The 54864-nt window shown below is 65.2% G+C and carries 57 protein-coding genes and 2 tRNA genes (2 of these 59 cut by a window edge); 10 read left to right on the top strand and 49 right to left on the bottom strand.

Translation table 11 applies throughout. The features are described from left to right. On the top strand, positions 1-731 hold the 3' portion of the coding sequence (locus tag RT614_RS20675) for a DMT family transporter (protein ID WP_409558499.1). Its footprint begins 181 nt before the window's first position; only the last 731 of its 912 coding nucleotides appear in the window; the start codon falls outside the window, past its left edge; its stop codon occupies positions 729-731. Between the two features lie 365 nt (positions 732-1096). Beyond that, positions 1097-1573: a bacterioferritin gene (gene bfr / locus RT614_RS20670; RefSeq protein WP_313623989.1), complete on the top strand. Its 477-nt coding sequence runs from the start codon at positions 1097-1099 to the stop codon at positions 1571-1573. Between the two features lie 100 nt (positions 1574-1673). Here the strand turns inward: bfr and RT614_RS20665 are convergent, their stop codons facing one another. The 4 genes from RT614_RS20665 to RT614_RS20650 form a co-directional block, all read right to left on the bottom strand. Beyond that, positions 1674-2348, bottom strand: coding sequence for a hypothetical protein (locus tag RT614_RS20665; RefSeq protein ID WP_313623988.1), 675 nt, complete (start codon positions 2346-2348; stop codon positions 1674-1676). Positions 2349-2385: 37 nt separating this feature from the next. Next, complete coding sequence (locus RT614_RS20660) at positions 2386-3993, bottom strand: peptide chain release factor 3 (RefSeq protein ID WP_313623987.1); 1608 nt, start codon at positions 3991-3993, stop codon at positions 2386-2388. 108 nt (positions 3994-4101) lie between these two features. Continuing rightward, positions 4102-4731: a LysE family translocator gene (locus RT614_RS20655; protein ID WP_313623986.1), complete on the bottom strand. Its 630-nt coding sequence runs from the start codon at positions 4729-4731 to the stop codon at positions 4102-4104. 59 nt (positions 4732-4790) lie between these two features. Then, a complete protein-coding gene (locus tag RT614_RS20650; protein ID WP_313623985.1) occupies positions 4791-6311 on the bottom strand; it encodes a DEAD/DEAH box helicase in 1521 nt (506 codons plus the stop codon). Positions 6312-6612: 301 nt separating this feature from the next. Here RT614_RS20650 and RT614_RS20645 point away from each other — a divergent pair, with 301 nt between their 5' ends. Beyond that, positions 6613-8085, top strand: a complete 1473-nt coding sequence (locus tag RT614_RS20645; protein WP_313623984.1) for a YdgA family protein — start codon at positions 6613-6615, stop codon at positions 8083-8085. A 131-nt stretch (positions 8086-8216) separates the two neighbouring features. Then, a complete protein-coding gene (locus tag RT614_RS20640; protein ID WP_313623983.1) occupies positions 8217-9707 on the top strand; it encodes a YdgA family protein in 1491 nt (496 codons plus the stop codon). Between the two features lie 37 nt (positions 9708-9744). Here RT614_RS20640 and RT614_RS20635 read toward each other — a convergent pair whose 3' ends face one another. The 8 genes from RT614_RS20635 to RT614_RS20600 all read right to left on the bottom strand — a co-directional run bounded on the left by RT614_RS20635 (position 9745) and on the right by RT614_RS20600 (position 20672). Next, positions 9745-10953, bottom strand: coding sequence for an amidohydrolase family protein (locus RT614_RS20635; protein WP_313623982.1), 1209 nt, complete (start codon positions 10951-10953; stop codon positions 9745-9747). A 26-nt stretch (positions 10954-10979) separates the two neighbouring features. Next, positions 10980-12707: an ABC transporter ATP-binding protein gene (locus RT614_RS20630; RefSeq protein ID WP_313623981.1), complete on the bottom strand. Its 1728-nt coding sequence runs from the start codon at positions 12705-12707 to the stop codon at positions 10980-10982. Between the two features lie 7 nt (positions 12708-12714). Beyond that, positions 12715-13641 (bottom strand): ABC transporter permease, encoded by a 927-nt coding sequence (locus tag RT614_RS20625; RefSeq protein WP_313623980.1) that lies wholly within the window; start codon positions 13639-13641, stop codon positions 12715-12717. Between the two features lie 169 nt (positions 13642-13810). After that, positions 13811-14782: an ABC transporter permease gene (locus RT614_RS20620; protein WP_057286123.1), complete on the bottom strand. Its 972-nt coding sequence runs from the start codon at positions 14780-14782 to the stop codon at positions 13811-13813. Between the two features lie 120 nt (positions 14783-14902). After that, positions 14903-16510 carry an ABC transporter substrate-binding protein gene (locus tag RT614_RS20615; protein WP_313623979.1) on the bottom strand — a complete coding sequence of 536 codons (1608 nt, stop codon included), beginning with the start codon at positions 16508-16510 and terminating at the stop codon, positions 14903-14905. A 356-nt stretch (positions 16511-16866) separates the two neighbouring features. Further along, positions 16867-18255 (bottom strand): GTPase/DUF3482 domain-containing protein, encoded by a 1389-nt coding sequence (locus RT614_RS20610; RefSeq protein WP_313623978.1) that lies wholly within the window; start codon positions 18253-18255, stop codon positions 16867-16869. Then, entirely contained in the window at positions 18248-19681 is a 1434-nt protein-coding gene (locus RT614_RS20605) for a DUF2868 domain-containing protein (RefSeq protein ID WP_313623977.1), read from the bottom strand. The genes RT614_RS20610 and RT614_RS20605 overlap by 8 nt, the downstream gene beginning before the upstream one ends. 100 nt (positions 19682-19781) lie before the next feature. Next, positions 19782-20672: an AraC family transcriptional regulator gene (locus RT614_RS20600; protein WP_313623976.1), complete on the bottom strand. Its 891-nt coding sequence runs from the start codon at positions 20670-20672 to the stop codon at positions 19782-19784. Positions 20673-20841: 169 nt separating this feature from the next. On the opposite strand from RT614_RS20600, the gene RT614_RS20595 reads away from it, so the two are divergent. Further along, on the top strand, positions 20842-21747 hold the full coding sequence (locus RT614_RS20595) for an EamA family transporter (RefSeq protein ID WP_313624062.1): 906 nt from the start codon (positions 20842-20844) through the stop codon (positions 21745-21747). Between the two features lie 119 nt (positions 21748-21866). On the opposite strand, the gene RT614_RS20590 is transcribed toward RT614_RS20595, so the two are convergent. The 4 genes from RT614_RS20590 to RT614_RS20575 form a co-directional block, all read right to left on the bottom strand. Then, positions 21867-23063 carry an aminotransferase class V-fold PLP-dependent enzyme gene (locus RT614_RS20590; protein ID WP_313623975.1) on the bottom strand — a complete coding sequence of 399 codons (1197 nt, stop codon included), beginning with the start codon at positions 23061-23063 and terminating at the stop codon, positions 21867-21869. A 26-nt stretch (positions 23064-23089) separates the two neighbouring features. Continuing rightward, entirely contained in the window at positions 23090-23563 is a 474-nt protein-coding gene (locus RT614_RS20585; RefSeq protein ID WP_313623974.1) for a RidA family protein, read from the bottom strand. Between the two features lie 109 nt (positions 23564-23672). Beyond that, complete coding sequence (gene gcvA / locus RT614_RS20580) at positions 23673-24593, bottom strand: transcriptional regulator GcvA (RefSeq protein WP_313623973.1); 921 nt, start codon at positions 24591-24593, stop codon at positions 23673-23675. Positions 24594-24739: 146 nt separating this feature from the next. Further along, positions 24740-24815: transfer RNA gene (locus RT614_RS20575), tRNA-Asn, on the bottom strand. A gap of 231 nt (positions 24816-25046) precedes the next feature. On the opposite strand from RT614_RS20575, the gene RT614_RS20570 reads away from it, so the two are divergent. Then, positions 25047-26435, top strand: coding sequence for a gluconate:H+ symporter (locus RT614_RS20570; RefSeq protein ID WP_313623972.1), 1389 nt, complete (start codon positions 25047-25049; stop codon positions 26433-26435). A gap of 187 nt (positions 26436-26622) precedes the next feature. Here RT614_RS20570 and RT614_RS20565 read toward each other — a convergent pair whose 3' ends face one another. Further along, on the bottom strand, positions 26623-26973 hold the full coding sequence (locus RT614_RS20565; protein WP_313623971.1) for a single-stranded DNA-binding protein: 351 nt from the start codon (positions 26971-26973) through the stop codon (positions 26623-26625). 671 nt (positions 26974-27644) lie between these two features. Between RT614_RS20565 and RT614_RS20560 the strand changes: the two genes are divergently transcribed. Next, the gene (locus tag RT614_RS20560) at positions 27645-28265 is read left to right on the top strand and encodes a hypothetical protein (protein WP_313623970.1); all 621 of its coding nucleotides are present in this window, start codon (positions 27645-27647) and stop codon (positions 28263-28265) included. Further along, positions 28247-28954 carry a SecDF P1 head subdomain-containing protein gene (locus RT614_RS20555; protein ID WP_313623969.1) on the top strand — a complete coding sequence of 236 codons (708 nt, stop codon included), beginning with the start codon at positions 28247-28249 and terminating at the stop codon, positions 28952-28954. The genes RT614_RS20560 and RT614_RS20555 overlap by 19 nt, the downstream gene beginning before the upstream one ends. 173 nt (positions 28955-29127) lie before the next feature. Here RT614_RS20555 and RT614_RS20550 read toward each other — a convergent pair. From RT614_RS20550 to petA, 6 genes are all read right to left on the bottom strand, one after another. After that, positions 29128-29203: transfer RNA gene (locus RT614_RS20550), tRNA-Thr, on the bottom strand. 67 nt (positions 29204-29270) lie between these two features. Next, on the bottom strand, positions 29271-29720 hold the full coding sequence (locus RT614_RS20545) for a ClpXP protease specificity-enhancing factor (RefSeq protein WP_313623968.1): 450 nt from the start codon (positions 29718-29720) through the stop codon (positions 29271-29273). Positions 29721-29733: 13 nt separating this feature from the next. Further along, a complete protein-coding gene (locus tag RT614_RS20540) occupies positions 29734-30345 on the bottom strand; it encodes a glutathione S-transferase N-terminal domain-containing protein (RefSeq protein WP_006388039.1) in 612 nt (203 codons plus the stop codon). 157 nt (positions 30346-30502) lie between these two features. After that, complete coding sequence (locus RT614_RS20535) at positions 30503-31354, bottom strand: cytochrome c1 (protein WP_313623967.1); 852 nt, start codon at positions 31352-31354, stop codon at positions 30503-30505. 24 nt (positions 31355-31378) lie between these two features. Next, positions 31379-32767 (bottom strand): cytochrome bc complex cytochrome b subunit, encoded by a 1389-nt coding sequence (locus RT614_RS20530; RefSeq protein WP_313623966.1) that lies wholly within the window; start codon positions 32765-32767, stop codon positions 31379-31381. 73 nt (positions 32768-32840) lie between these two features. Continuing rightward, positions 32841-33482 carry a ubiquinol-cytochrome c reductase iron-sulfur subunit gene (petA, locus tag RT614_RS20525; RefSeq protein WP_313623965.1) on the bottom strand — a complete coding sequence of 214 codons (642 nt, stop codon included), beginning with the start codon at positions 33480-33482 and terminating at the stop codon, positions 32841-32843. Between the two features lie 139 nt (positions 33483-33621). On the opposite strand from petA, the gene mscL reads away from it, so the two are divergent. Continuing rightward, positions 33622-34062 carry a large conductance mechanosensitive channel protein MscL gene (gene mscL / locus RT614_RS20520; protein WP_313623964.1) on the top strand — a complete coding sequence of 147 codons (441 nt, stop codon included), beginning with the start codon at positions 33622-33624 and terminating at the stop codon, positions 34060-34062. A gap of 71 nt (positions 34063-34133) precedes the next feature. Here the strand turns inward: mscL and RT614_RS20515 are convergent, their stop codons facing one another. Beyond that, on the bottom strand, positions 34134-34910 hold the full coding sequence (locus RT614_RS20515) for a Nif3-like dinuclear metal center hexameric protein (RefSeq protein WP_313623963.1): 777 nt from the start codon (positions 34908-34910) through the stop codon (positions 34134-34136). 19 nt (positions 34911-34929) lie between these two features. Between RT614_RS20515 and RT614_RS20510 the strand changes: the two genes are divergently transcribed. Then, the gene (locus tag RT614_RS20510; protein WP_313623962.1) at positions 34930-36087 is read left to right on the top strand and encodes a trypsin-like peptidase domain-containing protein; all 1158 of its coding nucleotides are present in this window, start codon (positions 34930-34932) and stop codon (positions 36085-36087) included. On the opposite strand, the gene RT614_RS20505 is transcribed toward RT614_RS20510, so the two are convergent. The 25 genes from RT614_RS20505 to RT614_RS20385 all read right to left on the bottom strand — a co-directional run. Continuing rightward, positions 36084-36500 (bottom strand): helix-turn-helix transcriptional regulator, encoded by a 417-nt coding sequence (locus RT614_RS20505; RefSeq protein ID WP_313623961.1) that lies wholly within the window; start codon positions 36498-36500, stop codon positions 36084-36086. The two genes, RT614_RS20510 and RT614_RS20505, sit on opposite strands and share 4 nt — an antisense overlap. A 73-nt stretch (positions 36501-36573) precedes the next feature. After that, positions 36574-37365: a twin-arginine translocase subunit TatC gene (tatC, locus tag RT614_RS20500; protein WP_313623960.1), complete on the bottom strand. Its 792-nt coding sequence runs from the start codon at positions 37363-37365 to the stop codon at positions 36574-36576. After that, positions 37362-37922 carry a Sec-independent protein translocase protein TatB gene (gene tatB, locus RT614_RS20495; RefSeq protein WP_313623959.1) on the bottom strand — a complete coding sequence of 187 codons (561 nt, stop codon included), beginning with the start codon at positions 37920-37922 and terminating at the stop codon, positions 37362-37364. The genes tatC and tatB overlap by 4 nt, the downstream gene beginning before the upstream one ends. Before the next feature lie 75 nt (positions 37923-37997). Next, a complete protein-coding gene (gene tatA / locus RT614_RS20490) occupies positions 37998-38225 on the bottom strand; it encodes a Sec-independent protein translocase subunit TatA (protein WP_313623958.1) in 228 nt (75 codons plus the stop codon). Positions 38226-38239: 14 nt separating this feature from the next. Continuing rightward, positions 38240-38608: a histidine triad nucleotide-binding protein gene (locus RT614_RS20485; protein WP_008160460.1), complete on the bottom strand. Its 369-nt coding sequence runs from the start codon at positions 38606-38608 to the stop codon at positions 38240-38242. A 17-nt stretch (positions 38609-38625) separates the two neighbouring features. After that, positions 38626-38976, bottom strand: a complete 351-nt coding sequence (locus RT614_RS20480; RefSeq protein ID WP_313623957.1) for a phosphoribosyl-ATP diphosphatase — start codon at positions 38974-38976, stop codon at positions 38626-38628. Beyond that, positions 38973-39377 (bottom strand): phosphoribosyl-AMP cyclohydrolase, encoded by a 405-nt coding sequence (gene hisI / locus RT614_RS20475; RefSeq protein ID WP_313623956.1) that lies wholly within the window; start codon positions 39375-39377, stop codon positions 38973-38975. Before hisI ends, RT614_RS20480 begins: the two co-directional genes overlap by 4 nt. A 2-nt stretch (positions 39378-39379) precedes the next feature. Continuing rightward, positions 39380-40201, bottom strand: coding sequence for an imidazole glycerol phosphate synthase subunit HisF (hisF, locus tag RT614_RS20470; RefSeq protein ID WP_313623955.1), 822 nt, complete (start codon positions 40199-40201; stop codon positions 39380-39382). Further along, complete coding sequence (gene hisA / locus RT614_RS20465) at positions 40198-40938, bottom strand: 1-(5-phosphoribosyl)-5-[(5-phosphoribosylamino)methylideneamino]imidazole-4-carboxamide isomerase (RefSeq protein WP_313623954.1); 741 nt, start codon at positions 40936-40938, stop codon at positions 40198-40200. Before hisA ends, hisF begins: the two co-directional genes overlap by 4 nt. A gap of 57 nt (positions 40939-40995) precedes the next feature. Next, entirely contained in the window at positions 40996-41694 is a 699-nt protein-coding gene (hisH, locus tag RT614_RS20460; RefSeq protein ID WP_313623953.1) for an imidazole glycerol phosphate synthase subunit HisH, read from the bottom strand. Positions 41695-41732: 38 nt separating this feature from the next. Further along, positions 41733-42320 (bottom strand): imidazoleglycerol-phosphate dehydratase HisB, encoded by a 588-nt coding sequence (gene hisB, locus RT614_RS20455; RefSeq protein WP_008160445.1) that lies wholly within the window; start codon positions 42318-42320, stop codon positions 41733-41735. A gap of 1 nt (position 42321) precedes the next feature. Then, the gene (hisC, locus tag RT614_RS20450) at positions 42322-43488 is read right to left on the bottom strand and encodes a histidinol-phosphate transaminase (protein ID WP_313623952.1); all 1167 of its coding nucleotides are present in this window, start codon (positions 43486-43488) and stop codon (positions 42322-42324) included. Further along, positions 43485-44789 carry a histidinol dehydrogenase gene (hisD, locus tag RT614_RS20445; protein WP_313623951.1) on the bottom strand — a complete coding sequence of 435 codons (1305 nt, stop codon included), beginning with the start codon at positions 44787-44789 and terminating at the stop codon, positions 43485-43487. Before hisD ends, hisC begins: the two co-directional genes overlap by 4 nt. A gap of 55 nt (positions 44790-44844) precedes the next feature. After that, on the bottom strand, positions 44845-45519 hold the full coding sequence (gene hisG, locus RT614_RS20440) for an ATP phosphoribosyltransferase (RefSeq protein ID WP_313623950.1): 675 nt from the start codon (positions 45517-45519) through the stop codon (positions 44845-44847). Positions 45520-45595: 76 nt separating this feature from the next. After that, on the bottom strand, positions 45596-46864 hold the full coding sequence (gene murA / locus RT614_RS20435) for a UDP-N-acetylglucosamine 1-carboxyvinyltransferase (RefSeq protein ID WP_313624061.1): 1269 nt from the start codon (positions 46862-46864) through the stop codon (positions 45596-45598). Further along, entirely contained in the window at positions 46864-47109 is a 246-nt protein-coding gene (locus tag RT614_RS20430; RefSeq protein WP_056320382.1) for a BolA family protein, read from the bottom strand. Before RT614_RS20430 ends, murA begins: the two co-directional genes overlap by 1 nt. A gap of 5 nt (positions 47110-47114) precedes the next feature. Next, positions 47115-47927: an ABC transporter permease gene (locus RT614_RS20425; protein WP_313623949.1), complete on the bottom strand. Its 813-nt coding sequence runs from the start codon at positions 47925-47927 to the stop codon at positions 47115-47117. Continuing rightward, positions 47924-48736: an ABC transporter ATP-binding protein gene (locus RT614_RS20420; protein ID WP_313623948.1), complete on the bottom strand. Its 813-nt coding sequence runs from the start codon at positions 48734-48736 to the stop codon at positions 47924-47926. Before RT614_RS20420 ends, RT614_RS20425 begins: the two co-directional genes overlap by 4 nt. 175 nt (positions 48737-48911) lie before the next feature. Beyond that, positions 48912-49541, bottom strand: coding sequence for an ABC transporter substrate-binding protein (locus RT614_RS20415; RefSeq protein WP_313623947.1), 630 nt, complete (start codon positions 49539-49541; stop codon positions 48912-48914). 37 nt (positions 49542-49578) lie between these two features. Next, on the bottom strand, positions 49579-50376 hold the full coding sequence (locus tag RT614_RS20410; RefSeq protein WP_313623946.1) for a VacJ family lipoprotein: 798 nt from the start codon (positions 50374-50376) through the stop codon (positions 49579-49581). A gap of 81 nt (positions 50377-50457) precedes the next feature. Beyond that, on the bottom strand, positions 50458-50958 hold the full coding sequence (mlaD, locus tag RT614_RS20405) for an outer membrane lipid asymmetry maintenance protein MlaD (RefSeq protein ID WP_313623945.1): 501 nt from the start codon (positions 50956-50958) through the stop codon (positions 50458-50460). Between the two features lie 12 nt (positions 50959-50970). Continuing rightward, positions 50971-51759 (bottom strand): lipid asymmetry maintenance ABC transporter permease subunit MlaE, encoded by a 789-nt coding sequence (gene mlaE, locus RT614_RS20400; RefSeq protein ID WP_313623944.1) that lies wholly within the window; start codon positions 51757-51759, stop codon positions 50971-50973. Further along, on the bottom strand, positions 51756-52592 hold the full coding sequence (locus RT614_RS20395; protein ID WP_313623943.1) for an ABC transporter ATP-binding protein: 837 nt from the start codon (positions 52590-52592) through the stop codon (positions 51756-51758). Before RT614_RS20395 ends, mlaE begins: the two co-directional genes overlap by 4 nt. A gap of 291 nt (positions 52593-52883) precedes the next feature. Then, positions 52884-53945, bottom strand: coding sequence for a nitronate monooxygenase (locus RT614_RS20390; protein WP_313623942.1), 1062 nt, complete (start codon positions 53943-53945; stop codon positions 52884-52886). A 17-nt stretch (positions 53946-53962) separates the two neighbouring features. After that, a protein-coding gene (locus tag RT614_RS20385) for a tripartite tricarboxylate transporter substrate binding protein (protein ID WP_313623941.1) crosses the window boundary here: on the bottom strand, positions 53963-54864 show its 3' portion. Its footprint extends 76 nt past the window's final position; 902 of the gene's 978 nt are visible here — the last part of the coding sequence; its start codon lies off the right edge, out of view — the gene reads right to left on this strand; its stop codon occupies positions 53963-53965.

The following is a 54864-nucleotide window of genomic DNA, read 5'->3' as shown; positions in this document are numbered from 1 at the left end:
TGATGCTGGGCGTGGCGGCGGCCAGCGGGCGGGGAAAAATGCCATCCGGCAGGGCTCTCGCTTCCTTGATCCTTTTGGGTGTGCTCAACAATGCGCTGTACCTGGGCCTGAGCTGGTCCGGCATGACCACCGTGTCATCCGCGTTCACCGCCGTGCTCATCAGCACCAACCCGCTTCTCATCGGCGTCCTGGCCGGCCCGGTGCTGGGCGAACACCTGACCTGGCGCAAGCTGCTTGGGCTGTGCCTGGGACTGGCTGGCGTGGCGCTGGTGCTGCGCTCGCGGCTGACGGGCATGCAGGAGGATCCGCATGGCACGCTGCTGGTGACGGGCGGGCTGTTGGCGCTGGTGCTGGGCACCTTGCTCTACAAGCGCCTGAAGCCGGCGTCCGGGTTATGGACCTCCACGGGCATTCAGTCGCTGGCAGGCGCCGCGGCGCTGCTGCCCTTCGCGCTGATGAGCGAAGACATCGGCGACGCGCAGCTCACGGCCAGCCTGGTCTGGAGCATGGCCTACATGATTGTCGCGGTGTCGATGGGCGGCTACTACCTGTGGTTCATGATTCTTGGCCGGGCCAGCGCCACCTCGGCCAGCGCGCTGCATTTTCTGATGCCGCCGTTGGGCCTGCTGTTTGGATGGTTGATCCTGCGCGAACCCGTGTCGTGGCTGGATCTGCTGGGCATCGTTCCAATTGCGTTCGGGATATGGCTTGCGACGCGGCGAACGGCGTGACCGGGAATGCCGCGATCGGTTGTTGATATGCAACGAGCCGGGTTCGCGCGTTCCACGCGCGAACTGGCGGTGTATCCGGTGGCTTTGACGCACAAAAATCGTGAAGCGCTCGGCCGTTTCAACGCAGCACCGGCTTCAGAGCCCGCGCGAATGTTGCGGCGAGCATGCAAGGCATCAAGCATGCATACTCATTCTCATTAGCTTGTCGCTTTCTTGTTGCGCTCCTAAAGCCGTTTACCAAATGGAGCGCAAGGCTAGGCGCGGCCCCGCGCCAGATGGTAGTCTGCTTGAGTTGCGTACGCGCGGCATCGTGCGCTCCTTTGTCGCGATGCGTTCGCGTCGCGCCTGACTGCAAGGAGTCCATCATGAAAGGCGACAAAACCGTCATCCAGTTTCTGAACAAGCAACTGACCAACGAACTGACGGCCATCAACCAGTATTTCCTGCATGCCCGCATGCTGAACCATTGGGGTTTCGACAAGCTGGGCAAGCACGAGTACGAAGAATCCATCGGCGAAATGAAGCATGCCGATCGTCTGATCGCTCGCATCTTCATGCTGGACGGCCTGCCCAACCTGCAAGACCTGCACAAGCTGCTGATCGGCGAAGACGTGCCCGAACTGCTGGCCTGTGACCTGACGCTCGAGCAAGGCGCCCAGGCCACCGTCAAAGAGGCCATTGCCTACTGCGAATCGGTGCGTGACTACGTCTCGCGCGATCTGTTCCAGGACATCCTGGACGATACCGAAGAGCACATCGATTACCTGGAAACCCAGATCGACCTGATCGACAAGGTCGGCATCCAGAACTACCTGCAAAGCCAGATGTCCGTGCCCGAATAAGGCGCGCTGGCTGCATGAAAAATGGCGCCCCGAGGGGCGCCATTTTTTATGTGCAATGAATCTGCAACCTGCGCTGCAATGCTGCGTGGATGCAGATTGATTACTGCGGACGAGACGGGCATTCAGCCATGGTGCCCCACGCGCGATTCGGCGCGCAGTACTTGTTGCGAGCGTTCCAGGAACACGACGGGCGTTCGAAGAAACCTTGCGTGGCGCATTGGGCCAGTTCGCGCTTGAGCGCATCTTGCCATCCGGGAGCGCCGGCCGCCGGAGCGGTGTTGGGCGGCGGCGGGGGCGCCTGCACCATTTGCGGCGTGCCGTAGCTGCCGCCGGCTGCCACGCCGCCGTTGATTGCCGTGGACGTGCCGGGCACCACCAGATCCAGCGTGCTGACATCCGACGTGCCCGAGGGCAGCGGCACCTGCGACGACGCGGCGATTTCCCGCGCCTGTTCAGGGCTGATGCGTTCGCGGGAAATCTGCACGGCGGGATCGCTGACGGAGTCGAACAGCGACACGGTGCTGACCTGCCATTCGCGGTCTGAAGGCTTGTCCGGCACGCCCAGCGTACCGTCGATGCGCGGCTGCGGCGGCTGCGCGACGTACGGACGCCCGTTGGCGTCCAGCACCGGTTGTTGCGAGGCCGACGCGTCCTGCCCGGGGGCAGGCGCTGCGGCCGGGGCATGCGCCACCAGCCAGTCACCCAGTTGAATACCGCCCCAAGCCGACGCGCCAAGCGCGATCAGGAGCGTTGCGAATAAAAAACGCCAAGACATTGCTACCCTCAATCTGCCGTGCGGAACCCGAACGGGTCTACGCTTTGTCTCCGAAAACCTTGCCGCCGTGCTCGCGCATGGCGTGGAACTGGACCTCGGGATACAGTTCCTGGGCGACGCGCAATTGCGCTGGAGAACCGATCAAAAACGCCGCAGCATCCACAACATCATAGGCGATATGGGCGGCATTGGCATCCATGAACTTGCGCAGCGCCTTCGGGTTTTCAGACGTAATCCAACGTGCCATTGTGTAGCGCGAAGGCAGCATCCGGGCGTCCACGCCATACTCGGTCTTGAGGCGGTGAGCCACCACTTCGAACTGCAGTTGGCCCACGGCGCCCAGCAACAGCGAGCCGCCGGCCACTTCGGGGCGGAACACCTGAATGGCCCCTTCCTCGCCCAATTGGGTGAGGCCCGTGCGCAGCTGCTTGGTGCGCAGCGGATCCTTCACTTCAACCGCCTGGAACAGCTCGGGCGCGAAGAACGGCAAGCCGGTGAACTGCAGCGTTTCGCCTTCGGTCAGCACGTCGCCCAGTTGCAGGACGCCGTGGTTGGGGATGCCGATGACGTCGCCCGCATAGGCCTCGTCGAGCAGTTCGCGTCGCTGTGACAGGAAGGACACCACGTTGTTCGGGCGCATTTCCTTGTTGGTGCGCGCAACCTTCAGGCGCATGCCCCGCTCGAAGCGGCCGGAGCTCACGCGCACGAATGCGACGCGGTCGCGGTGCGCGGGGTCCATGTTGGCCTGCACCTTGAACACCACGCCGGTGAACTTGGGCTCTTCGGGCTGCACTTCGCGCTGCAGGGCAACGCGCGAACCCGGAGGCGGCGCCTGTTCAACCAAGGCGTCCAGCACTTCCTGCACGCCGAAGTTGTTGATGGCGGACCCGAAGAAAACCGGAGTCTGCTTGCCCGCCAGGAACTGCTCGCGGTCGAAGGCCGGAGCGGCTTCGTTGATGAGCTCGATTTCACCGCTGGCCTGGTCGAACGCGCCGCCGAAGCGCTTGGCGATTTCAGGGTTGGTCAGGCCTTCGATGAAGTCGTCGTTGTCCGACCGGCGTTCCTGGCCGGGCCGGAAGACGCGCATGCGGTCGCGGCGGATGTCGAACACGCCGCCAAACGACTTGCCCATGCCAACCGGCCACGAGAACGGCACGGCGTCCATGCCCAGGTGGCCTTCGATTTCGGACAGCAGCTCCAGGGGCTCGCGCACTTCGCGGTCCATCTTGTTGATGAACGTGATGATGGGCGTGTTGCGCGCGCGGCAGACCTGCAGCAGGCGGATGGTCTGCGGCTCGACGCCGTTGGCGGCGTCGATCACCATCAGCGCGGCGTCGACCGCCGTCAGCACCCGGTAGGTGTCTTCGGAGAAGTCCTGGTGGCCCGGGGTGTCGAGCAGGTTGATGACGCAGTCGCGGTATTCCATCTGCATCACGGAGGACGCCACGGAAATGCCGCGCTGCTTTTCGATTTCCATCCAGTCGGACGACGCGTGGCGCGACGCCTTGCGCGCCTTGACGCTGCCGGCGATCTGGATCGCGCCTGCGAACAGCAGCAGCTTTTCCGTCAGCGTGGTCTTGCCCGCGTCAGGGTGGGAAATGATGGCGAACGTACGGCGCCGTGCGACTTCGTTGGAGATGCTCATGGTCGGAGGATTCTACTTAACGCCGTCATTCAGGCCGGCGCGGTCCGGTTCGTGCATGAAAACATGTGGGGCACGCGCCGCTGACGGCGCGTGCCCCACGCTTCGTATTCAGGAATGGCGGCGGAACGAGGCCAGGAACACGCCGGCCAGGATGAACAGCGAGCCAAAGGTCCGGTTCATCCAGCGGATGTGCTTGGCGTCGCGCAAGAGGCGCAGCACGCGCGCCGCCAGCAGCGTGTACACGCCCATCGCCACCAGGTCGGTGAACGCCAGCGTGGCCGCCAGCGCCGCGTACTGCGGCGTCAGCGCAAGCGCGGGATCCACGAACTGCGGCACCACCGCCAGCAGGAACACCGTGCCCTTGGGGTTCATGGTGTTGATCAGGAACCCGCGCATGACGAGTTCGCGGATGGATGCCTGCTTGGGATCGCCCGCGTCCACCGCAACCGGCGCGGCGTCCGTGCGGATCTGGCGCACGCCCAGATAGATCAGGTAGGCAACGCCCAGATACTTGACCACGTTGAAGGCCATTTCGGACGTCGCCAGCACCGCGCCCAATCCCACGGCCACCACGACGAACTGGAACAGGATGCCCAGGATCAGGCCCGCCGTGTTCCAGTAGCCGCGCGCAAACCCATACTTCAGGCCGGACGACATGGCCGAGATCGCGCCCGCGCCCGGTGAGAACGAAATGGCCCAGGAGGCCAGGAAGAACGTCAACCAGGTGGATAAGGGCATGATGGCGCGGGTTCGTGGATCGCAGGGTTGGGGTGTGCTGGGGATATTACTGCCTGGGGTTACTTGCCGAGCAGCGCCGCGCGGGGGCGACCTGCGCCGCCATTGCCGTTGCCGGCAGGACGGGCGGACCCTTCGGGACGGCGGTGGCTCTGTTGCGGGCGGCCCTCGTTGCGACCGGCATGCGCCGGACGCTCGGCGGGCTTGCCGTCGCGCGAACCGCCGTTGCCGCGGCCTTCGCCGCCGGCACGGGCCGGCGCCGGCGCGCGGCCGCCAGCGGCTGCGCGGGGCTGGCCCTGGGCGGGACGCGAACGGCCGGAGCCGCCATTGCCGCCGCGGCCATCACCACGGTGGCCGCCGCCACGGTTGCCGCCGCGCGGGCTGCGGTTGTCTTCGTCGCGCTCCTGGCGCTCGAAAGCGGCTGCGCTCGTGGTCGGGGGCGTCCAGCCGTCCACCGGCTTGCGCTCGATCGTCTTCTTGATCAGGCGCTCGATGTCCTTGAGCAGCTTGATTTCGCTGTTGTCGACCAGCGAAACGGCGGCGCCCGTGGCGCCCGCGCGGCCCGTGCGGCCGATGCGGTGCACGTAGTCTTCGGGCACGTTCGGCAGCTCGAAGTTCACCACCTGCGGAAGCTGGTCGATGTCCAGGCCACGGGCCGCGATGTCGGTCGCAACCAGCACGGTGACGGTGCTGTCCTTGAAGCCGGCCAGCGCGCGGGTGCGGGCCGATTGGCTCTTGTTGCCGTGGATGGCGGCGGCGGTCAGGCCGTCCTTGACCAGCTTTTCAGCCAGGCGGTTGGCGCCGTGCTTGGTGCGCGTGAACACCAGCACCTGATGCCAGCCGCTTTCGCGGATGATGTGGCTGATGAGGTCGCGCTTGTGGTGCTGTTCGACCATGTGCACCGTCTGGGTGACCAGCTCGGTGGCGGTGTTGCGCGGGGTGACCGAGACTTCGCCCGGATTGTTCAGCACGCCGCGCGCCAGGGTGCGGATCTCGTCGGAGAACGTGGCCGAGAACAGCAGGTTCTGGCGCTGCTTGGGCAGCAGCGCGAGGATCTTGCGGATGTCGCGGATGAAGCCCATGTCCAGCATGCGGTCGGCTTCGTCCAGCACCAGGATTTCCACGCCCGACAGGTCGACCGTCTTCTGGCCGCAGTGGTCCAGGAGGCGCCCCGGGGTGGCCACCAGGATGTCCAGCGGCTTGCGCAGCGCGGAAATCTGGGGGTTGATGTTGACGCCGCCGAACATCACCATGGAGCTCAGCGAGGTGTACTTGCCATAGGTCTGCACCGATTCGGCGACCTGCGCGGTGAGCTCACGCGTCGGGGTCAGAATCAGGCAACGGGGGCGGCCCGGCTTGCGAGCTTCGGGCTTTTTCTGCGACAGCAGATGCAGGATGGGCAGCGTGAATCCGGCGGTCTTGCCGGTGCCAGTCTGAGCGGCTGCGAGCAGATCGCCGCCTTTCAGCACTTGCGGAATGGCCTGGGACTGGATGGGCGTGGGCGCGGTGTAGCCGGTTTCGGCAATGGCGCGCAACAGGGAGTCAGCCAGCCCAAGGTCGGCGAAGGGGGAAGAGGTAGTCAAAACAACTCCAGCGGCAGCCTGTCGCTCTAGTCGAGAGACTCCAATCCAGGCGGTCGAATAAGGAGAAAAGGGAAGCGCCCAGTTGGGCGAAGCTTGGCAGCGGAGGGCCTAGCGGACGTGCGCAGATTGGCTTGGCGCACGAAAAGATTGTAGCTTATGTGGCGGCGCAGCACCGGTTGAACTGGCGGGCCCGTATCATTAAGCAACATTTCGCATCAAAACTGCACAAAATAAGTGTTTTCCCTAGTCCGGCCTACCTATAATCCGTGCGCTTTCACCGAATCGAAATAAAAGGGATGCAATGAAGAAATCGGCATTGGTTGGCATCGTAGTCGCGCTGGGCGCGATCTGGACCGGCACGGCATGGTACACGGGCCAAAAGGCCGAGGCCTTCGTCAAGCAGGCCATCGAGGATTCGAACGTCGAACTCAAGAAGGTCGCGGACAAGTGGGGCATCAACGCGGTCGCCGAACTGGTGTCGTTCGAGCGCGGCGTGTTCTCGTCCGTTTCGCGTTATCGCATCAAGTTCACCACGCCCGCCGCTGATGGCAAGCCGGCGCAGGAACGCGATGTGGTGTTCGTCGAGCATCTCAGCCACGGCCCGCTGCCGCTATCCAACCTGAAGTCGGGCAAGTTCGTGCCCGCCATGGTCGCCAGCGACTTCGCGCTGGAAGAGACCGAAGCGGTCAAGGAATGGTTCACGGCTGCCAAGGGCGCGGTCCCCCTGTCGGGCCACTACAGCGTCAGCTATGGCAAGGACATCACGGGCAAGTTCGACATGGCGCCCGTGGATGTGGCCAAGGACACCACGAAGCTCGCCTTCGCCGGCATGAAGGGCGATTTCGAGTTCGAGACGTCCACCAAGCGCGGCGTGTTCGCCGTGGCCTCCGACGGCCTGGAGCTGTCCGGTCCGTCCGACCACAGCGACATCACCGCCATGGCGCTCAAGGGCATCACCCTGACCAGCGACATGAAGCCGGCGTCCAACGACATGTACGTGGGCAGCCAGAAGCTGACGTTCAAGGACTGGACGATCACGTCCAAGGAAAAGCCGCCTGTCCAGTTCAAGGACACGACGATCGCCGCGGACCTGACCGAGACCGGCTCGGCCATGGGCGCCAAGCTGGCCCTGGACTTCGGCATGATCAACGTGCAGGCCAAGGACATGGCCGGCCTGAAGCTGGTCATCGACGCGCAGAACCTGGACTCCAAGTCGCTCAAGGTGCTGAACGACGTCTATGAAGCCTCGTCGCGCCGCATGCTGCAAAGCCAGGGCGAAGAGCAGACGCCCGAGTTCACGGACGAAGAAAAGGCCCTGCTCAAGACCAACCTCGAGCAACTGCTGGCCGGCAACCCCACGCTGGCCGTGGCGCCGCTGGAAGTGCGCACCGCCAACGGCACGTCCACGTTCAACCTGAACCTGGCGCTGGCCAAGCCGGCCCAACTGGACGGCGAGTTCTCCGACATGCTGGTGGAAGCCCTGCGCAAGCTGGACGCCAAGCTGGTGCTGTCCAAGGGCAACCTGACTGACCTGATGGCCATCGAACCGCTGACCCGCGGCGTGCCGGCCGAGCAGGCCACGCAGACCGCCAAGGGCCAGGCCGAAATGGTGGGCACCATGGCCACCGCGATGGGGCTGGGCAAGGTTGAAAACAACAACATCGTGACCTACCTGAACTACGCCGATGGTCAGGTGGACTTCAACGGCAAGAAGATGCCGCTGCAGCAGTTCATGATGATGGTGATGGGCGGCGTCATGGGCGGCATGCGCTAAGCTGCCGCAACAAGATTGGCGCGCCGGAATCGATTCGGGGCGCCCAAAGCGGGCTGTCTTGCGACAGCCCGTTTTTCATGGGCGGCTGGGCCGCTCTCCTGCCGATCGGTTCGTACACGGGAAAGGGCATCATGAAAAAGCGGGTAGTGGCGGGTGGCGCGGTGCTGGCGGCGGCCGCAATCTGGACCGGAACAGCCTGGTACACCGGAAAGCGGATCGAGGAACGTCTCGCACAGGACGTTCAGGCCCTGGATGCCCAGGTGCAGCGGCTGGGCAAGAAACTGGGAATTCCCGTCGCGCTCGAGCTGCTGTCCTTCGAGCGCGGCGTGTTCTCGTCCACTGCCCGCTTCGGCCTGAAAGCCACCACCCAATCTGGTGGCAACCCCGCCCAGGAGCGTGACTTCCAGTTCACCGGCAAGGTGGACCACGGCCCATTCCCCACGTCCCGCCTGGCCGCCGGCCAGTTCGCCCCAGCCATGGCGGCAGGTGCCGTCCAGATGGCGCAGACGCCTGACGCCAGTGGCTGGTTCAAGGCGGCTGGCGGCGTCGCGCCGGTTTCGGCACGCTTCGTATTCGGCTATGACCGCGATGTTTCGGGCGGCCTGGACCTGGCGCCGGTCGAATATGTCGACGGTCTGGATACGCTAAGTTTTTCCGGCTTGAAAGGCCTGGCGAATATCGCCGGCGACGGCAGACGTAGCGGGTTGTCGCTGGCCTTCGACAAGCTGGCGCTGATCGAGTCGATCAAGGGCGGCAACAAGGGCGACAACGAGGGCGACAACAAGGGCGACAACGAGGGCGACAACGCGGATGGCCGCTGGCGCAAGCTGGCCGTCCAGGGTTTTGCCGTCACGCATGAATCGACGGCCGCGGACGCCGGAGCGTCCAAAAGCAACACGAAAGTGACCGCGAAGGAGTGGCTCGCCGACATGGACCAGCTTCCGCTGGGCATGAAAGACATCGCGCTGACCGTGGACGCGGACACGGCATCCATGCGGATGAACGGCAAGCTTGGCCTGGACGTGGGCAGCATCAGCGTGAAGGGGCGGCATGTGGCCAAGCTGCGGATGGTGCTGGGCGGCAAGGACATGGACGTGGAGGCGCTCAACGCGTTTCGCGACTTCTACGAAAGCGTGCCGCAGCCCCGGGAAGGCGCCTTGCCTGTCCTGCCCGACCAACTGACCGCCGCTTCCTACATGGTGAAGTTCCTGCTGGCTCGCCCCAGCTTTTCGATCTCGCCGCTGCAGGTGGAATCCGCTGGCGGCACATCGTCGCTCAGCCTGGACATCGGCCTGGATTCGCCGTCGTTCTGGAACCGCGATCCGGCCGGCATCGCCAAGGAGGTCGTGCGCAACCTGAGTATGCGGTTGAAGCTGTCAACGGACGGCGTTGCCGACCTGGTCGCTGCGCGACTTGAACTGAAAGGCGCATCGCCCGAGGTTGCCCGCGAGGCGGCCAGGCGGGAAGCCGAAGCGATGCGCAGCCTGATCGCCGAAAAGCAGTGGGGCCGCATCGACAAGGGCACCATCCAGGTCGAGGCCGACTATCGGGATGGCCAGCTGGATTTCAACGGCGAGCGCATGCCTGTCGAAGCGTTCATCGGCCGGGCCCTGGCGCACTGATCGCCGCCGGGCGTCGGCGGCCACAGACACCGCGCATTCAGAACGGCAAGGCGCCCGCTGCGATCTCCCCGTTGCGCAGCACGGCAACGTGGGAGCGCTTGTCGGCCGCCTTCATGATGTCTTCGGTGGGATCGCCCTGCACCAGCAACAGGTCGGCCACCTTGCCCTCGGCGATGACGCCGTGGTCCGTCATGCCCATCAGATCATGGCCGCGCGATGTGCCAGCGATCAGCGCATCGACCGGCGTCATGCCGAACTCGACCATGTATGCCAGTTCCATCGCGTTTTCGCCGTGCAGATTGAATGGCGTGCCCGCATCCGTGCCCAGCGCGATGCGGCCGCCAGCCTTGTAGTACATCTGGAACGACTCGCGGTGGCGCTGCTCGACGGCGCGCGCCTTTTCCACGGCGTAGGCCGGAATGCCGTTGTCGGCGTTGGCGATGATGTTGCGCACCGCGGCGATGGTGGGCACCAGATAGGTCTGGGCTTCGAGCATTTCGCGCAGGCAGTCGTCGTCCATGAAGATGCCGTGTTCGATGGAATCGATTCCGGCGCGCACGGCGTTCAGGATGCCCTGCGTGCCCTGGGCATGGCTGGCCGTGCTTTTGCGAAAGCGCTTCGCTTCGTGCACGCCCGCCTTCATCTCGTCAAAACTGTAGTGCGCGTCCATGGGACTGACGCCGGGCGTCATGACGCCGCCCGTCGCCATGATCTTCACCAGGTCGCAGCCTGCGTGAACCTGTTCGCGCACGGCCTTGACCACTTCCTCGCAGCCGTCGGCCACGCGCCCGATGCGGTTGCCGTGGCCCCCCGTCATGCAGATGATGCGGCCTGACGCCTTGATGGTGGGGCCGGGAAACACGCCACGCGCAATCGCGTCGCGCACGCCGAATTCCAGGTAGTCCTTGCCGCCGCAGTCGCGCAGCGCGGTGACGCCGCCGCGCAGGCTGGCCTGGGCGTTTTCCAATGCAGTCAGCGTGATCTGCGCCGGCCCCTGCTTGCTTAACTGCGCGTTGGGATCGGCGCCGCCGGTGTAGACCAGATGCACGTGGCAGTCCGCCAGGCTGGGCATGAGCGTCATGCCGGTGGTGTCCACCCGGGCGCCGGCGTAGCCGGAGAATTCGCCGGCAGGGGCGACGCGGGCCACGCGCTGGCCTTCGACCAGCACGCCGTGCCCGGGCAGCGTGCGCCCTTCTCCGTCAAACACCTTGCCGCCGATGAACAGGGTCTGTCGTGTCGCCGTCATGTCTCGCTCTCCGGTTGCGCGCGGCCCTAGCCCACGACATCCAGCCCTTCGCGGGACATGGATTGCAGGCGGGGCATCAGGCCGAGCAGATGTTGGCTGTAGGGATGTTGCGGATGTTCGAACAGGGTTTCGGTCTCGGCGACTTCCAGCAGCTCGCCGTAGCGCATCACGCCGACGCGGTCGCACATCTGCCGGATCACCGGCAGGTCGTGGCTGATGAACAGCATGGTCAGGCCAAGCTCTTCCTGCAGATCCTTCAGCAGGTTCAAAATCTGCGCCTGGATGGACACGTCCAGCGCCGAGGTGGGTTCATCGCAGATCAGGAAGCGCGGGCGCGTGGCCAGTGCGCGCGCAATGCAGATGCGCTGGCGCTGGCCGCCAGAAAACTCGTGCGGGAAGCGTTCGGCGGCGCGGCTGCCCAGGCCCACTACGTCCAGCAGATCAGCCACGATACGGCGCGTCTCGGCTTCGCTGGCCGCCAGTCGGTGAAAGCGGATAGGCTCGGCCACGATGTCCAGCACCCGCATGCGCGGGTTCAGCGACGAGAACGGATCCTGGAAGATCATCTGGATCTGCCGCCGGAACGGATTGAGCTGCTTCTCGCCCTTCAGGGCAGTCAGGTCGGTGCCGGCGAAAGTGACCGAGCCTTCGCTGGGCGTGTACAGCCCCGATATCAGCCGCGCCACCGTGGACTTGCCTGAACCCGATTCGCCGACCAGCCCGAAGACTTCGCCTTCGCCGATGGTCAGGTTGACGCGCTTCACGGCGTCCAGCGTACGCTGGTTGCGCTTGAAGAACGCGCTCTTGAGCACGAAGCGCATGCTGAGATCGCGCACCTGCACGAGCGGACCTTCCGTGCGCTTGCCGAAGTCGCGACGCTGGCCCAGCCAATGCGTCGCCAGGTCCAGCGGCTGCGACGGCGTCTTCACGTCTTCGATGTACGTGACGAGCGGAAAGCGCTTGAGCTTGATGTCGGGGCGCGGCACGGCCGAGATCAGGCTGCGCGTATAGGGATGATCAGGGTCGCCAAGAATCTTGGCCGTGCGGCCTTGCTCCACCAGCTTGCCGTGGTACAGCACGGCCACGCGGTCGGTCACGTCCGCGATCACGCCCATGTCGTGCGTGATGATGATCATGCCCACCTGTTCCTCGCGGCACAGCTTCTTGAGCAGTTCCAGGATCTGCGCCTGGATCGAGACGTCCAGCGCGGTGGTGGGCTCGTCGGCGATGATGACCTCGGGCTCGCAGCACAGCGCCAGCGCGATCACCACGCGCTGCCGCATGCCGCCCGAGAACTGATGCGGGTATTGCTTCACGCGAAGCTCGGGCTGGTCGATGCCGACCTGCACCAGCAGCTGCACCGCGCGCTTCTTGGCCTGGTCGTGCGACAGGTCCAGGTGTACGAGCATGGTCTCGACGAGCTGGCTTTCCACGGTTTGCAGCGGATCCAGGGACGTCAGCGGATCCTGGAAGATCATGCCGATGCGCCGGCCCCGCACCTTGCGCTTCTGCGCCGGCGTCAGGGTGTCGATGCGTTCGCCGTTCAGCAGCACCGCGCCGCCGGCCAGGCGTCCAGGCGCTTCAAGGAGCCCGATGACGGCGTTGCCGATGGTGGACTTGCCCGCGCCGGACTCGCCCACGACGCCCAGGATCTCGCCCTTTTCAAGGGCAAGCGATACGCCGTCCACCGCCACCATCGTGCCGCGGCGGCTGGGAAATTCGATGCGGATGTCTTCGATGTTCAACAGGGCCATGGCGTCCTCAGCGCAGCTTGGGGTTGAGCGCGTCGCGCAGCCAGTCGCCTAGCAGGTTGACCGACAGCACCAGCGCTACCAGCGCAATGCCGGGGAAGATCGATATCCACCACATGCCGGAAAACAGGTAGCTGTTGCCGATGCGGATCAGCGTGCCCAGAGACGGCGCGGTCGGCGGTACACCGACGCCCAGGAAGGACAGCGTGGCCTCGGTGATGATGGCGATGGCCAGGTGGATGGTGGCGATGACCAGCACCGGCCCCATGACGTTGGGCAGGATGTGGCGGCGCAGGATGGTGATCGGGCCGATGCCGATCAGCCGCGCCGCCTGCACGTATTCCTTGTTGCGCTCGACCAGCGTGGAGCCGCGCACCGTGCGCGCATATTGCACCCACCCGGAAATCCCGATGGCGAAGATCAGCACGTACAGCGCAAGCTGGTCATGCATGTCGCGCGGCAGCAGCCCGCGCGCCACGCCGTCGATCAGCAGCGCCACAAGAATGGCGGGAAACGACAGCTGCACGTCGGCGATGCGCATGATGAAGCTGTCGACGCGGCCGCCGGCGTAGCCGCTGATCAAGCCAAGCGTCACGCCTAGAACCATCGAAAACAGCACCGAGGCAAAGCCGACCAGCAGCGACACGCGTGACCCATACATGACGGCGGAAAGGATGTCGCGGCCCTGGTCGTCGGTGCCCAGCAGGAAATCCGGGCTGCCGCCCTCTTCCCAGGCCGGGGGCGTATTGGCGTCCATGATGCTCAGAGACGCCAGGTCAAACGGATTGTGAGGTGCGACCACTGGCGCGAACAGGGCGCCGAGCAGGATGACCAGGGTGACGATGGCAGCGATGATGGCGCCGGGAGAGCGCTTGAAGCTGTGCCACAGGTCGCTGTCGGCGGCGCGCGTGAAGAACGGAGCGATGCGAGCAATCATGCGAATTCCTTTTTTACCTTGGGACGGCCCGGCGGTAAAAAACGCCCCCTCGAGGGGCAGCAAGCCGAAGGCGTGGCGTAGGGGATACTTTTTACCGCCGGGCCGTCCCAAGGTAAAAAGCGCCCCCCCGGGGGGCAGCAAGCCGAAGGCGCGGCGTGGGGGCTATTGTTCATTTGCTCTGCACGCGCAGGCGCGGGTCCACGGCGAAGTACAGCAGGTCGACGACCAGGTTGATGACCACGAACATGAAGGCGATCAGCACCAGGTAGGCCGCCATGACGGGGATGTCCACCATGCTGATGGCCTGGATGAACAGCAGGCCCATGCCGGGCCACTGGAACACCGTCTCGGTGATGATCGCGAAGGCGATGATGGAACCGAGCTGCAGGCCGGTGATGGTGATGACGGGCACCATCGTGTTCTTCAGGGCGTGGCGGAAGTTGATCAGGCGTTCCGGCAACCCGCGGGCGCGCGCGAACTTGATGAAGTCGGCGCGCAGGACTTCCAGCATCTCGGCGCGCACCAGGCGCATGATGAGCGTCATCTGGAATAGCGCAAGCGTAATGGCGGGCATGATGAGCGCCAGCCAGCCCGACTTGGTCAGGAAGCCCGTCGTCCACCATCCCAGGCTCACGACGTCGCCACGCCCGAAGCTGGGCAGCCACCTTAGCTGCACGCCGAAGAAAAGAATGAGCAGGATGCCGATCAGGAAGGTGGGCAGCGAGATGCCGGCCAGCGAGATCGCCATGAATGCCTTGGACAGCACGCCGTGACGTTTGAGCGCCGTGTAGATGCCCATGGGGATGCCCAGCGCCAGCGCCATGACGGCGGATACGAAGGACAGTTCAAGCGTGGCGGGCATGCGTTCTTCGAGCAGATCGCTGACGGGCCTGCGGTGGCGGTACGACATGCCGAAGTCGCCGCGCACGGCGTTGGCGACGAAGTGCGCGTACTGCACGACGAACGGATCGTCCAGGCCTAGCTGTTCGCGCAACTGGGCGCGCTGCTCGGGCGTCGTGTCCTGGCCGACCATGCTGGCGACCGGATCGCCGACGTAGCGGAACATGGAGAACGCGATCAGCGCCACCGTCAACATCACGAGCACCGACTGGATAAGCCGCTGCGCAATAAAGGAAAGCATGTCAGGAAGCCCTCTGGTTCGGATGGCGCGGGGCCGCGTTCTGCGCGCTAGGCGGGAATGGGGGCTGGGCCGGGCGCATCCGGGCGGCGTGCGCCGCCCGGTGATTGCCTTGTGCGCCGCTTACGGCAGCACGACGTCGCGCAGGTCGAGCACGTCGTCGGCGCGCTGGGTGACCGTGACGTTCTCTTTCACACCCCAGGACATGGGCTGCTGATGCAGCGGCAGGTAGCCGAAGTCGCTGCGCACGATGCCGAAGGCTTCCTTGATCATCGCGTTGCGCTTGGCCTGGTCGGTTTCGACGCCAATCTTGTTGGTCAGCTCGTCCACCTTCTTGTTGCAATAGCCGCCCAGGTTGAACTGGCCGGCGGCCGTCTTGGCGTCGCGGCAGGAAGTCAGGTTGAGCAGCGTGTTGTGCGCGTCGGTGGAGCTGGGCGTCCATCCCAGCATGTACATGCTGGTCTGGTTGCCGGCCTGCAGCAGGATCTTGCCGAAGTACTTGGACTTGGTCTGCGCCAGCAGGTTGATCTTGATGCCCACGCGCGCCAGCATGCCGGCTACGGCCTGGCAGACCTTTTCGTCGTTGACGTAGCGGTCGTTCGGGCAGTCCATGGTGACCGTGAAGCCCTTGGGATAGCCGGCTTCGGCCAGCAGCTTCTTGGCGCGCTCCGGATCGGGCTTGTAGGGCGCGCCGAAGGATTCGTCATACCCGTTGATGGCCGTGGCGATCAGCGAGCCCAGCGGCTTGGCCGCGCCGCGCATGATCTTCTCGTTGATGGCCTTGGTGTCCACGGCCAGCACGACCGCTTCGCGAACGCGCGCATCCTTGAAGGGGTTCTTGCCCTTCACGTCCGAGAAAAGGAGCTCGTCGCGGTCCTGGTCCATGCCGATGAAGATGGCGCGGGCTTCGGGCGCGGTCAGCGGCTTGACGCCCTTGGCGTCTTCAAGGCGCTTCCAGTCCTGCACCGGAACCGGCTGCACGACGTCCATCTCGCCGGAGATCAGCGCGGCCACGCGCGTGGCTTCCTGCGTGATCGGCTGGAACACGACCTCGTCGATGTTGGTCTTGATGTTCTTGTTCCAGTAGCCGTCGTAGCGCTTGAGCACCGTCTTCACGTCGGGCTGGCGTTCGGTCAGCATGAACGGGCCGGTGCCGTTGGCGTGCAGGTTGGCGTAGTTGCCCTGGTTGTCGCCCTTGACGTTGGTGGCCTCGGTGGTCTTGTTCTTTTCCGCCCAGTTCTTGCTCATGATGTACAGGAACACCCATTCGCGCGGCAGGATGGGGTTGGGCGTGGGAGTGGTGACTTCGATGGTGTAGTCGTCCACCTTCTTGATGTCGCTGGCCTTGGCGCCGTAGCCCTTCATGTCGGACCCGGGGGTCAGGCTGCGCTTCCACGAGAAGATCACGTCGTCGGCCGTGAAGGGCGAACCGTCGTGGAACTTGACGTCCTTGCGCAGCTTGAAGACCCACTTGGTGGGCTCGGGGTTTTCCCAGCTTTCCGCCAGCAGCGGGGTGAGTTTCAGGTTGCCGTCGTAGCCGGCCAGGGTTTCGTAGATGTTGCCCTGAAAACCCAGCGTGAAGGTCTCGTTCAGGGCCATCGGATCCATCGACGTGGCGTCGCCCTGATACGACCAATGCAGGGTCTTGGCGGCCGCGCCGGCGCTGAATGCCAGCGAAGCGGCCACGGCAGCGGCGAGCGCCGCCTGCTTGAAGTGGGGAAAAGTACGCATAGCCCTCATGCTCCGTGTGGTGCGCGGATAGCGCGACAGAAGTGACAGGGCCCCGGCCCCATGGGGATCCGGGGCACGGCGTTGCTGCTTACGACGATGGACAGGCAGGGGACGGGCGGCGCATGGCGCGAACTGCGCACAGGCCGAGGCTGGCGTTGCCGGAAATCACTGCGCAGGACTTCGACTTCACGATAGACCCAACCCCTTGTGATTGGCATGACGGGGACGGACCCGCGTCGATGCAGATCGAATCTTATCGACGCATTCGTTTAAGCGTCAATCGGTTTGGATTGGGGTTATCGCGCACTTGCCGGATGCGTTGAATGGTGCGTTCGGCGGGGCGTGCGGGCCGCCGGTCAATTGGCCGGCAGCGGCGCGGATGCAAGGGTTTTCGCCAATTCGTGCAGCATGCGCTTGCGCCGGTCGCTGTCTTCGTAGTGTTTACCCAGGGCCGACCATTCGGGCCGGCTGCGCGCTTCTTTCAGGGCTTCCGGCAAGGGCCCCTTGCGCCATGCCTCATCGTCCGGAAGACCTAGCCGCAATGGTTCACGCGCGGCGTGGCCGCGGCGCTCCAGAGCGTCGATCAGCTGCCGTTGCCGCAGCGCAAGCAGGCGCAGCACCGCATCGTCGACGCTGATTTCGCGCCAGCCGCGCAGCTTGCCCGCAACGCGCTTGCCGAGTTTTTCCACGCCTTGCCACAGGCCTCCCGCGGCGGCGCCGATCAGCATGCCCGTGCCCAGGCTCAGACCCGCGCTCATCAGGTCGACGGCGGCGCCCGCCATGGCGCCGGCGGCCGCGCCCATGCCCACTTGCACGCCCATGTCCTTGAGCGCCTGCGGATGGAAGAGATCCATGCCCCAGCGTTCACCTTGCAGGGGCAGCGCTTCGTCGGCGAGGTCCGAAGCGCGAAAGTTGTAGAGCGCGAGCAGGGCGTTGACGCACGTTTGCTCGCGCTGGCGGACCTGGTCGCGCAGTCGGCCGGAAGCGGCGGTCAGCGATGCGTCGTCGCTGGGACTGGACACGTGCAGCGCGGCGACGTCGATCAGCAGGTCCGCAAGGAGTTCGTGGGCCGCAACGTGGCGTTCACGGCGCTGCGCGGCCAGGCTGTCTCCCAGCCTGGCCAGTGCGCCCGCGTGCCGGTCCAGCAGCACCCCCAGCTTGGCATAGAGCTGCTGCTCGCCATCCAGCGGGGGCGCGACCGTATCGAATTCCACGACCGCATGCAGGCCCAGCCGCGCCATCGCGTCGCGCCATTCGTCGGCGCGGTGCGCCGGCGCGTTGACGAAGTTGAGCACCGGCAGCAAGGGGCGGCCGCAAGCCGCCAGGATCGCGAGTTCGTCGCGATGCTTGCCCAGCACCGGATCGCGCGCATCGATGACGTACAGCGCGGCGTCGCAGGCCAGCATCTTGGTCAGAACGCGGGCCTCTTGTTCGTAGCGCCCGTGCGCCTCGGGCGTGTCCAGGAATCGTCGTATGCGCGCGGGGCCATCCAGGCGCTCGCCGGGCTGGTCCAGACGTTCCAGGTATTCCAGCAAGGCGATGCTGTCTTCCATGCCCGGCGTGTCGAACCACTCGAGCACGGGGCGTCCGTCCAGGCGCAGGCGCGCGCCCTCGACGTGCCGCGTGGTGCCGGGACGATCGGCCACTTCGCCGAACGTGGTGTCGCGCGTGAGCGTGCGCAGCAGCGAGGTCTTGCCCGTATTGGTGTGGCCGACGACTGCGATGTTGATGATGGATTCAGCCATGGCCGGGCTCCAGCCACGCCAACGGCGCGGAGGGCGCCTGCAGGATGGCGTCGGCAGGCAGGCCCAAGGCCTGCAGCCGGTCGCGCCACAGGGGCGCGCGTGTCTCGGCGCCCGCGCTGGGCATGATCAGCCAGACGCCGGTCTGGCCCGCATGCGCGGACAGATCCGCGATCAGCGACAGCGTGCCGCGATCCGGCGTCTGGCGCGCGTCGCAGGCGATCAGCAGGCGCGAGGCGGCAGATCCGGCCAGGGCATCGAGCACGCGGTTGCGCTCTTCACGGGTATCCAGGTTGCCGGCCTGGCGAATGCCGGCGGGCAGGTCCACGGGCGGCCAGGCAAGATCCGCAGGCAATTCGAGTCCCAGCAGCACGGGCTGCCCGCCCAGGCCGTCCAGCGATGGCGCATGGACGCGGGGCTCGTGGAGAGGATCTACGGGGCGGTCGATGCCGGTTGAAAGCGCCGGCGGCTCCAGCCGGTCTCGCAGTGTCGAGAAGCCTGCGAGAGAGGGATCGATGCGCACGCCGCGCAGGGCGCGAACGGTGGCGGCCACGCACAGCGCCCCTGCGACCAGACGCGGCAGGATGCCGTAGACGACCACGATGCCGATCAACCAGAGCGACCACTGCACCTGCGCGCTGGCCGGCAAGGCTTGCGTGCCGTCGCTGGCCCGGATCGTGGCGGCGTCCGGCATGGGAAAACCAAGATGGGCAGGAAGCCAGCCGATCGCTTGAGTGAGCCAGACGAAGGTGTCCGGCGCGAGCAGCGTGGTGGCCCATACGAAGCGATAGCTGGCGGTGGACAGCACGGCCAGCAGGGTCGCCAGCGCCGCGCTCAAGGCGGTCAGCCAAAGCAGGTGGCTGATGCTGCCGAACAGGCCGCGCAACGCGCCGGCGCGCGACAGCAGGTTCAGGAAGGCCTGCGGCACCAGTGCGCCGTCCGGGCCGCGCGCGAGCTTGCGCGTGGCCCACAGCCACAGCCGCCCAAGGCCCGTCACGGCCGAGGGCCGCAGCAGAAAGCTGCCCAACCAAAGCAGGAAGGTCAACGCGTGCAGTCCCAGCAATGCGCCCACCGCCCACAGCACGTTGACCGGCCGCGTTCCATCGCCCAGCGCGCCCAATGCGGCGCCCGCGCCGGATATCAATGCCAGCAGGAAAAGGAGGAGCAGGATGCCGGTGGCGCTGCGGCGCCAGCCGTCGACGAGGGAAGAAAGGTTTTCGCGTTGCGAAAGAAGCGCCGCGCGGGCCAGGATGCGGGACGGCAGGTCGGCGTCAAGCTGGCGCACCTGTCGGACGATCTGCGCGTCTTCGAGCGGACCCCAGTGCGCCTCGCGCAAGCGGATCAGTTCAGCCAGCCAGTGCGCTTTCAAAGGGCGCGGGCCGGCGCTTTCGGCAAGAAGGGGAAGTTCGCGAGAGGTCGGAGTCGGCATCGCGTCTGTGCAGGCAGGATCAGGCCGAGGGAGGCCGCTAGGGCAATGCGCCATTGTAGACCGGCCATCCCGCCGGCGAGATCCCCGGCCAGGTGGCGGATCAGTGGCTGGCGCGGGCCCGGCGGTATTGCCCTGGTGTCACGCCGGTGGCGTCCCGAAATACCCGCGCGAGGTGGCTGGCGTTGCCAAATCCGCTGGCCTGCGCGATGCCGGCAAGGTCGCCCTTGCCCGACAGCAGCAACGTCTTTGCTCGGGCAAGCCGCCTTGTCCGCACCCACGCGTGCGGCGGCTCGCCGAACGATGCATGGAACATGCGCGCGAAGTGATAGGTGGACAGCGCGGCCACACCCGCGAGCTCGTCCAGCGTCAAGGGCTCGGCAAGATGCGCGTCCACATAGTCCATGATGCGGCGGCGCACGCCGGGCGCCAGGCCCCCGCGCGCCGGTTGCGGGTTCTTGCGCGCCACGCCCTGCAACAGCAGATGGTGCAGCACGGTTTCGGCCGCGCTGCTGGCGGCCAGGCGGTCGGCCGGCTGGCTCCAGTCCGTGCCCAGCAGCCTGCGGCAGACGTCGATCAGCGAATCGTCCTGGATGTAGGTGCGGTCGCGCAATTCGAGCGTGCGCGGTTCGCAATCCAGGCGCATGACCGCTTCGCGAGCCAGTCGTTGCGGGGCAATGTACAGGTGCAGGAAATGCACGGGATCGTTCATGCTCCAGCGGGAATGGTGTTCCGCGGGCAGCACGCAGAACTTGCCCGCGCCGCCATGCAGCGAATCCTGGCCGACGCGGAACGACTTGTCGCCGCCGTGCAGGTAAAGCGACAAGGTGTGGTGGCCCGGCGTTTCGTATCCCAGGGTTTCGCGGGCGGTCCGCGCCCACTGCGAGATCGCCATGCCCTCGCCCAGCGGGGCCGCGCGCTGCAACGTGGCGGTGGAGCCAGACAGTGTGCGGAAAACGGAAAAATCGGCCGGAGCCGTAGCAGTGGTGCCCATGGAAGGAATGCTACTGCGATCGCGCGCGCGTGACGCGCCCGATACGGACAAAACCGCAAGAACCGGCAATTCGCGCGTTGCATCGGGGCGCACACTGGCTTCCCGGCGGCAGCACTGCCCGTCGATGTCCTTTTTTGAATCTGGCGCCGATACTGACGCGCAACGCATCGTGAACCTGTTCCTCTATTTTCTGACCGTGCTCATCTGGGGCACGACCTGGATTGCCATCAAGTTCCAGCTCGGCGTGGTGGCCATTCCCGTATCGATCTTTTATCGCTTCGCACTGGCCGGGCTGCTGCTGTTCGGAGCGCTGGTGCTGACGCGCAAACTTCAGAAGCTCGACCGGCGCGGCCATTGGCTGTGCGTGGGCCAGGGCCTTTGCCTTTTCTGCCTGAATTTCCTTTGCTTCTACACGGCGACGCAATGGATACCCAGTGGACTGGTGTCCGTGGTGTTTTCAACGTCGACGCTCTGGAATGCCTTGAACGCGCGCCTGTGGTTCGGCACCCGCGTTGCGCCGCGCGTGATGACGGCGGGGCTGTTTGGCTTTTGCGGCCTTGTGCTGCTCTTCTGGACCGAACTTGCCACCCAGCAGGCCAGTGACGAAACCCTGTTGGGCCTGGGCTTCGCGCTCTTGGGCACGTTCTGCTTTTCCACGGGCAACATGCTGTCGTCCTTGCAGCAACGCGCCGGCATCCGGCCGCTGACGGGCAACGCCTACAGCATGCTTTATGGGGCCGCGATTCTCCTGGCGGGCTGCATGGCCGCAGGATTGCCTTTCGACTTCGATCCGTCGCCATCGTATGTCGGCGCCTTGCTCTATCTGGCCGTTTTCGGTTCGGTGGTGGGCTTTACCGCCTATCTGACGCTTGTCGGCCGCATGGGGCCGGCGCGCGCCGCCTATTGCACCGTGCTGTTTCCCGTCGTGGCGCTGAGCGTGTCGACCGTCGCCGAGGGGTATCGGTGGACGCCCTACGCACTGCTGGGGTTGGCGCTGGTGATGGTGGGCAACCTGCTTGTGTTCACGAAGTGGTCGCCGTTTGCGGGGCGCGCACGCGCGGCGGGCGGGGCGTAGCGGGCCGCCCGGGCCGTCGCGCCTGGTTAGCCGCGCTTGGTTGGCCGGCTCGGTTAGCTACGCTTCGTTAGCCTCGCTTGGTTAGCCTCACTCAGCCAGCCGCGCCACGCTCGCTTCGTCTAGCCGGCCAGCTTGCGCAACGCTTCCAGCAGGCGGTCTATTTCCGCGCTGCTGGTCAGATAGCTGACCGACGCGCGCGCAATGCGATCCAGGCCACGGGCCTGCATGTCCAGCGGCGTGTAGGGCACGCCGTTGCTGCCGATCGTGATGCCTTGCGCGGCAAGCGTGCGCTGCACGTCGCCCGCATCCTGGCCTGCAAGGTTGAAGGAGACCAGTCCGGACCGTTCCCGGCCTTGGTCCAGCACGGTAATGCCGGAAATGGCCGCGAGCTCGGCGCGTAGTGCCTGGGCGTTTGCGTCGATCGTGGCACGGATCGTGTCCAGACCCAGATCCAGCGCCTCGCGCAAAGCGTTGGCCAGCCCGCAGCGCAGGGCCAGCGAATTTTCGGCGGATTCCAGCCGCGCGGCGTCCTTGCGCAGCATGGGCCGGCCATCCGGGCCCAGCGGCGCCGAGTGAGTGTCCACGAACGCGGGCGTGAGCTGTTCCAGAAAATCGCGCCGCACGTACAGCAGCCCCGTGCCGCGCGGCCCACGCAATGCCTTGCGGCCGGCGCCGCTCAGCACGTCGCATCCAATCTGCGCCACGTCGATGGGAAACTGTCCCACGGCCTGCGCCCCGTCGATGAAATACGGAATACCGTGACGGCGAGCCACACGGCCAATTTCCGCGGCGGGATTGATCAAGCCACCGTTGGCGGGCAGCCAGGTCAGCACGATCAAACGAACTCTGCCGTCCAGCATGGACTCCAGCGCTTGCGCGTCCACGCAGCCGCTGGCGTCCGACGGAATGGTTTCCAGCGTCGCCCCGGCGCGCTCCGCATTGAGCCGCAGGGCCGCCAGATTGCCGCCCCATTCGTGGCGGCCGACCAGGATGCGGTCGCCGGGGCGCCACGCCGGCAGCGCCGCGAAGGCTGCGCCCCAACCCGATGAGTTGCCGCCAGTCAGGGCGATTTCGTCGACCTGGGCATTTAGCAGTTGCGCGGCCAGGACACGCGCCGCTTCCGTCAGGTCGCGCGCCGCCACGCCCGCTTCCATCGGACCTTGAGCCGCTTCGCGCTTCAGATGCGCGTGTATCGCCTGCAGCGTGGCGGCGGACGGCAGCGACGCGCCGGCATGATTGAAATGCACCGTGCTCTGCGTGCCGGGTGTCAGGGCGCGCAGCGCCTGCACGGCGCCGGGCGTGAGAGGGGCGGACATGGCGGCTCCTGTCGAAAGTCCGGGGATCAGGCCTGGGTCAGTGCAATGACGGCTTCGACTTCAACGGCCACGCCTTGCGGCAGGGACGCAACGCCCACGGCGCTGCGCGCATGCCGGCCCGCATCGCCGAACACATCGACCATCAGGTCGGAGGCGCCGTTGGCGACTGCGCTCTGGCGATTGAAGTCGGGCGTGCTGGCCACGAACACGCCCAGGCGCACCACGCGTGCGACGCGATCCAGGCGGTCACCCGTGGCCGCGGCGATCTGCGCCAGGATCCCAAGCGCGGACAGGCGCGCAGCCTCGACGCCGTCGGCATCCGACACCTGATTGCCCAACTGGCCCAGGTAGGCGGCTTTGCCGTCCTTGCGCGAGATCTGGCCGGAGATATAAAGCAGATTGCCCTCCTGGACGTACGGCACGTAGTTGGCGGCCGGAGCGGCGGCGGCTTCCAGGACCAGGCCAAGTTCGGTAACGCGGGCGGAAATACTGCGGGTCATAGCGGATCACCTGAGAGGAAAATGGAAAGGAGGTCTTGACGCTACCCCGATGCTATCGGCCGCGGCGACGCATGACCAATCAATTCTTGCGCAGTACGTATGAGTAAAACTAATGCGTGCAGTCTTCGCCGTCTTGCGCAGCTACCTGCGCCAGCCAGTCGTGCAAGGCGCGGACCGGTTCGCTGAGCGCGCCGCGTGGCGTCACGAACCACCAGCCGATGCGGGGATCTTCAAGCGTGGCGCCGGGCAGCGCCTGCACCAGCGCGCCGCTGGCAAGCTGCGAGGCGATGAGCCGATGCCGCCCCATGGCCAGGCCCTGCCCCGCCAGCGCGGCCTCAATGACGATGTTGTAGTCATGCAGTCGCACCGTTCGCGCAAGCCCCAGATCCAGGCCGTGCCGCCGCGCCCAGGCGTCCCACTCGAAAGGCTGCCTTGCGTGCGAGGCCAACAGGGGATGGCGCAGCAGGTCCGATGGAGTCTTCGGACGCTTCCTGCCTGCCACCAGCGCTGGCGCGCACACGACCGACAGCCGCTCCGTCATCAGCAGCGACGCCCGCACGCCGGGCCAGCCGCCCCGGCCATAGCGGATGGCCGCGTCGACCTCGCCGCCCGCGACGTCCGCCAGCGCGATGTCCGGCTGCAATTGCAGGTCGATGTCCGGGTGCGACGCGGCAAACGCCGGCAGGCGCGGCGCAAGCCATCGGGTGGCGAACGAAGCCAGCAATCCGACCTTGAGGATATGCCGCGGGGCCTCAGGTGCGCGGATCTCGTCCGTGCCCTGGCGCAGCAGCTCGAACGCCGCGTGCACGCGATCGAAATAGGCCTGGCCGGCCTCGGTAAGCGCGACGGCGCGCGTGCGCCGTTCAAAGAGCGCAACGCCCAATTCCTTTTCCAGCCGCTGGATATGGTGGCTGATGGCGCTTTGCGTGACGAACAATTCCTGGGCCGCCTGCGAAAAGCTTAGCCGCCTTGCGGCCGCCTCGAAGGCGCGCAGCGAGACCAGGGCAGGCAGGGATCGCGTGGAACGCATGGGTGTGTGGGTGCCAAGGGATAAGCGGATATGCGGATGCGAGCCATCCTACGCCATGCACGCGGCATGGCAACCGCCGCCCCAATGCAAAAAGCCCGCAAACAAGTTGCGGGCTTTTTTAGGGGTACTGCGATACTGCAAATTCTTGGCTCCCCGAGCTGGGCTCGAACCAGCGACCTGCGGATTAACAGTCCGTCGCTCTACCGACTGAGCTATCGGGGAACAGGTAGAGGGGGCGAATTATGCACAAAAAATCGAAAGAATGCAAAACGGGTCGAAAACCTGGTTCCGGTTTTCGGAATTGCCGTTGGCGGTTACCGGCTAGCCCTCGTGGCGAAGGCCGGCGAATGGCGCCCTCTCCGGGAGCGCCAGCCTGCAAGGCTGCCGTCAACCCGATCCCGTATCATGGCACCCAGAAGGTTCGCGACCTCTCTCGTTTTTCTGGGTTCATTCATGTCTTCGTTCGACATCCAATTGCTGCTCACCGCCCTGGTGAGCGTTCTGGTCCTGGTCGCGCTCATCGTTTCGCGCATACGCATGCATCCGCTGCTGGCGCTGCTGATCGTCTCCATCGGCGTCGGCTTTGCCACCGGCATGGCGCCGGTCGCCATCGTCAAGAATCTGACGGATGGCGCCGGCAAGACGCTGGGCGCAGTGGGCGTGGTGATTGCCCTGGGCGCCATGCTGGGCAAGATCCTGGCCGATTCCGGCACCACCGAGCGCCTGGCCAATGCCATCCTGCGGCATACCTCGGCCCGCATGATTCCCTGGGCGATGACGCTGGTGGCGTTCGTCATCGGCATTCCGATGTTCTTTGAAGTGGGGCTGGTGGTGATGCTGCCGCTGATCTTCAGCGTGGCGCGCAAGCTGGAAAGCCAGGAGCGTTTCAAGGGCTCGGCCTACGTCTACGTCGGCGTGCCGGTTATCGCGGCCCTGGCGGCCATGCACGGCATGGTGCCGCCGCATCCCGGCCCGCTGACCGCAATCGCCACGCTGAAGACCACCGTCGGTCCCACCATGATCTACGGCTTTATCGCCGCCCTGCCGGCCATGATCTTCGGCGGTCCGCTGTATGGCGCTTTCATTGCCCCGCGCATGACCACCCGGCCTGACGAGGCGCTGCTCGAGCAGTTCACGGCGACGACCGATGCCGCACAGGGCAAGAATGCGCCCAGCGTGGGCCTGGGCGTCCTGGCGGCCCTGCTGCCCGCACTGCTGATGCTGGTGCACGCCCTGGCCGAGATGCTGCTGCCCAAGGATTCCAGCGTGACGCACGTGGCCGCCTTCCTGGGCAACCCGGTGGTCGCGATGCTGCTGGGCGTGTTGTTTGCGGCCGTGACGCTGGTGTTCCTGCGCGGCGGCGACGCGGAAAAACTGCGCGGCGCGCTGGGCCAGAGTCTCAGGCCCATCGCGGGCATCATGCTCATCATCGCTGGCGGCGGCGCCTTCCAGCAGGTGCTGACCAGCGCCAAGGTGGGCGATGCCATCGTGCACCTGACCCATCAGTTCGCGTTCCCGCCGCTGATCCTGGGCTGGCTGATCGCCATGCTGCTGTCGGTGTCCACGGGCTCCGCCACGGTCGGCATCGTTGGCGCCGCGGGCCTGCTCGCGCCGCTGGCTGGCGCCGATCCCAGCCTGAACCTGCCGCTGCTAGCGCTCTCGATCGGCTGCGGTTCGCTCTTTTTCAACTATGCCAACCACGCGGGCTTCTGGATGGTGAAGGAGTCCTTCGGCATGACCATGGGCGAAGCCACCAAGACGATCTCGGTGGTGCAGTCGATCGTCGCGGTGGTGGGCCTGGTGATGGTGCTGCTGTTCGATATGCTGCCGCCGCTGGGCTGAGGCCGAGCACAAAGCCCAACCGCGCGGTTGGGCTTTTTTTTGCTTACTGTTCGCCGCCGCCGGCAGGGTCGCTGGCCGCGTGGGCCGAACCGAGCCAGGCCAGGCATCGATCCGTATCGACTACGTATCTAGTGTAGCGACGGCTGCACCCGGTAAGACGTTGTCCGCGAACGGATGCGCCGCGTCTTCAATCGCGGGGGGTATTGGCGGAGTCCTCGCCCGCCACCTGTCCCTGCTTTCTGGCCGGGTGCGCGGTGAGCACGGCATGCGCCTGCATATCCAGGGCGGGACGAATCACACCATCGCGGTCCTTCCACACCTTCACGGTCAGCGAGCCAGACAGCGCCACGCTTTCGCCGTCGCCCAGCGCCGTCAGCGCCTGTCCAGCGCTCTGCGAAAACGTGATGACGTTCACCAACAGGGGTTCGCCATCCCCACCGGCCGCGCGCACCTTCGCGGTGACGTAAACGCTGCCATTCTTGCCGACCCCCTTCTTGGCCTGCCCGTAGATCTTGCCCGCTATCAATCCGTCAATCATGGTTCACCTCGTCGTTTCTGCTTAGGTTGTATCAGGTTCAGCCCAGGGGGCGGTATTCGGGGCAACCGCGGGATGGGGCGCGGTGCTGGCGATGATTACGGGTGCCGCGTGGGTGGTGCACTCGGGCCGGTGCGGCTCGCCAATATTGGGAGCTTGGCAGAGAGAGCGCATGGCTGGGTCAAAGATGGCTAGCGCTTCAATCCCAGCTAATCATGCGGCTAGGCGGCGCCGGGCGGCGGATCAATCGGGCCCGCTATGCGGGCGTCATTGCTGCCCAAGACGTACCGACTCTGGATCTTGGCGGGTCATTCAAATGCGATCACGCCCTGAGCCGAGACCGCCGCCCAGCAGCAGATGCCCTACGTCTTTGTTTCGGACGCCGCTTAGACCGGTAATAGAAAACTTTTCACCCCTGCCCGCTGCGCGGTTCAACTTCTCTGGGTCGCTCTGTGATGATCCGCTGTCCGCTCTGACGATTGTTTACCGTCGTCGGCATGCTTGCTCGCGGGTGAACTTGCACCTCTAGTGGAAAAGTAGCCGTGCCTGCGGGCCAAAAAAAGCCTGGATGCTACTGATGAATTCAGACAGCGCTGATAGACGGTGCAGCCGCTATTCATGATCTTAGCCACTTCGCCAAGCAACGCCGCTAATTGGCTGGGGGGCAGACAAGGATGAATAGCAATATTCGCGTCATCAAAGGCATTTCATACAAACCGTTCGCAATCGCCCCGCCGGGTAAGACGTTGTGTTTCATTGGAGGTAGACGTATTGCGGTGGAAACTTGGGCGCTTGATTGGGGGCAGCACGAGTTCAACTACGAAATCAACTCTCGCCCCCTTGACTGGGATGGTCGCCCGCTGTCCGTTGTTGCGACGCGGGACATGCTGCAAGATGAATTTTTTGAACGTCGCGTGGTTTCGCGACTTCCGATCCCGATTAGCGTTGGCGTGTCAGATGGACGGCCCGAAGTTCAGCTCACGCTCGGCGAGGTTTCCCCTCAGGTTTATGAGACGCAGCTACCTGCAGCCAAAGTGATGTGGGAACTAAATTTCCGATCTCATCGGCTAGTAGCGGCGGCGGGGCCTCGCCCGAAATCGACCGCAAGGCAAGTGGCACAAGCCACGATTGCCGGACAGTCCGTGCCAAATGGATTTGACTATCTGATGGTACATGCGCCGCTTGTTGATCGTCATTCCTTCCGAATTGTCAGTGGTGACCTGGGCCTAAGGGACGTTATTGGCACAGACCGTGGCTTGAGCAAAAGGTGGTGGACATGGGTTACTGGTCGATGAAAGCTCGTTTTGCTTTTGCGTTTGCGACGGTCCTGCTGGTGGCGGGCTGCACAGAATATGAAGAGCAGGCGCCACTTCCCAGCTCCCGCCCCCGCGCGTTCCTGTTGATTGATACCGGAAAGGAAGAGGATGCCTCACGGTTGTTTGATGAAGTACGAAATATCCTCGGAGAGAACCTCGATTTTTCGGGAACGGCATTCGGATTTGATCCACCTACTGGCTTTTTCTTTTTAACGCCAGGACAGTGCGATGCACTCCCGAAGGCAGCGATTCGCGCGCAAGAACTGATGACGGAAATTATCGGGAAGGCTCCCACATGCGCGAATTGGTCGTCCGAATATCGCCGGCCGTCTTCCGACGCTTCGACAGTATTGGCAGCCCTTTCGCTTCGCGTGGAGAGCGCCAAGCCGTCGTTCGACGACGACCGCAAACTCGCTTCGTTAAGCCTAGTGTTGTCCGCAAGCAGCGCGAAGGAACTGGAGTCCTTCACGGCAGCCCATGTCGGCAATACTGCGCGGATATCCGCCAACGACAAGACAATCACTGAAGCCGTGATCATGGGGCCGATTTCAGGAAGGCATCTTGATGTCGGAGGGATGGCTCATGAAGAAGCCAAGAGCATCGCGGATTCGCTCGTCAATGACGGAACTACGCTAAAAGTCGAAATCCTGGCCCTGGATGGCAAGTAGTCGAATTTCTCCCGGACGGCGAGTCGATCCGCCCGGGACTTGAAGCCGACGGCGTCATCGCGTTGATCGCACCTACTTGGTGATCGCAACTACTTGGCCAATAAAAAACCCGCACAGCCTTTGCTGGTGCGGGTTTCAAGCGCCATCCGATATGACGGGATACGGGTGGTGTCTGGTGCCGGTGAAAGGAATCGAACCCTCGACCTTCTCATTACAAGTGAGCTGCTCTACCAACTGAGCTACACCGGCGTTGCGTGCCGGGGCACGCGCAGGGACTGCATTGTAATGAAAAAAATGCAGGCCCTGCGTTCGGTCGTTATTTGACGATGGTCAGGCGCGGGCGCTTGGGCTCGTCGTCGTCGCCATCGTCGCCACCTGGGGCGGGATTGGCGTCGGAGCCTTCGGGCGCGGCCTCCTGGGCTGCGCCCTGGGCGCCCGCCTCGGGCGGCTCGTAGGGCTGGACCTCGAAGCCCATGCCGGCGCCGGTTTCGCGCGCATAGATGGCGCTGACGGCGCCTACGGGGACGTAGACGTTTTCGGTCACGCCGCTGAAGCGGGCCTGGAATTCGATGAATTCGTTGCCCAGGACCAGGCGGTTGGTGGCCAGCGTGCCTACGTTCAGCGTGATCTGACCGTCGCGCACGTGGGCGACGGGCACCATGGTGTGCTCGTCGACCTGCACGGTGATGTACGGCGTGTAGCCGTTATCGGTGCACCATTCGTGCAGCGCGCGGATCAGATACGGTTTGGTCGAAGTTTCACCCATTACACAGCCAGCCTTAACGACGCATTACTTTTTCCGAAGGCGTCAGCGCTTCGATGTAGGCCGGGCGCGAGAAGATGCGTTCGGCGTACTTTTGCAGCGGAGCCGCGTTCTTGGGCAGTTCGATGCCGTAGTGGTCCAAGCGCCAGAGCAGCGGAGCCACGGCCACGTCGAGCATGGAGAATTCCTCGCCCAGCATGTACTTGTTCTTGAGCAGCATCGGCGCCAGCTGGGCCAGGCGGTCGCGGATGTTCTGGCGCGCGTTGGCCAGCTTCTTCTCGTCGGGCTTGGCGCTGCGGTCTTCAAGCGTCGAGACGTGAACGAACAGTTCTTTCTCGAAGTTGTAGAGGAACAGGCGCGTGCGCGCACGCATGACCGGGTCGGCGGGCATCAGCTGCGGATGCGGGAAGCGCTCGTCGATGTACTCGTTGATGATGTTCGACTCGTACAGGACCAGGTCGCGCTCGACCAGAATGGGCACTTGACCGTACGGGTTCATCACCGAGATGTCTTCGGGCTTGTTGTACAGGTCGATGTCGCGGATCTCGAAATCCATACCCTTTTCGAACAACACGAAGCGGCAGCGTTGCGAAAACGGACACGTGGTTCCGGAATAGAGCACCATCATGGCGGTAAGTCCTTTATGAAAAACGAAAGGCCAGCGCCTAAATCTAGCAGGCGCTGGCCCCAATTGCCAGGCGGGGATAGGCGTACAGCCCTATCCGCCTGTTCCGTCCCCTAATGAAAAAACGGGGTCGGCTGGGGAACCTGGCGGGGCGTTGCGGTTAGCGCACGTGTTTCCAGTACGAGGCATTCAGGCGCCACGTAACAAAGAAGAACAGCAGCAGGAACAACATGACACCGACGCCGATTCGGACACGGAGTGTCTGGACCGGTTCAGCCATCCAGGACATGAACGCGGTCAGGTCGGCGACGTCGTTGTCGTATGTTGCGGTTTGGGCCGGGTTGGCGGCCTTGAATTTGGCATCGAAGGTGGCATGGCCGTGGTAGTTGGCTACCGGCTCGGCCTTGACCGTGGCAAAACCCTGTGCATCGTACACCGTTGTGACGCGTTCCCAGGATTTGGCGCCGCCGTCCTTGCCTTCGACCTCGTGCATGGCGACCGTGGTGAGCTCGCGCGGACCCTGTTCCTGCCAGAGCGCGTGAGGCATGCCGACGGCCGGGAACACCAGGTTGTTCCAGCCGGTGGCGCGCGACGTGTCGCGGTAGAAAGTGCGCAGGTAGGTGTACAGGTAGTCGGAGCCCGAGGGACCGGCGTTCACGGATTTGGCGCGGGCGATCACGGACAAGTCCGGGGGCGTCGTGCCGAACCACTGCTTGGCGTCCTTGGGCGTCATGGCGACGTGCATCATGTCGCCAATCTTTTCGCCCGTGAACAGCAGGCTTTCCTTGATTTGCTGGTCGGTCAGCCCGATGTCCTTGAGCTTGTTGTAGCGCATCGAGGACGCGCTATGACAGTTCAGGCAGTAGTTGACGAACAGCTTGGCGCCATTTTGCAGCGACGCCATGTCGTTGACGCGGTAAGGCGCCTTGTCCAGCGCAAATCCGCCTCCGGCGGCAAAGGTAGCGGTACACGTGAGCATCAGGGCCACGGCACCAATCAGCTTCTTGATCATGGTTTGTCCGTTATTCGCGTGGGCTCAGTGGGCGTGGAACGTGACGCGGTCGGGCACTTGCTTGAAAGTGCCCAGGCGGCTCCATACCGGCATCAGGAAGAAGAATGCCAGGTACAGCAGCGTGCCGATCTGCGACGTCAGGTTCAACGGAGGACTGGGCGGCTGCGTACCGATGTAGCCGAGCACCAGGAAGTTGACCATGAAGATGCCGTAGATCCACTTGTGCCACGTGGGGCGGTAGCGGATCGACTTGACCGGCGAATGGTCGAGCCAGGGCAGGAAGAACAGGATGACGACCGTGCCGCCCATGGCCACCACGCCCCAGAACTTGGCGTCGATGGCGCGCAGCAGCACGGCGACGACGATCAGGATGCCGGGGACGGCAATGCGCAGGAAGCCCTTGAGATTGCTCTTGGCGAACAGCACGATCGCGCCCAACACCGCCGCGCCGGCCAGCACCCACGTGAATTCGTCGGTGGTTGCGCGCAGCATGGAGTAGAACGGCGTGAAGTACCAGACCGGCGCAATGTGCGGAGGCGTCTTCAGCGAGTCCGCAGGAATGAAGTTGTTGAACTCGAGGAAGTACCCGCCCATTTCCGGGGCGAAGAACACGATGGCCGCGAACACCAGCAGGAAGCCCGCCACGCCCACCAGGTCATGAACCGAGTAGAACGGGTGGAACGGGATGCCGTCTTTCGGGCGACCGTACTTGTCCTTCGGGCCCTGCTTGATCTCGATGCCGTCCGGGTTGTTCGAGCCGACTTCGTGCAGCGCGACCAGGTGCGCCGCCACCAGGCCGACCAGCACCAGCGGAATGGCGATGACGTGGAAGGCGAAGAAGCGGTTCAGCGTGGCGTCCGACACGACGTAGTCGCCGCGGATCCAGATGGACAGTTCAGGGCCGATGAACGGAATGGCGGCGAACAGGTTCACGATCACCTGGGCGCCCCAGTACGACATCTGGCCCCACGGCAGCAGGTAGCCGAAGAAGGCTTCGGCCATCAGACAGAGGAAGATCGCGACGCCGAAGATCCACACCAGTTCGCGGGGCTTGCGGTAGGAACCGTAGAGCAGGCCGCGGAGCATGTGCAGGTAGACGACGACGAAGAACATCGACGCGCCGGTGGAATGCATGTAGCGCACCAGCCAGCCCCACGGGACCTCGCGCATGATGTATTCGACGGATTGGAACGCGCGTTCGGCGTCCGGCTTGTAGTGCATGACCAGGAAAATGCCGGTCACGATCTGCAGCACCAGCACCAGAAGCGCCAGCGAGCCAAAGAAATACCAGAAGTTGAAATTCTTGGGTGCGTAATACTCGGACAGATGTGCTTTCCAGGTGGAGGTCACCGGAAAGCGCCGGTCCAGCCAGCCCAACAGGCCTGTCGTCTCGACGGTTTTCTCGCCAGCCATGTAACGGCTCCTTCTCTAATACGTGGCGTATTGTTTTACTTACGTAATTCGGGAAAAAAGCGCGACGCGCGCGTCAGGCCTTGTTGTCTTCATCGACGCCCACGATGATCCGGGTGTCGGTGAGATACTGGTACGGCGGAACTTCGAGATTATCGGGAGCGGGCTTGTTCTTGAAGACCCGGCCTGCCAGGTCGAACGTAGAGCCGTGGCAGGGACAGAGGAATCCGCCTTGCCAGTCCGCGCCCAGGCCGCCGCCGCCACCCGTTTCGAAGTGCGAAGTAGGCGAGCAACCCAGGTGGGTGCAGATGCCGACGCAAACGAAGATCTCGGGCTTGCGCGAGCGGCCTTCGTTTTCGGCGTAGGGAGGAGTGAAGCCGGGCCGCTTGGATTGCGGGTCGGCTAGCTGGGGATCCAGCGTCTTCAGGCCGGCGAGCTGCTCGGGAGAGCGGTGGAGGATCCACACCGGCTTGCCGCGCCATTCAACCGTTTTCATGGCGCCGACAGGAATGTCGCCGATGTCCACTTCAACGGGGGCCCCAGCCGCGCGGGCTTTTTCGGAGGGGGAAAACGTGCTCACAAGCGGCACTGCCGTTGCGACACCTGCTACGCCACCCACAGCACAGGCGGTGGTAACCCAGAAACGTCGCGAAGGATCAGGTGGCAGGTTGGGATCAACCGCACCGTCATCGTCATGCACCAGCGTATCCTGACTCATCTTCCTATCCTTGTTGATGCGCCCGCTCTACGAGTAGCATCACTTCTGCGGCATCGGGTTCGCGGGAATATGTAACAACATAGCAACCGCGTATTATAGGCCAGCCTACCCTCAGGCGTATCAAGAATGGAGCGGATTTATGAGCAAAACGACTGGTTTCGTCAAAGAGTTTCGAGATTTCGCGGTCAAGGGCAATGCGGTCGATCTGGCCGTCGGTGTCATTATCGGCGCGGCTTTCGGCAGGATTGTCGACTCGTTGGTCCGGGACATCATCATGCCTCTCGTCAATTTCATTCTTGGCGGATCAGTTGATTTTTCGAACAAATTCCTCGTGCTGTCGATGCCGGAGGGCTACAGCGGCCCGATGACCTACGCCGACCTGACCAAGGCAGGGGCCAACGTGTTCGCGTGGGGCAACTTCGTCACCATCATCATCAACTTCGTGTTGCTGGCGTTTGTGATCTTCTGGATGGTGAAGGCCATCTACAAGGCCCGCGCCAAGAGCGAGGAAGCGCCGGCCAAGACGCCCGAAGACGTGGCGCTGCTGCGTGAAATCCGCGACCTGCTCAAGCGGCCGTAAAAGAAAAGCGCCCTTCGGGGCGCTTATGCATCGGGCGGCGGCGGCAGCCGGCGCCCTGTTCGCCGGGCTTTTCAGGCCGGATTGTCGATATCCACGAATTCGACGGTGATGCCGAAATGCTGGGCCACGGCCTGGCCCAGCGCCTGGACGCCGTAGCGTTCGGTGGCGTGGTGGCCCGCAGCGACGAAGCCCACGCCCGTTTCCCGGGCCAGGTGGACGGTGGATTCCGAGACTTCGCCGGTGATGTAGGCCGTGGCGCCGGCATCGATCGCGTCACCCATCATGCCTTGTGCGCCGCCGGTGCACCACCCGATCCGCGCCAGCGGCTGATCGGGGTCGCCCACGACTAGTGGCTGGCGGCCCAGGCGCTGGGCGACCCGATCGCCGAGTTGGCCCAGGGTTTGCGGTACGTCGGTGTTGCCCAGCCAGATCAGCCCGTCCTGGCCACAGGTCAGCGGGGCGCCGTCGTCGCGGCGCGCGGGCACGAGGCCCAGCACGCGCGCGAGCTGGGCGTTGTTGCCCAGCGTGGGATGCGCATCCAGCGGCAGGTGATAGGCATACAGGTTCAGGTCATTCTTCAAGGTCAGGGCCATGCGCGTGCGGCGCGTGCCGATGACGCGGCGGTCTTCGTTGCGCCACATCCAGCCGTGATGCACCAGCACCGCATCTGCGCCGCGCTCGACCGCCGCGCGCAGCAATGCTTCGCTGGCCGTGACACCGGTGATAATGTGTCCGACCTCGGATCGGCCTTCCACCTGCATCCCGTTGGGACAGTAGTCCTTGAAACGGGCCGCTTGCAGGGTGTCGTCCAGCCAGTTGGCCAGGACGCGGGAGTCCACTTTATTCATCGCTAGTCCTATCAGAATCATGCGCCGATATTGGCTGATTTTTGCTCAGGCCGTCACGGTCTGCCTGGGTATTCTATTCGTCGTGACCACATTGCGGCCCGACCTGCTGCGGGTGAACGGGCCAGGAGCTGTCCAGCAGGTTGTGGCGGCGGCCGGCCATCCGACCGGGGGGGATGTCGGCGCGGTGTCGTATGCGGACGGCGTGGCCAAGGCGGCGCCGTCGGTGGTGAATGTCTTTACCACCAAGCACGTGAACGTGCCGCTGATTCCGCTGCCCGATGACCCCGTGCTGCGCCAGTTCTTTGGGCAGATGCCGGGCGTGAGCCGCCGCGAGGCTTCGACCAGCCTGGGGTCCGGGGTGATCGTGAACCAGGACGGCTATGTGCTGACGAATTATCACGTAGTGCAGGCTGCGGACGCCATCGAGGTTGCATTGCGGGACGGCCGGCGCGACACGGCCAAGGTCGTGGGCGCGGACCCGGATACGGATCTGGCGGTGCTCAAGCTGGCGACCTTGCGGTCCCTGCCCGCCGCCACGCTTGCGCCTGATGGCGGCCTGCGCGTGGGCGACGTCGTGCTGGCGATCGGCAACCCGTTTGGCGTGGGACAGACCACCACGCAGGGCATCGTGTCGGCGCTGGGCCGCAATGGCCTGGGCCTGAATACGTACGAGAACTTCATCCAGACCGATGCCGCGATCAATCCGGGCAACTCCGGCGGCGCGCTGATCGACGCCTATGGCAACCTGGTGGGCATCAACACCGCCATCTATTCCGAATCGGGTGGATCGATGGGCATTGGCTTTGCGACGCCGATCGAGATCGCGCGCAGGGTGATGGACGAGATCGTCAAGACAGGGGGCGTCAAGCGCGGCTGGCTGGGCGTGGAGCCGCAGGACGTCACGCCGGAGCTGGCGCGGGCGTTCGAGCTGTCAAAGGACACCACGGGCGTGATCATCGCTGGCGTCATGCGCGACGGGCCGGCCGGGCGCGCGGGCCTGCGCGTGGGCGACATCGTGCAGTCGGTGAATGGAAAGCGGGTGGCGGACACCACCGCGCTGTTGTCTGAAATTGCGCTGCTGCCCCCGGGACAACGGGCCACGCTGGGCATCCTGAGGTCGGGCAAGCCTGCGGAGTTGGCGGTGGTGGTGGGTACGCGCCCAGGCAAACCGCGCTAGGTGGACGAGTTGTCCAGCGCCGGTGGCCCGCCGGCGCCGCCCTGTTTTTCGGAAAATTCCCGCACCACGGCCAGGATCACCTTCTTGATGCTGTCGGGCTGGTTTTCCAGTCGGGCGCAGATCTCGGCGCAGTAGCCGTCGCGATAACCAATGGCCGCGTCATGCAGGCCGTGCGCGGGGGCGGAGGGGGAATCGGCCGCGGGAACGACGCCGTCGGCCAGCCACGCCACGCTGGTGCCCAGTGCTCGCGCCAGCCGCGTCAACGTCAGGCGGGATGGCGAATAACTGTCAGCCGGGCGGGTCAGGATGCGATGGATGCAGGACTGCGGTACGCCGGAGATACGCGCGAGCTGGTTCTGGCTAGGGATGCCGCGCCACCGCATGAGGGTGCGCAGCCTTTGTGGGAGCGACATGACTGCAATGTAGGATTGCAGTCATGTGCCGACAAGGGTGAAACAGTCCTGCTTTTGCAGGGAGCCGAGCGCGTCAGTGGCGTTCGGTGAGCGAGTCCGAGGCCGCGTCGTCGGAAGCGCCCTCTTTGGGCGTGACCATGCGGGCGCAGATCAGGCCGACTTCGTACAGCAGGCACAGCGGCACCGCCAGCATGAACTGGCTGACCACGTCCGGGGGCGTGACGACGGCGGCGATGATGAAGGCGCCCACCACGACATAGCCGCGCGCGGCCTTGAGCTTGGACAGCTCGACAACGCCCATCTTCACCAGCAACACTACGGCCACGGGGACTTCGAACGTGATGCCGAACGCCAGGAACATCGTCATGACGAAGCTGAGGTAGGCCTCGATGTCCGGCGCGGGGGTGATGGACTGCGGCGCGAAGGTGGCGATGAAGTGGAACACCGTGCGGAACACCACGAAATAGCAGAACGCCATGCCCGCGATGAACAGGAAGGTGCTGGAGACGATGAGCGGCAGCGCCAGGCGCTTTTCGTGGCGGTACAGCCCGGGCGCCACGAAGGCCCAGGCCTGGTACAGCACCACGGGCAGCGCGACGATGAACGCGGCCATCATCGTGACCTTGACCGGCACCATGAACGGCGTGATGACGCCGGTGGCGATCATGCGCGTGCCCTCGGGCAGCGATGCCAGCATGGGTGCGGCCAGCACGTCATAGATGGCCGACGCGCCGGGATAGATGAACAGCACGATGAACACGGCTACCACCGCGCCGACGGCGCGCAGCAGGCGCGTGCGCAGTTCGACCAGATGGGAGATGAAGGTCTCTTGCTGGCCTTCTTCTTGGGAGGCGTCCTGGGTCACGACGGGGTTCCGGAGGGCGAGACGGGCTTGGCGACGGGCGCGGCGACGTCAGCCGTGGGCGCGCTGGGCGCCGGGGCGGGTTGTTGGGGGATAGCGGTCGGACCGGACGCGGGTTCCGCGGCGGGTAGGTCCAGGTCCAGGTTTTGGTTCTGTCCGGGCGGGGCAATCGTGCGCGCCGGCTCGGCAGCGGCGTCCGCGGCGGCGGTGGCCGTCGCGGCAACCGTAGCGGCCGCTGGCGTTGCCTTGCCCGAGGCTTCGCGGGCGACCTCGTCGAGTTCCGCGCGGAATTGCTGCACGGGCTCTTGCAAGGAGGCCTGGGTCTCGTTCATGGACTGTTGCACGCCCTGGGCGGCATCTTCCATTTCGGTTTTGAACTTGCGCAGTTCGTCGAGTTCGATTTCGCGCTGGATATCGGACTTGACGTCATTGACGTAACGCTGCGCGCGCCCGAGCAGGTGACCGACAGTGCGGGCCACCTTGGGCAGGCGTTCGGGGCCGATGACGATCAGGGCGACGACGCCGATCACCATCAGTTCAGTGAGGCTGACATCAAACATTCGACGGCCGCTCGGGAATTGAAACAATGAGGGCCGGCCTGTTCAAGGCTGGCCCGGGGAGACTGGCTGTGACGCTCAGGAGTTGGTTTTTTCCTTGGCCTGCACGTCGATGGTGTCGCCGGCGACGCGCTGCTGCGTGACCGGTTCGGCGGGCTTGTCGCTGTTGGCTTCCTTCATGCCTTCCTTGAAGCCCTTGACCGCGCCACCCAGATCGCCGCCGATGTTACGCAGCTTCTTGGTGCCGAAAATCAGCGCAACGATGACCAGAACGACCAACCAGTGCCAAATGCTGAAACTACCCATGATGTTTCTCCGAATTACGCAGTGGGGGCCACGCGACCTTTCCAGGGACGCGAGCCGCCGATGATGTGGAAATGCAGGTGCGGGACTTCCTGGCCGCCTTCGACGCCAGAATTGATCATGATGCGAAATCCGCCATCAGGGCCCGGACGGCAACCGTTCTCGGCGGCAAGCCGCGGCGCCAACGACATCATTCTACCCAACCAATCTGCGTCCTCGCCCGTAATATCCTGCATGGATGTGACATGACGTCGAGGGATCAGCAACAAGTGCACCGGCGCGGCCGGATTGATATCGTGAAATGCAACAAAGTCCTGGTCTTCGTAGACCTTCTTGGACGGGATGTCGCCGGCGGCGATCTTGCAAAACAGGCAGTTGTCGCTCATGGGTTCGGGTTCCGTAGTCAGTCTTGCGGGCGGCTTGCCTTTTCCGCCAGGCCCGACAGGCCTTCGCGGCGGGCCAGCTCGGCCAGCACGTCTTCGGGTCGCAGGTTGAAATGGGTCAGCGCCACCAGGCAGTGAAACCAGAGATCCGCGGTTTCGCTGACGATGCGGTCCGGCACGCCGTCCTTGGCGGCCATGACCAGTTCAGTGGCTTCTTCCCCGATCTTTTTCAGGAAGGAATCGGGCCCCTTGGCCAGCAGCTTGGCCGAATAGGAGGCCTGCGGGTCGCCGCCATTCTGGGGGCGCCGGGTTTCCAGGGTGTCTGCAATGCGGGCCAGCACGTCGGCCGCGCTCAAGGTCTGATCAGTCATTTGTAGATGAGTTCCGGGTCTTTGAGCACCGGATCCACCGTGACCCAGGAAGCGTGGTCGGTCTGGCCTTCCAGGCGGCGGAAGAAACAGCTGGCGCGGCCGGTGTGACAGGCGATGCCGCCTTCCTGGTGGACCTTCAGCAGGATCACGTCGCCATCGCAATCCAGCCGCAGTTCATGCACTTCCTGGACGTGACCGGATTCTTCGCCCTTGCGCCACAGGCGCTGGCGCGAGCGCGACCAGTAGACCGCGCGGCCGGTGGCGGCGGTCTCGGCCAGGGATTCGCGGTTCATCCAGGCCACCATCATGATCTGGCCGTTTTCGGCGTCTTGGGCGATGGCGGGGATCAGGCCGTTTTCGTCGAAGACGACGTCGGCCATCCAGGCGGGTTCATTGCTCATATTCAGTCCAATCGTACTGCGATGCCTTGGTCGGCCATGAAGCGCTTGCACTCGCCGACGGTGTGTTGGCCAAAGTGGAAGATGCTGGCGGCAAGCACGGCGCTTGCGCGGCCGGTGGTGACGCCGTCGGCCAGATGCTGCAGGTTGCCCACGCCGCCGGAGGCGATGACGGGCACCGGCACGGCGTCGGAAACGGCGCGGGTCAGTTCCAGGTCGAAGCCGGATTTGGTGCCGTCGCGGTCCATGCTGGTGAGCAGGATTTCGCCTGCGCCGTAGGCGGCCATGCGGCGCGCCCAGGCCACGGCGTCCAGGCCGGTGGCCTTGCGGCCTCCGTGCGTGAAGACTTCCCAGCGTGCGGGTTCGCCGGGCGCCGATACACGGCGCGCGTCGATGGCCACGACCACGCATTGCGAACCGTGGTAATCCGAAGCGGCGCGAACCAGTTCCGGGTTGGCCACGGCGGCGCTGTTGATGCTGATCTTGTCGGCGCCGGCATTCAAGAGGCGCTGGATGTCGGACACCTGGCGCACGCCGCCGCCGACCGTCAACGGAATGAAGACCTGCGAGGCGACCTGCTCGATGATGGGCAGGATCAGGTCGCGGCCGTCGCTGGTGGCGGTGATGTCCAGGAACGTGAGTTCGTCGGCGCCTTGCTCGTTGTAGCGGCGGGCGATCTCGACGGGGTCGCCCGCGTCGAGCAGGTTGACGAAGTTCACGCCCTTGACGACGCGGCCGGCGGTGACGTCAAGGCAGGGAATGATGCGGCGGGTCAGCGCGTTCTGCAAAGGCGCGCCGGCCCCGGGGGTGCTGCTGGATGTGGTCATTTTGCCAATTCGTCGGCGCGCGCCTGCGCGGCCTGGAAGTCGAGCGTGCCTTCGTAGATGCTGCGGCCCAGGATGGCGCCTTCGACGCCCTCTTCTTCGACGGCGCACAGGGCTTCGATGTCCTGGATGCCGGCGATGCCGCCAGAGGCGTACACGGGGATGCGCACGTGCTGGGCCAGGCGGACCGTGGCTTCGACGTTGACGCCCGACAGCATGCCGTCGCGGCCGATGTCGGTGTAGATGATGGCTTCGCAGCCGTAGTCTTCGAACTTCTTGGCCAGATCCAGCACGTCGTGGCGCGTCAGCTTGCTCCAGCCATCGGTGGCGATCTTGCCGTCGCGAGCGTCCAGGCCGACGATGATCTGTCCGGGGAAGGCGCCGCATGCATCCTGCAGGAAGCCGGGGTTCTTGACCGCGGCAGTGCCGATGATGACGTAGGAAATGCCGGCGTCGAGGTAGCGTTCGATGGTGTCCAGGTCGCGGATGCCGCCGCCGATCTGGACAGGGATTTCATCGCCGACCGCTTCGAGGATCGCCTTGATGGGGGCTTCGTTCTTCGGCTTACCGGCGACGGCGCCGTTCAGGTCGACCAGATGCAGGCGGCGGGCGCCTTGGTCGAGCCAGCGGTTGGCCATGGCGGCAGGGTCTTCGGAGAACACCGTTGCATCGTCCAGGTCGCCCTGGCGCAGGCGCACGCAACGCCCGTCTTTGAGATCGATGGCGGGGATCAGCAGCATGGTTGGCAGCAAGAAAAATAGAAAGGTTGAATGGGCTGGCGGATGCAGGCTGTGGGCCTACGGCTGCCAGTCTACAAAATTGCGATACAGGCGCAAACCGTGCTCGGCGCTCTTTTCGGGGTGGAACTGCACCGCGAAAATGTTAGCTGCCGCCACCGCGCAGGTAAAGGCGACGCCATAATCGGTTTCACCAACTGTCAGGCTCGGATCAGCCGGATCGGCGTAGTAACTATGGACGAAATAGAAGTGCGAGTCGTCCGGAATGCCGTCCCAGATCGGGTGAGAGCGGGTGTGGCGGACCTTGTTCCATCCCATGTGAGGCACTTTGAGCTTCTCGGGGCGGGTGTCGGCCAGGCCCGCGGCGCCGGTGTCGGCAAGGCAGGCTTCGTCGTCGGCAGGGATCAGGTCGGCGAAACGCGGGCCGGCAAAGCGGCGCACCACGCCGGGGAACAAGCCCAGGCAGGCCGTGCCGCCCTCTTCGCTGGACTCGAACAGCATCTGTTCGCCCACGCAGACGCCCAGCAGGGGCTTCTCGCGGGCGGCGCGGACGACGGCTTCGCGCAGGCCGGATTCGTTCAGGGTGCGCATGCAATCCGCCATGGCGCCCTGGCCGGGGAATACCACGCGGTCAGCTGCGGCGATTTCCTGGGGCTGGTTGCAGATGCGGATGTCGGCGTCAGGCGCGGCGTATTTCAGGGCGCGTGCGACGGAATGGAAATTGCCCATTCCGTAGTCGACGATGGCGATAGTGGTCACTTCTGTCTGCCTGGTGCGGTGCGTGTGGGATGCGTACGTTACAGCACGCCCTTGGTGGAGGGCACGACGTCGCCCATGCGGGGGTCGACTTCCAGGGCCATGCGCAGCGCACGGCCACAGGCCTTGAATACCGTTTCGGCCTGATGGTGGGAGTTGAAGCCGCGCAGGTTGTCGATGTGCATCGTGATGAGCGCGTGGTTGACCAGGCCCTGGAAGAATTCGCGGGTGAGGTCCACGTCGAAGCTGCCGATATGCGACCGCGTGAAGGGGATGTGATATTCCAGGCCGGGACGGCCCGAGAAGTCCACCACCACGCGCGACAGCGCTTCGTCCAGCGGCACGTAGGCGTGGCCGTAGCGGCGCAGGCCCGCCTTGGTGCCCGCCGCCTTGGCGATGGCCATGCCCAGCGTGATGCCGACGTCTTCCACCGTGTGGTGCGCGTCGATGTGCAGGTCGCCCTCGGCCTTGATGTCCAGGTCGATCAGGCCGTGGCGCGCGATCTGGTCCAGCATGTGGTCCAGGAAGGGCACGCCCGTGTCGATCGTCTGCTTGCCGGTGCCGTCAAGGTTGATGGCCACGCGGATGCGGGTTTCATTGGTGTTGCGGGTGATTTCTGCGGTACGCATGTTAAGCACTCAAGATCTCTTGCAGGGCGGATAGCAAGGCGGCGTTCTCGGCCGGGGCGCCCACCGAAATACGCAGGCAGTTGGCCAGCAGCGGATGGGCATTGGAGAAGTTGCGAATCAATATTTTGCGCGTTTTCAGGGCAAGATGCACGGCGTTGCCGTCGAGCTTGCCGGAAAAGCGCACCAATATGAAATTGGCGGCGGAAGGGAATACCCTGACGCCCGGCAGTGCGGCCAGGGCGGCGGCCAGCGGTTCGCGGTCGGCGCGCAGCCGGGCGGCCTGCTCGTCCAGCACGGACTTGTGGCGCAGCACGGCAAGCAGTGTCGCCTGGGTCAGCACGTTCAGGTTGTAGGGCGGCCGCACCTTGTTCAGTTCGGCGATCCACGCGGGATGACCGGCAAGATAGCCGAACCGCAGGCCAGCCAGACCGATCTTGGACACGGTGCGCATGACGACCACGTTGGGGGCGTCCAGCACTCCCGGCATCCAGGTGTAGTCCGCAAACGGCTGGTAGGCCTCGTCCAGCACCACCAGGCCCGGCGCGGCGCGCACGATGGCGTCGACGTCCTGGGGCGACCACAGGCCGCCGGTGGGATTGTTCGGCGTGGCCAGGAACACGAGCTTGGGCTGGTGTTCCTCGATCGCGGCCAGCATGGCCGGCAAATCAAGGGTCAGATCATCGGTAAGCGGCACGCCGACGAAGCGGGCGTGGTCGAAGCGGGCCGCCATGTCGAAATACACAAACGACGGCCAGGGCGACAGCACGACATCACCCGGGTCGCAGCAGGCCTGCACCATGATGTGGATGAGTTCGTCCGAGCCATTGCCGAACAGCACGTCGGCCGCATCGGGCACGCCGAAGGCCGCCTTGACGGCCGCCTGCAGCCCGGACAGGTCGGCGGACGGATAGCGGTTCAGCGCGGTGTCGCGAACGACGCGCGCGATGTCGTCCCGCACGGCGTCCGGCAGCTCGTAGGGACTTTCCATCGCGTCCAGCTTGATGCAGCCTTCGGCGTGGGCGACGGGATAGGCGGCCAGGCCGCGAATGTCGGCCCGGACGGTCTCCGCGACGCGGCCGGCGACGCTGGCCGCCGGGTCCGCGCCCTCTGGACGGCCTTCGCGCTGCGCACTCCGGTATTCGCCCTTGGGGCGGCCCGGCAGGCTCATGGCTTGTCGATCCGGTACTGGGCGCTGGCGGCGTGCGCCTGCAGGCCCTCGCCCAGCGCCAGTTCGGCGGCGATGCGGCCCAGCGTCTGGGCGCCGGCGTGCGACACCTGGATCAGGCTGGAACGCTTCTGGAAGTCGTACACGCCCAACGGCGACGAGAAACGGGCCGTGCGCGACGTGGGCAACACGTGGTTCGGGCCCGCGCAATAGTCGCCCAGGGCCTCGGAACTGAAGCGGCCCATGAAGATGGCGCCTGCGTGGCGGATCTGCGCGGTCCAGATTTCCGGCTGCTCGGTGGAGATCTCGAGGTGTTCGGGGGCGATGTCGTTGGCGATCTGGCAGGCTTCTTCCAGGCTCTGGACCAGGATCAGCGCGCCGCGGTTGGCCAGGCTGACGCGCAGGATGTCGGCGCGCGGCATGGTGGGCAGCAGGCGCGCGATGGACGCTTCGACTTCCTCGATGAAGGCGGCGTTCGGACAGAGCAGAATGGATTGCGCCAGTTCGTCGTGTTCGGCTTGCGAGAACAGATCCATGGCGATCCAGTCGGCGGGCGTCTTGCCGTCGCAGATGACCAGGATTTCGCTGGGACCGGCGATCATGTCGATGCCGACCACGCCGAACACGCGACGCTTGGCGGCGGCGACGTAGGCATTGCCGGGGCCGACGATCTTGTCGACGGCCGGCACGGTGTCCGTGCCATAGGCCAGAGCGCCCACGGCCTGCGCGCCGCCGATGGCGAACACGCGGTCGACGCCGCTGATGGCGGCGGCGGCCAGCACGATGGGGTTGCGCACGCCGTCGGGCGTGGGCGTGACCATGACCAGTTCCTGCACGCCGGCGACCTTGGCCGGGATGGCGTTCATCAGCACCGACGACGGGTAAGCAGCCTTGCCGCCCGGCACGTACAGGCCGACGCGATCCAGCGGGGTGACCTGCTGGCCCAGCAGGGTGCCGTCGGCTTCCGTGTAGGTCCAGGTCTCGGCGCGCTGGCGCTCATGGTAGGCGCGCACGCGGTCGGCGGCGGCTTCCAGCGCGTTGCGCTGGGCGGCCGGCAAGGCAGCCAGGGCCGCATGCCAGTCGGCCTTGGGGATCTCCAGCGTCTGCGTCGAGGCGCCGGGCATGCGGTCGAAGCGCTGCGTGTATTCCACCAGCGCGGCGTCGCCGCGCGCGCGCACGTCGGCCAGGATGCTGGCGGCGGCGCGGTCGATGGATTCGTCCTCGGTGGCTTCGAAGGCCAGCAGCTTGGACAGGGCGGATTTGAATCCGGGATCGCGGGAGTCGAGACGATTGATCAGGGCCATGGCGTCATGGAGCAAAGCGGGTAACAGCCGCCGCGCTAGGCGCGGCGGGCGGGAGTCAGACGTTGCGGGTGGCGGCTCTTGCGAAGGCGTCCAGCAGCGGTTGCAGGCGGTCGCCGCGGGTCTTCAGCGCGGCCTGGTTGACGATCAGGCGCGATGAGATCGGCATGACGTCTTCGACGGCGACCAGGTCGTTGGCGCGCAGCGTACCGCCGGTGGACACCAGGTCGACGATGCAATCGGCCAGGCCAACCAGCGGCGCCAGTTCCATCGAACCATACAGCTTGATGATGTCCACGTACACACCCTTGGCCGCGAAGTGTTCACGGGCTGACTGCACGTACTTGGTGGCCACGCGCAGGCGCGCGCCCTGGTGGACGGCGGCCTCGTAGTCGAAGCCGTTGCGCACGGCCACGGCCAGGCGGCACTTGGCGATGTTCAGGTCGATGGGCTGGTACAGGCCGCCGGGCTGTTCCTTGGCATGCTCGATGAGCACGTCCTTGCCCGCGATGCCCAGGTCCGCCGCGCCGTACTGCACGTAGGTGGGCACGTCGGAGGCACGCACGATGATCAGGCGCAGGCCCGGATCGCTGGTGGGCAGGATCAGCTTGCGCGAGCTTTCGGGATTCTCGGGCACTTCGATGCCGGCTTCCGCCAGCAACGGCATGGTTTCTTCGAAGATGCGGCCCTTGGACAGCGCGAGTGTCAGGGGGGTGATGCGAGAATTGTTCATCGCCGAGCCGCCTCAAGATGAACGCGCCCCCTCGGGGGGCAGCAAGCCGAAGGCGCCGCGTGGGGGCTATTACTTTTCATGCCTGTTCCTTGCCGGTAACTCGTTGGATATCCGCGCCAAGGGCGCGCAGTTTCACTTCCATCTGGTCGTAGCCGCGATCCAGGTGATAGATGCGGTCGACCAGCGTGTCGCCGTCGGCGGCCAGGCCGGCGATGACCAGGCTGGCCGAGGCGCGCAGGTCGGTGGCCATGACGCTGGCGCCCGACAGGCGCGGCACGCCGCGCACGATGGCCGTATGGCCGTCGATGTCGATCTGGGCGCCCATGCGGCGCAGTTCCTGCACGTGCATGTAGCGGTTTTCGAAGATGGTTTCGACGATGACGGACGTGCCGTCGGCCACGGCGTCCAGCGCCATCAGCTGGGCCTGCATGTCCGTGGCGAAACCGGGGTATTCGTGCGTGCGAAAACCCACGGCCGTGGGGCGCTTGTCCATCGCGCCGCGGATCCAGTCCGGGCCGGTCTCGATGGTCAGGCCGGCCTGCACCAGCTTGTCCAGCGTGGCGCCCAGGATGCCGGCGTCGGCGTTCTTGAGCAGGATGTCTCCGCCGGCCGCGCCGACGGCGCACAGGAACGTGCCGGCTTCGATGCGGTCGGAGATGACGCGGTGCTCGGCGCCGTGCAGGCGGTCCACGCCGTCGATGACGATGCGGTCGGTGCCGTGGCCCTGAATGCGCGCGCCCATCTTGATGAGCAGTTCCGCCAGGTCCACCACTTCGGGTTCGCGGGCGGCGTTTTCCAGCACGGTTTGGCCTTCGGCCAGCACGGCGGCCATCAGCAGGTTTTCGGTGCCGGTCACCGTGACCATGTCGGTGCGGATGGAAGCGCCCTTCAGGCGCTTGGCGCGCGCCACGACAAAACCGTGTTCGATGCTGATTTCGGCGCCCAGCGCGGCCAGGCCCTTGATGTGCTGGTCGACGGGACGCTGGCCGATCGTGCAGCCGCCGGGCAGGCTGACACGGGCCTCGCCGAAGCGCGCGACCAACGGGCCCAACACCAGGATGGACGCGCGCATGGTCTTGACCAGGTCGTACGGCGCTTCCAGGTTGTCGATGTTGTCGGCCTGCAGGGTGACGACGCCGTCGTCGGCGCGTTCGGCGCGCATGCCCATGCGCGCCAGAAGGCGCAGCATCGTGCCCGTGTCGTTCAGGCGCGGCACGTTGGTCAGGACCAGCGCGTCGGCCGTCAGCAGCCCGGCGCACAGGATCGGCAGAGCCGAGTTCTTGGCCCCGGAGATCGAGATTTCGCCGTGCAGCCGGGCGCCGCCGGTAATGCGCAGTTTGTCCATCATTCGCCCGCTTTCTGGTATTCGGCGGGGGTCAGGGTGCGCATCGACAATGCGTGGATCTCGGCCTTCATGCGGTCGCCCAGCGCGGCGTACACCAGTTGATGTCGCTGGATCAGGCGCTTGCCTTCGAAGGCGGTGCTGACGATGACCGCGTCGAAGTGCGAACCGTCGCCCTGCACGTCGAGATGTTCACAGGGCAGGCCGTCGGCGATGTATTGACGGACTTGCGCGGGAGTGGGAAGCATGGACGTCAGTTCCTGAGTTTGTAGCCGCTGGCCAGAAGCCGCAGCGCATAAGTCGAGAGTGCAAGGAACACCCCCGTCACCACCACCAGGCTGTGCCAGGGCGAGACGTCCGACACCGAGAAGAAACCGTGGCGGAATCCGTCGATGGTGTAGAAGATGGGGTTCCAGTGGGACACGCTTTGCCAGAAAGGCGGCAGCGTATGGATGGAATAGAACACGCCGGACAGGAAGGTGGCCGGCATGATCAGGAAGTTCTGGAAGGCGGCAAGCTGGTCGAATTTTTCAGACCACAGGCCCGCGATGAGCCCCAGCGTGCCCATGATGCCGCAGGCAAGCACCGCAAAGACCAGCACCCACAGCGGATGGGCGGGCGCCAGCGGCACGAAGAACAGCGCCACTGCCCACACGCACAGGCCAACCGCCAGGCCGCGTGCAATCGCGGCCAGCACGTAGGCGCCGAAGATGTCGCGGTGAGACAGCGGCGGCAGCAGCATGAAAACAAGATTGCCGGTGATGCGGCTTTGGATGAGCGACGAGGACGGGTTCGCGAACGCGTTCTGCAGCATGCTCATCATCATGAGCCCGGGGATCAGGAACGACGTGTAGGGCACGGTGCCGTACACCGTGACGCGCCCTTCCAGGACGTGCGCAAACACCAGCAGGTAAAGCAGCGCGGTGATGACCGGCGCCGCGATGGTCTGGAAGCTGACCTTCCAGAAGCGCAGCAATTCCTTGCGCAGCAGGGTGGGAAAGCCGGAGCCGGCATCCAGGCGCGGCTGCACCAGCGGCTGGCTGGCGGGCGCGGTGGGCTGGGTCATGACGAGATCTCTTCGGGTTGCAGGGCGCGCGCGGTGGTTTCGTCGTCCTGGTGCATGATGCGCACGAAAGCGTCTTCCAGGTCCACGCCGCCCACGCGGGCCAGCAGGGCCTGGGTGGTGTCCAGCGCCACGATGCGCCCGCCCTTGAGCATGGCGATGCGGTTGCACAGCGCCTCGGCTTCTTCAAGGTAGTGCGTGGTCAGCATGATGGTGTGGCCGGCCTTGTTCAGCCGCGAGATGAATTCCCACAGCGTCCGGCGCAGGTCGACGTCCACGCCCGCGGTGGGTTCGTCCAGCACGATCACGGGCGGCCGGTGCACCAGCGCCTGCGCCACCAGCACCCGGCGCTTCATGCCGCCGGATAAGGCCCGCATGTTGGAATTGGCCTTGTCGGCCAGGCCCAGGTTGAACAGGATTTCGTCGATCCAGTCGTCGTTCTTGCGCAGGCCGAAATAGCCGGACTGGATGCGCAGGGTTTCGCGCACCGTGAAGAACGGGTCATAGACCAGTTCCTGCGGCACGACGCCCAGCGCGCGCCGCGCCGACTTGTAGTCGGCGACGACGTCGTATCCACAGACGGTGGCGCGGCCAGCCGTGGCGTGGGCCAGGCCGGCCAGGATGGAGATGAGCGTGGTCTTGCCCGCGCCGTTGGGACCAAGCAGGCCGAAGAATTCGCCGTGGTCGATATTCAGGCTGACGTTGTCCAGCGCCTGGAAGCCGGGACGGGGCGCGCGCCCGAGCAGCTTCTGCCAGCCGCGCTGGCGCGGCGAGTAGATCTTGGAGACGTTTTCTAGACTGACGGCGGACATGACGACGGGAAAGGGCCCGAAAAGAGCGAATTGACCATTATATAAGCGCGATGTGGCGGCAAGCGCCGATGGCCCCGGCGGCGGTGGGGGCGAAGCGATGTTGCGTCCCCAAAAACGATCGGCCCGGCGGACCCCCGAGAGGGCGCGCCGGGCCGGTGCAAGCAGGCCTGGAGCTTTACTTGTTGCGCTGGTTGAGCGCTTGAATCAGGCCGTCGATGCCGCCCTGGTTGATCTGCTGTGCAAACTGGTTGCGGTAGTTCTCGATCAGCCAGATGCCTTCGACGTTCATGTCGTAGATCTTCCAGCCCTGGGGCGTCTTTTCCAGGCGGTAGTCCACGCCGACCGGCTGGCTGTTGGACTGGCTGATCAGCGTGCGCACGACGACGTCGTCGGCCTTGGCGTCGCCGCGGAACGGCAGGCCGGTGATGCGGGTGCTGGGCGTGACACGGGTCAACGCGCCGCTGTACGTGCGGATCAGGGTGCCGCGGAAGGCTTCAGCCAGCGCCGTCTTCTGCGGGTCGGACGCCTGGCGCCAGTACCGGCCAGCGGCCAGGCGCGTGGTCTTCTGGAAGTTGACGTAAGGCAGGATGTGCTGATCGACGACCTCGTTGATGCGGGCGGTGTTGCCGGCCTTGACCGCACCGTCCGCCTTCAGGACATCGAGGGCTTCGTTGGCGGCGGCCAGAACGAATTGGTCGGGCGGACCGTTGGGGTCCGGCTTGGCCTGCGCCGCCGTGGCGGCCGACAGGCCGACCAGGCCCGTGAAGACCAGTCGCTGCAGCAGTGAGGTAATGGAAAATCGCATCAAAACTCCTTCAATACCGAAAGCGCAATCCGACAGCTTACTTGGTTGCGGGCTGCGGTGCCGGCGCGGGGGCCGCGGCGGGGGCGTCGCTTTCGTCGTCTTCGTAGTTGGGCAGCGCCGATTCGTCGTCCTGGTGGGTGCCCAGCACCATCGCGGCGCGGCGCTGCAGGAAGGCGTCGCGCACGAAGCTGTAGGGGTCCAGCGCAACGCGGTCGATCATGTCCGTGGTGTCCAGCAGGCTGGCGCGCGTATCGACGATACGCAAGCCCCACAGCGAGTTGCGCAGGCGGATGTTGTCGATGGAGTCGACGCCCATGTAGCCGTAGGTGGTGCCGTAGAAATCGCCGGCCAGGCCGATGCCATCGCGCACGCTGGACGCGCCGAAGAACGGCAGGACCAGGTACGGGCCCTGGCTGAAGCCCCAGACGCCCAGCGTGGTGCCGAAGTCGTTGGGGATCTTGCGCGCGCCATTGGCCGAAGCGACGTCAAAGCAGCCGCCCACGCCCATGGTGGTGTTGAATAGGAAGCGGCCCAGCGTGTTGACGAAGTCGTGGCCGCGGCCCTGCAGGAAGCTGTTGGTGCCGGACCAGAGGTCGCCCACGTTGCTGAAGATGTTGTGGATGCAGCTGCGAACGGGCTGCGGCGTCACGAACGTGTAGGCCTGCGCGACCGGCTTGAACACCGCGCGGTCGACCGTGTCGTTGAACTGGTAGACGCCGCGGTTGAAGCCTTCCCAGGGGTCGCGCGGGTCCGGATTCTTCGGGGCGGCGCAACCGGCCATCAGCGCGCCAGCTGCCGCGACGGTGGCAATGCGGGAAAAACTTTTCGTGTTCATGATCCGGGTATCCCTATCAACGATTCTTATGTTATTGCGACGGCGAGACGCAGCGTTGTTACGGCTTATCCTGCCCAGCCTTTAATCCTGCGCCTTGCCGGCGGGCTCGGGCGCGGCAGTCGTGCCCTGCTTTTCCGCCGACCCGTACAGGAACTGGCTGATGAGCTGCTCCAGGACCACGGCGCTTTGTGTATAGCGGATTTTTCCGCCGTCGGTAAAGTTCTCTTCCTCGCTGCCGGCGGTCAGGCCCAGGTATTGCTCGCCCAGCAGGCCGGAGGTCAGGATGGCCGCGGAGGAGTCCTTGGGGAATTGGTAAGCCGTTTCCAGGTTGACCGAGACAATCGCCTGGTAGGTCTTGTCGTCGAAGGAGATTCCCGCAACCCGGCCCACCACCACGCCGGCGCTCTTGACCGGGGCGCGCACTTTAAGGCCGCCTACGTTATCGAAGTTGGCGGTCACCGTATAGGTTGGCGCAAAGGAAAACGTGCTCAAGTTGCCGGCGCGCAACGCCAGGAATGCAAGCGCGACCGCGCCGAGCAATACAAACAGGCCTACCCAGAAGTCGGTTTTTTCGCGTGACATGATCGATCCGTATCAATTTCCAAACATCAAGGCGGTGAGCAGGAAGTCCAGCCCGAGCACCGCCAGCGAGCCCACGACCACGGTGCGCGTGGTGGCGCGGGCAACGCCTTCGGGGGTGGGCTTGGCCTGCCAGCCTTCGTAGAGCGCCACCAGCGTCACGGTGACGCCGAAGACCACGCTCTTGATTGCCCCGTTGGCCACGTCGTTCCAGACGTCGACCCCGTTCTGCATCTGCGACCAGAAGGCGCCGGCGTCCACGCCGATCAGCAGTACGCCGACGACCCAACCGCCCAGGATGCCCACCATGGAGAACACCGCCGCCAGGATGGGCATGGCGATGATGCCGCCCCACAGGCGCGGCACGAGTACGCGGCGTATCGGATCCACGGCCATGACTTCCATGGCCGAGAGCTGTTCGCCGGCTTTCATCAGGCCGATCTCGGCCGTGAGCGAGGTGCCGGCGCGGCCAGCGAAGAGCAGCGCGGTGACCACCGGGCCCAGTTCGCGCACCAGCGACAGGGCCACCAGCAGGCCCAGCGCTTCTTCGGAGCCATAGCGATTCAGCGTGTAGTAGCCCTGCAGGCCCAGCACGAAGCCGACGAACATGCCGGACACGGCGATGATCAACAACGAGTAGTTGCCGATGAAATGAACCTGTTGCGACACCAGGCGCGGCCGCGACAGCGCAATGCCGCTGCGCGCCAGCATGGCGCCGAAGAACCGGGTGAAGAATCCGATACCGGCGACGCGCGCGCGCACCCAGTGGCCCAGCGTGGCGACGGCGTTGTTCGATGCGCTCATGCTTTGCGCCCTTTCTGTTGCGACAGCCACTTCTGGAAGGCGGGCGTTTCGGGGTATTGGAATGCCACGGGGCCGTCGGGTTCGCCCTTCAGGAACTGTTGCACGTAGGGATCCGTCGACGCCGACAGTGACTCCGGCGTGCCGGCGGCGGCGAGCTGGCCCCGGCCCACCAGATAGACCTGGTCTGCGATCGCGAAGGATTCATGCACGTCGTGCGTGATCAGCACCGAGGCGCAACCCAGGCGGTCGGCAAGGCTGCGGATCAGCCGGGCGGTGATGCCCAGCGATATGGGGTCCAGGCCTGCGAAGGGTTCGTCGTAGAGGATGAGTTCGGGTTCCAGCACTACGGCGCGGGCCAGCGCCACGCGTCGGGCCATGCCACCGGAGATTTCCGACACCTTCAGGTGCGCCGCGGCGCGCAGGCCCACGGCGTCCAGCTTGTCCAGGACGCGTTCGGTGACTTCGGCTTCGGCGATGCTGGTGTGCTCGCGCAGCGGGAAGGCGACGTTTTCAAAGACGTTCAGGTCGGTGAAGAGCGCGCCCTGCTGGAACAGTACGCCCATGCGCTTGCGCAAGGATTGCACTTCGGCGCGGTCGGCCTGGCCGATGTCCTGGCCGAAAGCCAGCACACGCCCGTGCTGCGCGGTGATCTGGCCCGTGGCCGCCCGCAGCAGCGTGGTTTTTCCGGAGCCCGAGCCGCCCATCACCGCCACCACCTGGCCCGCCCGGACGTCCATGGAAATGTCGCGCAAGACGGTGAAATCACCGTAGCCTAGCGCCACACCTTCCAGGCGCAGGGCGAATTCCGGGGTGCTGCTTGTTTGAGCGGGCATGGGCAACGAAAGGGAGTTTCGGCGGTGGAGCTTGCCCTGGTGTTCTGTCGACACGCTGGACAGAGGACCTGGCCGGCGCGGGCAAGACAGGCTGCGTCGGGAAGCGCCCTGTTACTCAGATGCCGGGGACGAGCTTGGACGTCGCTCCCCGGCGGCGAGGCGCCATTGTAGCCCGACGCTGTGCAATCACAATCCGAGGGGCTGTGCGTGGAACAGTGTTTTCGGCTCCGGGAACAATCCGGCGGCCCGCCCCGCGGGCGCGGGACGGGGCCGGTTGCGGCAGGAGCGCGTTCAGCGGCGGGTCTGCGCGGCCGCCGTCTCGCGCGCCAGGCGCTGGATCAGTTCAGCCGTGGACTCCCGGCGCGCAAGGGGGGCACCCTGTCCGGCCCACAGGGACAGAACGTTGATATTGCCGCTTTTGCCGCCGGCGGTCCGCATGGGCCGCGTCAGGGCGTTCTGCAGCGGATACGGCAGGATGTCGCCGGCCATCGCGTCGGCGTCGCGCATGAAAGCGTTGACGATGCCACGGGCCGGCCGGCCGGAGAAGGCTCGCGTGACGCGGGACTGTTCGGAGCGGGATGCGGGCAGGACTGCCTTGTAGGCCTCGCTGACGCCGGACTCGTTCGTCGTCAGGAAGGCCGTCCCCATTTGGACGAAATCCGCGCCCAGGGCCAGCGCGGCCGCGATTCCCCGGCCGTCCATGATGCCGCCGGACGCGATGACCGGCACCGAGACGGCGTCCGCCACCTGCGGCACCAGCGCCATCGTGCCAATGAGGGACGTGTCGAAGGCGTCCAGGAAGGTGCCGCGGTGGCCGCCCGCCTCGGCGCCCTGCGCCACGATGGCGTCCACGCCGTCCTGCTCGAGCGCCACTGCCTCGCGCACCGTGGTGGCGGTGCCCACGGTCAGGATGCCGAGCTCGCGGCAGCGGGCCAGGATATCGGCGGGCATGCGGCCGAAGGTGAAGCTGAAGACGGCAGGCCGTGTGCGAAGAACGGCTTCGAGCTGCCCCGGCAGCGGGTCGGCCTGCGGGCCGGGGGCCTCGGGCGCCGGCAGGCCAAGCTGCTCGTGGTAGCGCGCCATCAGGGCCAACATCCGGCCGGCGTCGCCTTCCATCGGGCCCTGCGGCACGGAAGCGAACAGATTGATGGCGAACGGGCGATCCGTGCGCGCACGGATCGCCTGGGCAGCGGTTTCAATCTGCTCGGGGGTCATGTAGGCCGCCCCGAGCGATCCCAGGACGCCCGCCTTCGATGCCTCGGAGACCAGTTCCACCGTCGACGCGCCGCCAGCCATGGGCGCCAGGATGATGGGATGGTCCAGTTTGAGCAGGTCATTCAGAGGGGTAGCCATGGGAAAACTCCTGGGGGTTATTGAAGCTGGATGTTTCCAGCCTTGATGACGTGCGCCCACTTTTCGCTTTCGCTCTTGATGAACGCGGCGAATTCCTCGGGCGTGCCGCCGCCGGCCTGGCTGCCGGTATCGGCGATGGCCTTCTGCACATCCGGTTCCTTCAGGATGCGGTTGAATTCGGCATTGAGCTTGGCGATGATCGGCGCGGGCGTGCCGGCCGGGGCCACGATGCCCTGCCAGTTGTATGACTCGAAGCCCGGCAGGCCGGATTCGGCCATGGTGGGCACGTCGGGCAATACGGCAAGGCGCTTGGCGGACGTGACAGCGATGGGATGGATCTTGGCGCCCTGGATGGCCGGCAGCGCGGAGTAACCCATTTCGAACATCATCGAGATGTGCCCGCCCATGAGGTCGGTCGCGGCCAGGCTGCCGCCCTTGTACGGGACGTGGATGATGTCGATGCCGGCCTGTTCGCGGAACATCTCGCCGGACAGGTGATGCGCGCCGCCCACGCCGGACGAGCCGAACGTCAGCTTGCCGGGCTGCTTCTTGGCCAGCGCGATCAGATCGCCCAGCGTCTTGACCGGCAATTCGTTGTTGACGCTCAGGACCAGCGGACTGTTTTCGATCAGGATGACCGGCGCCAGGTCCTTTTGCGGGTTGTACGGCATTTCCTTCATCAGGGACGGATTGACCGCCATGGGGGCGAGGTTGCCCGTGCCGATGGTGTAGCCGTCCGGCGCCGCCTTGGCGATCAGGTTGGTGCCCACCACGCCGCCCGCGCCGGCCTTGTTTTCCACGACGACGGGCTGACCCAACGATTCGCCCAGCTTGCGCGCCAGGAGGCGCACGCGGGTGTCGGCAAAGCCGCCCGGCGCGTAGGGCACGATCATGGTCACGGGCTTGGTGGGCCAATCGC

The sequence above is a fragment of the Achromobacter sp. genome (assembly GCF_032102605.1).
In the GTDB taxonomy this organism is placed as follows: Bacteria; Pseudomonadota; Gammaproteobacteria; order Burkholderiales; family Burkholderiaceae_B; genus Achromobacter.
This window is presented reverse-complemented; position numbering and strand designations above follow the sequence as displayed.

Coding starts and splice junctions, on each gene's coding strand:
- bfr (WP_313623989.1), top strand. CDS start 1,097: ATGAAAGGCGACAAAACCGTCATCCAGTTTCTGAACAAGCAACTGACC.
- RT614_RS20665 (WP_313623988.1), bottom strand. CDS start 2,348: ATGTCTTGGCGTTTTTTATTCGCAACGCTCCTGATCGCGCTTGGCGCG.
- RT614_RS20660 (WP_313623987.1), bottom strand. CDS start 3,993: ATGAGCATCTCCAACGAAGTCGCACGGCGCCGTACGTTCGCCATCATT.
- RT614_RS20655 (WP_313623986.1), bottom strand. CDS start 4,731: ATGCCCTTATCCACCTGGTTGACGTTCTTCCTGGCCTCCTGGGCCATT.
- RT614_RS20645 (WP_313623984.1), top strand. CDS start 6,613: ATGAAGAAATCGGCATTGGTTGGCATCGTAGTCGCGCTGGGCGCGATC.
- RT614_RS20640 (WP_313623983.1), top strand. CDS start 8,217: ATGAAAAAGCGGGTAGTGGCGGGTGGCGCGGTGCTGGCGGCGGCCGCA.
- RT614_RS20635 (WP_313623982.1), bottom strand. CDS start 10,953: ATGACGGCGACACGACAGACCCTGTTCATCGGCGGCAAGGTGTTTGAC.
- RT614_RS20630 (WP_313623981.1), bottom strand. CDS start 12,707: ATGGCCCTGTTGAACATCGAAGACATCCGCATCGAATTTCCCAGCCGC.
- RT614_RS20625 (WP_313623980.1), bottom strand. CDS start 13,641: ATGATTGCTCGCATCGCTCCGTTCTTCACGCGCGCCGCCGACAGCGAC.
- RT614_RS20620 (WP_057286123.1), bottom strand. CDS start 14,782: ATGCTTTCCTTTATTGCGCAGCGGCTTATCCAGTCGGTGCTCGTGATG.
- RT614_RS20615 (WP_313623979.1), bottom strand. CDS start 16,510: ATGCGTACTTTTCCCCACTTCAAGCAGGCGGCGCTCGCCGCTGCCGTG.
- RT614_RS20610 (WP_313623978.1), bottom strand. CDS start 18,255: ATGGCTGAATCCATCATCAACATCGCAGTCGTCGGCCACACCAATACG.
- RT614_RS20605 (WP_313623977.1), bottom strand. CDS start 19,681: ATGCCGACTCCGACCTCTCGCGAACTTCCCCTTCTTGCCGAAAGCGCC.
- RT614_RS20600 (WP_313623976.1), bottom strand. CDS start 20,672: ATGGGCACCACTGCTACGGCTCCGGCCGATTTTTCCGTTTTCCGCACA.
- RT614_RS20590 (WP_313623975.1), bottom strand. CDS start 23,063: ATGTCCGCCCCTCTCACGCCCGGCGCCGTGCAGGCGCTGCGCGCCCTG.
- RT614_RS20585 (WP_313623974.1), bottom strand. CDS start 23,563: ATGACCCGCAGTATTTCCGCCCGCGTTACCGAACTTGGCCTGGTCCTG.
- gcvA (WP_313623973.1), bottom strand. CDS start 24,593: ATGCGTTCCACGCGATCCCTGCCTGCCCTGGTCTCGCTGCGCGCCTTC.
- RT614_RS20570 (WP_313623972.1), top strand. CDS start 25,047: ATGTCTTCGTTCGACATCCAATTGCTGCTCACCGCCCTGGTGAGCGTT.
- RT614_RS20565 (WP_313623971.1), bottom strand. CDS start 26,973: ATGATTGACGGATTGATAGCGGGCAAGATCTACGGGCAGGCCAAGAAG.
- RT614_RS20560 (WP_313623970.1), top strand. CDS start 27,645: ATGAATAGCAATATTCGCGTCATCAAAGGCATTTCATACAAACCGTTC.
- RT614_RS20555 (WP_313623969.1), top strand. CDS start 28,247: ATGGGTTACTGGTCGATGAAAGCTCGTTTTGCTTTTGCGTTTGCGACG.
- RT614_RS20545 (WP_313623968.1), bottom strand. CDS start 29,720: ATGGGTGAAACTTCGACCAAACCGTATCTGATCCGCGCGCTGCACGAA.
- RT614_RS20540 (WP_006388039.1), bottom strand. CDS start 30,345: ATGATGGTGCTCTATTCCGGAACCACGTGTCCGTTTTCGCAACGCTGC.
- RT614_RS20535 (WP_313623967.1), bottom strand. CDS start 31,354: ATGATCAAGAAGCTGATTGGTGCCGTGGCCCTGATGCTCACGTGTACC.
- RT614_RS20530 (WP_313623966.1), bottom strand. CDS start 32,767: ATGGCTGGCGAGAAAACCGTCGAGACGACAGGCCTGTTGGGCTGGCTG.
- petA (WP_313623965.1), bottom strand. CDS start 33,482: ATGAGTCAGGATACGCTGGTGCATGACGATGACGGTGCGGTTGATCCC.
- mscL (WP_313623964.1), top strand. CDS start 33,622: ATGAGCAAAACGACTGGTTTCGTCAAAGAGTTTCGAGATTTCGCGGTC.
- RT614_RS20515 (WP_313623963.1), bottom strand. CDS start 34,910: ATGAATAAAGTGGACTCCCGCGTCCTGGCCAACTGGCTGGACGACACC.
- RT614_RS20510 (WP_313623962.1), top strand. CDS start 34,930: ATGCGCCGATATTGGCTGATTTTTGCTCAGGCCGTCACGGTCTGCCTG.
- RT614_RS20505 (WP_313623961.1), bottom strand. CDS start 36,500: ATGTCGCTCCCACAAAGGCTGCGCACCCTCATGCGGTGGCGCGGCATC.
- tatB (WP_313623959.1), bottom strand. CDS start 37,922: ATGTTTGATGTCAGCCTCACTGAACTGATGGTGATCGGCGTCGTCGCC.
- tatA (WP_313623958.1), bottom strand. CDS start 38,225: ATGGGTAGTTTCAGCATTTGGCACTGGTTGGTCGTTCTGGTCATCGTT.
- RT614_RS20485 (WP_008160460.1), bottom strand. CDS start 38,608: ATGAGCGACAACTGCCTGTTTTGCAAGATCGCCGCCGGCGACATCCCG.
- RT614_RS20480 (WP_313623957.1), bottom strand. CDS start 38,976: ATGACTGATCAGACCTTGAGCGCGGCCGACGTGCTGGCCCGCATTGCA.
- hisI (WP_313623956.1), bottom strand. CDS start 39,377: ATGAGCAATGAACCCGCCTGGATGGCCGACGTCGTCTTCGACGAAAAC.
- hisF (WP_313623955.1), bottom strand. CDS start 40,201: ATGACCACATCCAGCAGCACCCCCGGGGCCGGCGCGCCTTTGCAGAAC.
- hisA (WP_313623954.1), bottom strand. CDS start 40,938: ATGCTGCTGATCCCCGCCATCGATCTCAAAGACGGGCGTTGCGTGCGC.
- hisB (WP_008160445.1), bottom strand. CDS start 42,320: ATGCGTACCGCAGAAATCACCCGCAACACCAATGAAACCCGCATCCGC.
- hisC (WP_313623952.1), bottom strand. CDS start 43,488: ATGAGCCTGCCGGGCCGCCCCAAGGGCGAATACCGGAGTGCGCAGCGC.
- hisD (WP_313623951.1), bottom strand. CDS start 44,789: ATGGCCCTGATCAATCGTCTCGACTCCCGCGATCCCGGATTCAAATCC.
- hisG (WP_313623950.1), bottom strand. CDS start 45,519: ATGAACAATTCTCGCATCACCCCCCTGACACTCGCGCTGTCCAAGGGC.
- murA (WP_313624061.1), bottom strand. CDS start 46,864: ATGGACAAACTGCGCATTACCGGCGGCGCCCGGCTGCACGGCGAAATC.
- RT614_RS20430 (WP_056320382.1), bottom strand. CDS start 47,109: ATGCTTCCCACTCCCGCGCAAGTCCGTCAATACATCGCCGACGGCCTG.
- RT614_RS20425 (WP_313623949.1), bottom strand. CDS start 47,927: ATGACCCAGCCCACCGCGCCCGCCAGCCAGCCGCTGGTGCAGCCGCGC.
- RT614_RS20420 (WP_313623948.1), bottom strand. CDS start 48,736: ATGTCCGCCGTCAGTCTAGAAAACGTCTCCAAGATCTACTCGCCGCGC.
- RT614_RS20415 (WP_313623947.1), bottom strand. CDS start 49,541: ATGCGATTTTCCATTACCTCACTGCTGCAGCGACTGGTCTTCACGGGC.
- RT614_RS20410 (WP_313623946.1), bottom strand. CDS start 50,376: ATGAACACGAAAAGTTTTTCCCGCATTGCCACCGTCGCGGCAGCTGGC.
- mlaD (WP_313623945.1), bottom strand. CDS start 50,958: ATGTCACGCGAAAAAACCGACTTCTGGGTAGGCCTGTTTGTATTGCTC.
- mlaE (WP_313623944.1), bottom strand. CDS start 51,759: ATGAGCGCATCGAACAACGCCGTCGCCACGCTGGGCCACTGGGTGCGC.
- RT614_RS20395 (WP_313623943.1), bottom strand. CDS start 52,592: ATGCCCGCTCAAACAAGCAGCACCCCGGAATTCGCCCTGCGCCTGGAA.
- RT614_RS20390 (WP_313623942.1), bottom strand. CDS start 53,945: ATGGCTACCCCTCTGAATGACCTGCTCAAACTGGACCATCCCATCATC.